The sequence below is a fragment of the Streptomyces marokkonensis genome, assembly GCF_039539045.1.
Taxonomy (GTDB): domain Bacteria; phylum Actinomycetota; class Actinomycetes; order Streptomycetales; family Streptomycetaceae; genus Streptomyces; species Streptomyces marokkonensis.
In genome coordinates, this window is the sequence record NZ_BAABCQ010000048.1 from 1 (window position 1) to 45,187 (window position 45,187).

At 70.9% G+C, this 45,187-nt stretch carries 41 protein-coding genes; 25 read left to right on the plus strand and 16 right to left on the minus strand.

Annotated features, from left to right (window positions below; genetic code table 11):
• Positions 1-578 precede the first annotated feature (578 nt).
• From ABEA26_RS14570 to ABEA26_RS14590, 5 genes are all read left to right on the plus strand, one after another.
• Positions 579-2,621 carry a thioredoxin domain-containing protein gene (locus tag ABEA26_RS14570; protein ID WP_345592581.1) on the plus strand — a complete coding sequence of 681 codons (2,043 nt, stop codon included), beginning with the start codon at positions 579-581 and terminating at the stop codon, positions 2,619-2,621.
• 220 nt (positions 2,622-2,841) lie between these two features.
• Positions 2,842-4,104 (plus strand): glycosyltransferase, encoded by a 1,263-nt coding sequence (locus ABEA26_RS14575; RefSeq protein ID WP_345592582.1) that lies wholly within the window; start codon positions 2,842-2,844, stop codon positions 4,102-4,104.
• A complete protein-coding gene (locus ABEA26_RS14580) occupies positions 4,101-5,750 on the plus strand; it encodes an ArnT family glycosyltransferase (protein ID WP_345592583.1) in 1,650 nt (549 codons plus the stop codon). The genes ABEA26_RS14575 and ABEA26_RS14580 overlap by 4 nt, the downstream gene beginning before the upstream one ends.
• On the plus strand, positions 5,747-6,940 hold the full coding sequence (locus tag ABEA26_RS14585; RefSeq protein ID WP_345592585.1) for a glycosyltransferase: 1,194 nt from the start codon (positions 5,747-5,749) through the stop codon (positions 6,938-6,940). Before ABEA26_RS14580 ends, ABEA26_RS14585 begins: the two co-directional genes overlap by 4 nt.
• Entirely contained in the window at positions 6,937-9,348 is a 2,412-nt protein-coding gene (locus tag ABEA26_RS14590; protein WP_345592586.1) for a galactose oxidase family protein, read from the plus strand. The genes ABEA26_RS14585 and ABEA26_RS14590 overlap by 4 nt, the downstream gene beginning before the upstream one ends.
• Here ABEA26_RS14590 and ABEA26_RS14595 read toward each other — a convergent pair.
• From ABEA26_RS14595 to trhA, 3 genes are all read right to left on the minus strand, one after another.
• Positions 9,335-9,607: a hypothetical protein gene (locus ABEA26_RS14595; protein WP_345592587.1), complete on the minus strand. Its 273-nt coding sequence runs from the start codon at positions 9,605-9,607 to the stop codon at positions 9,335-9,337. The genes ABEA26_RS14590 and ABEA26_RS14595 overlap by 14 nt on opposite strands.
• 175 nt (positions 9,608-9,782) lie before the next feature.
• Positions 9,783-10,514 (minus strand): Mut7-C RNAse domain-containing protein, encoded by a 732-nt coding sequence (locus ABEA26_RS14600; RefSeq protein ID WP_345592588.1) that lies wholly within the window; start codon positions 10,512-10,514, stop codon positions 9,783-9,785.
• 102 nt (positions 10,515-10,616) lie between these two features.
• Positions 10,617-11,321 (minus strand): PAQR family membrane homeostasis protein TrhA, encoded by a 705-nt coding sequence (trhA, locus tag ABEA26_RS14605; protein WP_345592589.1) that lies wholly within the window; start codon positions 11,319-11,321, stop codon positions 10,617-10,619.
• Positions 11,322-11,624: 303 nt separating this feature from the next.
• On the opposite strand from trhA, the gene ABEA26_RS14610 reads away from it, so the two are divergent.
• The gene (locus tag ABEA26_RS14610) at positions 11,625-13,469 is read left to right on the plus strand and encodes a phosphoenolpyruvate carboxykinase (GTP) (RefSeq protein ID WP_345592591.1); all 1,845 of its coding nucleotides are present in this window, start codon (positions 11,625-11,627) and stop codon (positions 13,467-13,469) included.
• 224 nt (positions 13,470-13,693) lie between these two features.
• Here ABEA26_RS14610 and ABEA26_RS14615 read toward each other — a convergent pair whose 3' ends face one another.
• The 8 genes from ABEA26_RS14615 to ABEA26_RS14650 all read right to left on the minus strand — a co-directional run bounded on the left by ABEA26_RS14615 (position 13,694) and on the right by ABEA26_RS14650 (position 23,379).
• Entirely contained in the window at positions 13,694-14,326 is a 633-nt protein-coding gene (locus ABEA26_RS14615) for a hypothetical protein (protein WP_345592593.1), read from the minus strand.
• Positions 14,313-15,872: a VWA domain-containing protein gene (locus ABEA26_RS14620; RefSeq protein WP_345592594.1), complete on the minus strand. Its 1,560-nt coding sequence runs from the start codon at positions 15,870-15,872 to the stop codon at positions 14,313-14,315. The genes ABEA26_RS14615 and ABEA26_RS14620 overlap by 14 nt, the downstream gene beginning before the upstream one ends.
• Entirely contained in the window at positions 15,869-17,059 is a 1,191-nt protein-coding gene (locus tag ABEA26_RS14625; RefSeq protein WP_345592596.1) for a toxic anion resistance protein, read from the minus strand. The genes ABEA26_RS14620 and ABEA26_RS14625 overlap by 4 nt, the downstream gene beginning before the upstream one ends.
• Before the next feature lie 26 nt (positions 17,060-17,085).
• On the minus strand, positions 17,086-18,165 hold the full coding sequence (locus ABEA26_RS14630; RefSeq protein ID WP_345592597.1) for a hypothetical protein: 1,080 nt from the start codon (positions 18,163-18,165) through the stop codon (positions 17,086-17,088).
• A 307-nt stretch (positions 18,166-18,472) separates the two neighbouring features.
• A complete protein-coding gene (locus ABEA26_RS14635) occupies positions 18,473-18,895 on the minus strand; it encodes an SCO4983 family protein (protein ID WP_345592598.1) in 423 nt (140 codons plus the stop codon).
• 146 nt (positions 18,896-19,041) lie between these two features.
• Positions 19,042-20,253, minus strand: coding sequence for a pyridoxal phosphate-dependent aminotransferase (locus tag ABEA26_RS14640; protein ID WP_345592599.1), 1,212 nt, complete (start codon positions 20,251-20,253; stop codon positions 19,042-19,044).
• A 167-nt stretch (positions 20,254-20,420) separates the two neighbouring features.
• Entirely contained in the window at positions 20,421-22,031 is a 1,611-nt protein-coding gene (locus tag ABEA26_RS14645; protein ID WP_345592600.1) for an N-acyl-D-amino-acid deacylase family protein, read from the minus strand.
• A 58-nt stretch (positions 22,032-22,089) separates the two neighbouring features.
• Entirely contained in the window at positions 22,090-23,379 is a 1,290-nt protein-coding gene (locus tag ABEA26_RS14650) for an amino acid deaminase (RefSeq protein ID WP_345592602.1), read from the minus strand.
• 136 nt (positions 23,380-23,515) lie between these two features.
• On the opposite strand from ABEA26_RS14650, the gene ABEA26_RS14655 reads away from it, so the two are divergent.
• From ABEA26_RS14655 to ABEA26_RS14680, 6 genes are all read left to right on the plus strand, one after another.
• Positions 23,516-24,556 carry a sugar kinase gene (locus ABEA26_RS14655; protein WP_425587840.1) on the plus strand — a complete coding sequence of 347 codons (1,041 nt, stop codon included), beginning with the start codon at positions 23,516-23,518 and terminating at the stop codon, positions 24,554-24,556.
• Complete coding sequence (locus ABEA26_RS14660; protein ID WP_345592606.1) at positions 24,553-25,317, plus strand: IclR family transcriptional regulator; 765 nt, start codon at positions 24,553-24,555, stop codon at positions 25,315-25,317. Before ABEA26_RS14655 ends, ABEA26_RS14660 begins: the two co-directional genes overlap by 4 nt.
• Positions 25,314-25,724 (plus strand): RidA family protein, encoded by a 411-nt coding sequence (locus ABEA26_RS14665; protein WP_345592607.1) that lies wholly within the window; start codon positions 25,314-25,316, stop codon positions 25,722-25,724. Before ABEA26_RS14660 ends, ABEA26_RS14665 begins: the two co-directional genes overlap by 4 nt.
• Before the next feature lie 137 nt (positions 25,725-25,861).
• Complete coding sequence (locus ABEA26_RS14670; RefSeq protein ID WP_345592608.1) at positions 25,862-27,349, plus strand: GntP family permease; 1,488 nt, start codon at positions 25,862-25,864, stop codon at positions 27,347-27,349.
• Positions 27,350-27,413: 64 nt separating this feature from the next.
• Complete coding sequence (locus ABEA26_RS14675; RefSeq protein ID WP_345592609.1) at positions 27,414-28,184, plus strand: cell envelope integrity TolA family protein; 771 nt, start codon at positions 27,414-27,416, stop codon at positions 28,182-28,184.
• 66 nt (positions 28,185-28,250) lie between these two features.
• Positions 28,251-29,573 (plus strand): Nramp family divalent metal transporter, encoded by a 1,323-nt coding sequence (locus ABEA26_RS14680; RefSeq protein WP_345592611.1) that lies wholly within the window; start codon positions 28,251-28,253, stop codon positions 29,571-29,573.
• Positions 29,574-29,592: 19 nt separating this feature from the next.
• Here the strand turns inward: ABEA26_RS14680 and ABEA26_RS14685 are convergent, their stop codons facing one another.
• From ABEA26_RS14685 to ABEA26_RS14700, 4 genes are all read right to left on the minus strand, one after another.
• Positions 29,593-30,858, minus strand: a complete 1,266-nt coding sequence (locus ABEA26_RS14685; RefSeq protein WP_345592613.1) for a hypothetical protein — start codon at positions 30,856-30,858, stop codon at positions 29,593-29,595.
• 84 nt (positions 30,859-30,942) lie between these two features.
• Positions 30,943-31,452, minus strand: a complete 510-nt coding sequence (locus ABEA26_RS14690; protein ID WP_345592615.1) for a SigE family RNA polymerase sigma factor — start codon at positions 31,450-31,452, stop codon at positions 30,943-30,945.
• Between the two features lie 90 nt (positions 31,453-31,542).
• A complete protein-coding gene (locus tag ABEA26_RS14695) occupies positions 31,543-31,734 on the minus strand; it encodes a hypothetical protein (protein ID WP_345592617.1) in 192 nt (63 codons plus the stop codon).
• A gap of 11 nt (positions 31,735-31,745) precedes the next feature.
• Complete coding sequence (locus ABEA26_RS14700) at positions 31,746-32,597, minus strand: helix-turn-helix domain-containing protein (RefSeq protein WP_345592619.1); 852 nt, start codon at positions 32,595-32,597, stop codon at positions 31,746-31,748.
• 227 nt (positions 32,598-32,824) lie between these two features.
• On the opposite strand from ABEA26_RS14700, the gene ABEA26_RS14705 reads away from it, so the two are divergent.
• A complete protein-coding gene (locus ABEA26_RS14705) occupies positions 32,825-33,313 on the plus strand; it encodes an ATP-binding protein (RefSeq protein ID WP_345592620.1) in 489 nt (162 codons plus the stop codon).
• A gap of 168 nt (positions 33,314-33,481) precedes the next feature.
• Positions 33,482-34,384, plus strand: a complete 903-nt coding sequence (locus ABEA26_RS14710; protein ID WP_345592622.1) for a hypothetical protein — start codon at positions 33,482-33,484, stop codon at positions 34,382-34,384.
• Between the two features lie 90 nt (positions 34,385-34,474).
• On the opposite strand, the gene ABEA26_RS14715 is transcribed toward ABEA26_RS14710, so the two are convergent.
• Positions 34,475-36,187 (minus strand): chitinase, encoded by a 1,713-nt coding sequence (locus ABEA26_RS14715; RefSeq protein ID WP_345592623.1) that lies wholly within the window; start codon positions 36,185-36,187, stop codon positions 34,475-34,477.
• 385 nt (positions 36,188-36,572) lie between these two features.
• Here ABEA26_RS14715 and ABEA26_RS14720 point away from each other — a divergent pair, with 385 nt between their 5' ends.
• The 11 genes from ABEA26_RS14720 (at position 36,573) to ABEA26_RS14770 (ending at position 44,983) form a co-directional block, all read left to right on the plus strand.
• A complete protein-coding gene (locus ABEA26_RS14720; RefSeq protein WP_345592637.1) occupies positions 36,573-37,469 on the plus strand; it encodes a hypothetical protein in 897 nt (298 codons plus the stop codon).
• Positions 37,470-37,671: 202 nt separating this feature from the next.
• Entirely contained in the window at positions 37,672-38,388 is a 717-nt protein-coding gene (cpaB, locus tag ABEA26_RS14725) for a Flp pilus assembly protein CpaB (protein WP_345592625.1), read from the plus strand.
• 7 nt (positions 38,389-38,395) lie between these two features.
• The gene (locus tag ABEA26_RS14730; RefSeq protein ID WP_345592627.1) at positions 38,396-39,664 is read left to right on the plus strand and encodes a CpaE/TadZ family protein; all 1,269 of its coding nucleotides are present in this window, start codon (positions 38,396-38,398) and stop codon (positions 39,662-39,664) included.
• Positions 39,661-40,080 carry a TadE/TadG family type IV pilus assembly protein gene (locus tag ABEA26_RS14735; RefSeq protein WP_345592629.1) on the plus strand — a complete coding sequence of 140 codons (420 nt, stop codon included), beginning with the start codon at positions 39,661-39,663 and terminating at the stop codon, positions 40,078-40,080. The genes ABEA26_RS14730 and ABEA26_RS14735 overlap by 4 nt, the downstream gene beginning before the upstream one ends.
• A 1-nt stretch (position 40,081) precedes the next feature.
• Complete coding sequence (locus ABEA26_RS14740; protein WP_345592630.1) at positions 40,082-40,456, plus strand: TadE/TadG family type IV pilus assembly protein; 375 nt, start codon at positions 40,082-40,084, stop codon at positions 40,454-40,456.
• Positions 40,457-40,460: 4 nt separating this feature from the next.
• A complete protein-coding gene (locus tag ABEA26_RS14745; protein ID WP_345592631.1) occupies positions 40,461-40,613 on the plus strand; it encodes a hypothetical protein in 153 nt (50 codons plus the stop codon).
• Positions 40,610-41,947: a TadA family conjugal transfer-associated ATPase gene (locus ABEA26_RS14750; RefSeq protein ID WP_345592633.1), complete on the plus strand. Its 1,338-nt coding sequence runs from the start codon at positions 40,610-40,612 to the stop codon at positions 41,945-41,947. The genes ABEA26_RS14745 and ABEA26_RS14750 overlap by 4 nt, the downstream gene beginning before the upstream one ends.
• Before the next feature lie 57 nt (positions 41,948-42,004).
• Complete coding sequence (locus ABEA26_RS14755; protein WP_345592634.1) at positions 42,005-42,949, plus strand: type II secretion system F family protein; 945 nt, start codon at positions 42,005-42,007, stop codon at positions 42,947-42,949.
• A 13-nt stretch (positions 42,950-42,962) separates the two neighbouring features.
• Entirely contained in the window at positions 42,963-43,856 is an 894-nt protein-coding gene (locus ABEA26_RS14760; protein WP_345592635.1) for a DUF5936 domain-containing protein, read from the plus strand.
• Between the two features lie 333 nt (positions 43,857-44,189).
• Positions 44,190-44,390 carry a Flp family type IVb pilin gene (locus ABEA26_RS14765; RefSeq protein ID WP_345592636.1) on the plus strand — a complete coding sequence of 67 codons (201 nt, stop codon included), beginning with the start codon at positions 44,190-44,192 and terminating at the stop codon, positions 44,388-44,390.
• Positions 44,387-44,983, plus strand: a complete 597-nt coding sequence (locus ABEA26_RS14770; RefSeq protein WP_345592638.1) for a pilus assembly protein TadG-related protein — start codon at positions 44,387-44,389, stop codon at positions 44,981-44,983. The genes ABEA26_RS14765 and ABEA26_RS14770 overlap by 4 nt, the downstream gene beginning before the upstream one ends.
• Positions 44,984-45,187: the final 204 nt, after the last annotated feature.

The window sequence follows — 45,187 nt, forward strand, 5'->3', positions numbered from 1 at the left end:
GGAGATCTTTCACAAGTCGTGGAGGTGGTGCGAGAAATTTCCGCCGACCCTGTTTTCGATCTCCGTGCGACCGCAGGCCGATCTCCGCCGGACCGAATTGATCTCCGCGGTGACGGTGGGATCGCCGCATCGAGAAGGCGGCGTCGGGAGAAGGCGAGCAAGCTCGTCCGGTGCCGCGAGGCCGGCGGGCCTGCCTCGCGGGTCGAGATCGCTCGGGCCCGTCCCGTGCCCGCTGCGGGGGACGCACCTTCTCGCGGGACGAATACGCGACATTCGCGTCCGAGGGGGAGTGCGCCCGGAGTGCTCCCAGCCGGTCGGGCCCTTGAGCCCTGCCGCAGGGGGACCGTGGAACGACGGTGTGGCGCGACGGTCGTCGTCCACCGCCACAGCGAGTGCGTCGAGCGGTACCGGCGGTGCTGATGGCCGCGCTGTCTGCCGCTACGTGCCCCACAAGATCCAAACCCCGGCCCGCTGAGCGACGGCGAGCAGGGCAGCTCAGCGCGTCGGCCACGGCCCCGTTCGTGTGCTGCCCCGTGGCGCACGGGTGGGGCGGAGGCCGGGTGCGCGAGGATGGGGGTATGCCCAACCGACTCGCGCAGGCCACGTCCCCGTACCTCCTCCAACACGCGGACAACCCCGTTGACTGGTGGCCCTGGGAGACCGACGCGTTCGAAGAAGCCCGACGGCGCGACGTCCCCGTGTTCTTGAGCGTCGGCTACAGCGCCTGCCACTGGTGTCACGTCATGGCGCACGAGTCCTTCGAGGACGACGCCGCCGCCGCGTACATGAACGAGCACTTCGTGTCCGTCAAGGTCGACCGCGAGGAGCGGCCCGACGTGGACGCCGTCTACATGGAGGCCGTGCAGGCCGCCACCGGCCAGGGCGGCTGGCCCATGTCCGTGTTCATGACGCCGGACGGGGAGCCCTTCTACTTCGGCACCTACTACCCGCCCGAGCCCCGGCACGGCATGCCGTCCTTCCGCCAGGTGCTCCAGGGCGTCCACCAGGCGTGGGCCGAGCGGCGCGACGAGGTCACCGAGGTCGCGGGGAAGATCGTGCGGGACCTCGCCGGGCGGGAGATCTCCTACGGCGACGCGCGGCCGCCCGGGGAGACGGAGCTCGGACAGGCGCTGCTCGGGCTGACCCGGGAGTACGACCCGCAGCGTGGCGGGTTCGGCGGGGCGCCGAAGTTCCCGCCGTCCATGGTGGTCGAGTTCCTGCTGCGCCACCACGCCCGTACCGGCGCCGACGGCGCGCTGGAGATGGCGCGCGACACCTGCGAGCGGATGGCGCGCGGCGGGATCTACGACCAGTTGGGCGGCGGCTTCGCCCGGTACTCCGTGGACCGCGAGTGGGTCGTGCCCCACTTCGAGAAGATGCTGTACGACAACGCCCTGCTGTGCCGCGTCTACGCCCACCTCTGGCGCGCCACCGGGTCGGACCTCGCCCGCCGTGTCGCCCTGGAGACCGCCGACTTCCTGGTGCGTGAACTGCGCACCGCCGAGGGCGGCTTCGCCTCCGCGCTGGACGCGGACAGCGACGACGGGACGGGGAAGCACGTCGAGGGCGCGTACTACGTGTGGACGCCCGCGCAGCTCACCGAGGTCCTCGGGGCCGACGACGCCGCACTCGCCGCCCAGCACTTCGGCGTGACCCAGGAGGGCACCTTCGAGCACGGCTCCTCCGTACTGCAACTGCCCCAGCAGGAAGGTGTGTTCGACGCCGAGCGGATCGCCTCGGTCAGGGCGCGGCTGCTGGCCGCCCGCGACGGGCGCCCCGCTCCGGGCCGGGACGACAAGGTCGTCGCCGCCTGGAACGGGCTCGCGATCGCCGCGCTCGCCGAGACCGGCGCCTACTTCGAGCGGCCCGACCTGGTGGAGGCCGCCGTCGCCGCCGCCGACCTGCTCGTGCGGCTGCACCTCGACGAGCAGGGCCGGCTCTTCCGCACCAGCAAGGACGGCAGGGCCGGCGCCCACGCCGGAGTGCTGGAGGACTACGCCGACGTGGCGGAGGGCTTCCTCGCGCTCGCGTCGGTCACCGGGGAGGGCGTCTGGCTGGACTTCGCCGGGCTGCTGCTGGACCACGTCCTGACCCGCTTCACCGACGACTCCGGCTCCCTCTACGACACCGCGTCCGACGCCGAGCGGCTGATCCGCCGCCCGCAGGACCCCACCGACAACGCCACCCCGTCCGGCTGGACCGCCGCCGCCGGCGCCCTGCTGTCCTACGCCGCCCACACCGGCTCCGAACCGCACCGCACCGCCGCCGAGCAGGCGCTCGGCGTGGTGAAGGCGCTCGGCCCGCGGGTCCCGCGCTTCGTCGGCTGGGGGCTGGCCGCGGCGGAGGCGCTGCTCGACGGTCCGCGCGAAGTCGCCGTCGTCACTCCCGCGTCGGACGACAACGCCGCGAAGGGCCTGCACCGTACGGCGCTTCTGGGGACGGTGCCCGGTGCGGTCGTCGCCTTCGGCGTCGAGGGGAGCGACGAGTTCCCCCTGCTCGCCGACCGGCCGCTGGTGGACGGGGCGCCGACCGCGTATGTCTGCCGGAACTTCACCTGTGACGCGCCGACGACCGATCCGGAGCGACTGCGCGCCGCGCTGCGTGCGGCTCCGAACAGCTGAAACGACAGAAGCGGAAGTGTTCGGAACGCGACCGGCAGGTGAACCGTTCAGGCCCGGTCCCCATGGTGAGGAAACACGCTCTTCACTCAAACACCTTATGAGTTTCACAGGTTACCCCTAGTCTCTTCACCGTGACGCGGCGGAGCGGGCGCCCGGTCCGGGTGCTCCGCTCGGGTGCTCCGCCGCGCAGGGGGAGTTCGAAGATCTGGGGGGATCTTTCTTGCTTACGTCCGTCTTCATCGCTGCCGTTTCACTGGCGCTCTTCTGGATGGCGGCGTTCACGCTGTGGTGGCAGATGCACGCCTGGCGTACGCCGGAGGTTCTCGCCTCCACCCGGTTCAGCCCGCCCGACGGCACCGAGCACGTGTCGTTCTCGCTGCTCGTGCCGGCGCGGCACGAGCAGGCCGTGCTCGACCACACCATCCAGCGGCTGCTGACCTCGTCCCACACCGACTTCGAGATCATCGTGATCGTCGGGCACGACGATCCGGAGACCACCGCCGTCGCCGAGAAGGCCGCCGCCGGTGATCCGCGGGTGCGCGTCGTCGTCGACACCCACGAGAGGAAGAACAAGCCGAGGGCCATGAACACGGCACTGCCGCACTGCCGCGGTGACGTCGTCGGGGTCTTCGACGCCGAGGACCAGGTCCACCCCGAACTGCTCGCCCACGTCGACCACGCCTTCCGCACCACCGGCGCCGACGTCGTGCAGGGCGGGGTCCAGCTGATCAACTTCCACTCCAGCTGGTACAGCCTGCGCAACTGCCTGGAGTACTTCTTCTGGTTCCGCTCCCGCCTGCACCTGCACGCGCAGAAGGGGTTCATCCCCCTCGGCGGCAACACCGTCTTCGTGCGCACGGACGTGCTGCGGGCGGCCGACGGCTGGGACCCGGACTGCCTCGCCGAGGACTGCGACCTCGGCGTCCGCCTCTCCAGCACCGGCAAGAAGGTCGTCGTCGCCTACGACTCCGACATGGTCACCCGGGAGGAGACCCCGGGCACGCTGGTCTCCCTGCTCAAGCAGCGCACCCGCTGGAACCAGGGCTTCCTGCAGGTGTACCGGAAGAAGGACTGGACACAACTGCCCACCTTCACCCAGCGGCTGCTGGCCCGCTACACCCTGATGACGCCCTTCCTCCAGGCCTTCACCGGCGTGGTCATCCCGCTCAACGTGGCCGTCACGCTCTTCCTGGACGTGCCCGTCGGCATCGCCTTCATCACCTTCCTGCCGGCCGTCACCGCCCTGGTCACCTTCGTCTTCGAGGTCGTCGGCCTGCACGACTTCGGCAAGCAGTACGGCCTGCGGATCCGCTTCACGCACTACCTGAAGCTGATCGTCGGCGGCCCCTTCTACCAGGTCTTCCTCGCCGGGGCCGCCGTCCGCGCCGTATGGCGTGAGCAGCGCGGCCGCAACGACTGGGAGCTGACCAGCCACGTGGGCGCCCACCTCGCACCCGCGGACCGAGAGGACGTTCCCGCGTGACCGACACCCTTCCCGCGGCGACCGGCACCAGGGTCCCCGCGCAGCGCCGGCCTGCCCACGACAGCGGCCCGGCCTCCGGGAAGCCGGCGCCGCCGGGCCGCCTGCGCTCCTCGCGTCCCGACCTGCTGCTGTGCGGCGGGCTCCTCGTGACGATCATGCTCGTGCAGGGCTGGAACATCTCCGACTACCCGACCCTCAGCGACGACGAGGGCACCTACCTCGCCCAGGCCTGGGCCGTCCAGCAGGGCGAGGGCCTGGCCCACTACACCTACTGGTACGACCATCCGCCGCTGGGCTGGATCCAGATAGCCGTGCTGACCTGGATCCCCGCGCTGCTCAGCCCCGAGTCGATGACCGTCGGCGCCATGCGCGGCGTGATGCTGGTCGTCAGCGCCGTCTCCGCGATCCTCGTCTACGTGATCGCCCGCCGGCTCTCCCTGCCGTGCTGGGCGGCCGGCCTGGCCATGATCCTGTTCGGGCTCTCCCCGCTGTCCGTCGTCCTCCAGCGGGAGATCTTCCTCGACAACCTCGCGGTGATGTGGACCCTGCTGGCGTTCGCGCTCGCCGCCTCGCCCAACCGCCACCTGTGGCACCACTTCGGCGCGGGCATCGCCGCCGCCACGGCCGTGCTCACCAAGGAGACGATGCTCCTCGTCCTGCCCGCCGTGCTGGTCACCATGTGGCGGCACAGCCACCAGGACACCCGCAAGTTCGCGGTGACCGGAGCCGTCACGGCCTGCGCGCTCATCGGATTCTCGTATCCGCTCTTCGCCCTGCTCAAGGGCGAGCTGCTGCCGGGCGCCGGGCACGTCTCCCTGTGGGAGGGCATCCAGTACCAGCTGACCCGCCCCGGCTCCGGCTTCATCCTGGACGAGGGCTCCGGCTCGTACGGCGTCCTCCAGTCCTGGCTCTACTACGACCGCGTCCTCCCGCTCGGCGGACTCGCGGGCGCGCTGCTCCTGCTGGTCACCTGGCGCTGGTCGGTCACCGCACGGTCCCTGGCCGGACCGGCCCTGACGGTGGCGATCCTCGCCGTCCTCGCCCTGCGCCCGACCGGCTACCTGCCCGCGATGTACGTCATCCAGGCCCTTCCCTTCCTCGCTCTGGTGCTGGCCGGCGGCGCGGCGAGCGTCGCCCACGCCGTACTGCGCCGATGGCGCACCGAGGCCGAGAAGAGAGGGGTGACCCTCGGCCGGTACGCGCTCGCCGGCGTCCTGGTGCTCGCCGCCGGCGCCTACGTCGTACCCCGCTGGTACGACGGCGACCGCACCGCCGTCACCGCCGACGCCAACGCCCCCTACGAGGCCGCCGCCGAGTGGATGGCGAGCGAGGTGGAGAACCCCGAGGACACCCGCGTCCTCGTCGACGACGCGCTCTGGCTGGACCTCGTGCACGCCGGATACGAACCCGGGCTCGGCGTCATCTGGTTCTACAAGGCCGATCTCGACCCGGCGGTGACGGAGACGATGCCGGGCGGCTGGCGCGACATCGACTACGTGGTCGCCTCCCCGACGGTGCGGCGCGACGCGGTCGACCTGCCCAACGTGAAGGCCGCCATGAACCATTCGGCCCCGGTCGCCGTCTTCGGCACCGGTGCGGACCGCATCGAGATCCGCCGAATCCAGCCCTCCGGAGCCGCCCGATGAGCCACGAGTCCACCGTGCCCGACGAGTTGGGCCGTCCGGCCGTACGCGCCTCGGAGGTGCCCGAGCCGGGCGCCGTCACCATCGTCGTACCGACCTACAACGAGTCCGGGAACGTACGGCGGCTGCTGCGGCTGATCACCGAGTCGGTGCCGGCCCGGCTGCCCTGCGAGGTCGTCTTCGTGGACGACTCCACCGACGACACCCCGGACGTGATCCGCGCGGCGGCGCCCGGCTGCCCCTTCCCGGTCACCGTCCTGCACCGGGAGGAGCCGTCCGGCGGGCTCGGCGGCGCGGTCGTCGAGGGCATGAAGGCGGCGGGCTCCGACTGGATCGTCGTCATGGACGGCGACTGCCAGCACCCGCCCTCCCTCGTGCCGGAGCTGATCGCCACCGGCGAGCGGGTGAACGCGGGACTCGTCGTCGCCTCCCGCTACATCAAGGGCGGCAGCCGCGCCGGACTCGCGGGAAGCTACCGCACAGCGGTCTCCCGCGCGGCGACCTGGCTCACCAAGGCGCTCTTCCCGCGCCGGCTGCACGGCGTCAGCGACCCGATGAGCGGCTTCTTCGCCATCCGCCGCAGCGAGGTCAGCGCCGAGATACTCAAGCCGCTCGGCTACAAGATCCTCCTCGAACTGGCCGTCCGCGACCGCCCCCGGACGGTCACCGAGGTGCCGTTCGTCTTCGAGGAGCGGTTCGCCGGCGAGTCCAAGTCCACGGCGCGGGAGGGGCTGCGCTTCCTGCGCCACCTGGCCGGTCTGCGCACCGCCTCGCCGCTGGCCCGCATGATCGCCTTCGGGCTGATCGGGCTGAGCGGCTTCGTGCCGAACTTGGCCGCCCTGTGGGCGCTGACCGAGGTCGGCCTGCACTACCTGCCCGCCGAGATCGTCGCCAACCAGTTCGGCGTGGCCTGGAACTTTCTGCTCCTGGAGCGGCTGCTCTTCCGCGACCGGCGCCGGCACCGGCACTGGGCCGACCGGACCCTGCGGTTCGCGCTGATAGCCAACGCCGACCTGGTGCTGCGCATCCCGCTCATCGCCCTGCTCGTCGGCCGGTTCGGTCTGACCGTGCTGCCCGCCACCGCGCTCGCCCTCGTCATCACCTTCGTCCTGCGCTTCGCCGGGACGGAGGCGCTCGTGTACCTCCCGCGCCGATCCCGTACGGCCGACCGCACCGCAAGGAGTGACGCATGAGAAGAAGACCCCGACGGAGAACCTCCGCCCTCCTGGCGGTGTCCGCCCTCACCGGCGGGCTCCTCCTCACCGCGCCCCAGCCCGCCTCGGCCGCCAACCTGATCAAGAACCCCGGCTTCGAGACCGCCGGCACCGGCGACATGCCGTACTGCTGGGAGAAGTCCGGCTGGGGCGACAACGACTTCACCTTCGAGACCGTCGCCGACGCCCACTCCGGCAGCAAGGCCATGAAGGTCGAGCTGACCCGCCGGACCGAGGGCGACCGCAAGGCCCTGATCACCGAGTCCGCCGAGTGCGCGCCGGTGGTCACGGAGGGCAGGCAGTACGAGCTGTCCCTCTGGTACAAGACCACCACCCCGGACGCCTCGCTCACCCTCTTCCGGCACGACGCCACCGCGGGCTGGCAGTACTGGACCGACCTCAAGGCCCTCGACCTGGCCGCCGACTGGACCGAGGCGAGCGTCCGCACCCCCGAGGTCCCGGCGGGCATCGACCGCATCAGCTGGGGCGTCGCCGTCCACGGCACCGGCTCGGCGACCACCGACGACTACACGATGGAGCAGGTCGCCGACCCGGTCCCGGACCCGGACTGCACGGGCACCGCCGAGGAGTGCGAGAACGGCCGCTGGGACGTGCTGCCCACGCAGAACCCGGTACGCTCCATGCACTCCGTCGTGCTCCACAACGGCAAGGTGCTGCTGATCGCGGGCTCCGGCAACGACCCGGAGATGTTCGAGGCGGGCACCTTCACCTCGGCCGTCTACGATCCGCGGACCGGCGACTACAAGACGATCCCCACGCCCAAGGACATGTTCTGCGCCGGGCACGTCCAGCTCGAGGACGGCCGCGTCCTCGTCATGAGCGGCAACGCCGGTTACCCCTCGGCGGACGGCACGATCGGCTACCAGGGCTACAAGGACTCGTACATCTTCGACCCGGAGACCGAGACCTACGTCAAGACCAACGACATGAACGACGGCCACTGGTACCCGTCGGCGACGATCCTCGGCAACGGCGACGTCATCTCCTTCGGCGGCCTGCGCGAGGACTCCACCGGGTCGGTGACGGCCGACCTGTGGTCCGACGAGCAGCAGAAGTGGCTGCCGACCTGGCAGGTCAACCAGACCTGGTCGTACTGGGGCCTGTACCCGTCGATGATCCTGATGCAGGACGGCCGGCTCTTCTACTCGGGCAGCCACGTCTTCGGCAACAACATCCCCGGCACCGGCTCCGCGATCTACGACTACGACGCCAACACCATCACCCAGGTGCCGGGCCTCCAGGACAAGGACGTACGCGACCAGTCGGCCAGCGTGCTGCTGCCCCCGGCGCAGGACCAGAAGGTGCTGACCATCGGCGGCGGCAACATCGACTCCAACCCGGACGCCAACCGCCTCACCGACATCATCGACCTCAAGCAGCCCGACCCGGCGTACGTCGCCGGGCCCCCGCTCCCGCAGGGCACGGTGGACTTCGGCGAGGGCCCGGTCCCGCAGACCGGCGACCAGGGCAAGATGTACGTCTCCACCGTGCTGCTGCCCGACGGCACGGTGCTGGAGACGGGCGGCGCCCTGCACAACCGGGCCAACCCGGTCTTCGAGACGTCGATCTTCGATCCGGAGACGGAGACCTTCGACCCGGTGGCCGTCGACCCGGAGGCCCGCGGCTACCACTCCTCGGCGTTCCTGCTGCCCGACGGCCGGGTGATGACGACCGGCGACAACCCGGGCAACGGCTCCTGGAACCACGACGTGTCGATCTACACCCCGCCCTACCTCCTCAAGGGCGAGCGTCCGACGATCACCTCGGTCATCGACACCGAGTGGAACTACGGCGACACCCAGCGGATCACCGTCGACCGGCCGATCGCCAAGGCGGAGCTGATCCGCCCGGCCGCCGTCACCCACTCCTCCGACCCGAACCAGCGGTTCGTCGACCTGCCGCTGTCCGTCGACGGCGACAACGTCGACCTGAACGTGACGAGCAACCCCAACCTGGCCCCGCCCGGCTGGTACATGCTCTTCGCGGTCGACGCCAACGGCGTGCCCTCGGTGGCCGAGTGGGTGCGCCTGGACGGTCCGCGGGCGCTCAGCACCAAGGACGCCTCCGCGCACGTCCACTCCTTCGCCAACGCCCCGCAGGGCAAGGTGGCGGGGCCCGGGAAGAAGCGTGAGTCGCAGCCGGTCGGCCCGACCGTCTCCGGCTGCGACCGGCACTACGGCTCCGCCAACGTCTGCGTGCCGACCGCCTTCCCGGCCGAGGTGAAGAAGACGACGGCCGAGCGCTGCGACTGGCTGGAGCGCAACGACTACGGCCGCCTGGAGGTCAACGGCCAGGACGACCCGCTGCGTCTGGACCCGGACGGGGACGGCACCGCCTGCGGCAAGGGGGACCTCAGGCGCCGCTGAGGATCAGGGCGCCCAGCGTGAGCTGGGCACCCCACTGCAGGCCGACGGCCCAGCACCTGGCGGACGTCCACCGGGTGCGGGGCCAGGCCAGTGCCGTTACGCCCAGCCCGACCGCCGCCCAGAAGCAGGCCCACAGCACCGTGCCGGGGACGGTCTGGCACCGCTCGCCGTACATCAGACAGTCGCCGCCGTGTTCGGAGGCGAACACGGCGAGCCACGCGGCGAGGACGGTCGGCAGGAGCAGGACGAGCCCGGCCACGGAGCACACGGTCAGGGCGCGGGCGGGGGACCGCGGTCCGGTGGCGGGCCAGGGCGCGGGTGCGGGGGCGGTCCGCGCCGCGGAGCGGGGCGACGGGGAACTCGGGGAACTCATATCGCCCATCCCACCGCGCCGGCCGCCCCCGGTGACCTGCGCGAATACTCAACCGCCGTACTCAACCACCCTGAGTACCCCGGCGCAGCGCCGCCTCCACGATGGCCTCCAGTTGCTCGTGGTGCGCGCCCTTCCAGTACGCGCGCCCGCACGCCCGGCACCGCGCGAACACGTCGTACGACCGCTCGGTACCGCCCTTGAGCTGGTCGGCCACCTCCTCCTTGGTGGCCTCCTCCAGCAGTCCGTTGCACGCGGTGCACCTGGTCCACGGGAGCAGCTCGGGGCGGAACCGGTCCAGGACCTCCTGGAGCTGGTCGTCGGGGCGGTTGCCGTAGACGTAGGCGCCGGCCCACAGCTCGCGGCGGCGCAGCAGGCCGCGGTCGCGGCTGAGCATGACCCGCTTCTCGGCCGCGGACAGCGCGGCGAGCGCCGGGTCGCCGAGGTCGGTCGACTCGTACGCCGTGTCCACGCCGAGCAGCCGCAGCCGGCGGGCGAGGGTGCCGAGGTGCACGTCGAGCAGGAAACGCAGGGGAGCGCCCGGGACCCGCTGGGGGTGTTCGACGGGCCGTACGCTGACCGACTCGCCGCCCGTGGGGACGTGTCCGGGCGGCACCTCGCGGCCGTCCACGAGGAGCGTGCCGACCTCGGTGAGCGGGACGCCGAGGGACTCGACGACATGGCCGAGCGTGGAGACGCCGTCGGTGGCCGCGCGGGCGGCGCCGGTGGGGCGGGCGCGCGGGACGAACAGGTGCAGTTCCGGGGCGAACTCGACGTGGATCTCGGGACCGTTCACCCGGCCAGGATGCCATGGGGGAGGGGCACGGCCCCGGTCTTTTCCGAGGCCGGCGGCCCGCGCCCCGGGGCGTCCGGGGCGCGGGCCGCTCGGCGGGAGCGCCTAGTAAGCGACCAGCGAGATCCCCACGTAGTGCGCGATGAAGGCCGCCAGCGTGAAGGAGTGGAAGACCTCGTGGAAGCCGAACCAGCGCGGTGACGGGTTGGGCCGCTTGAGGCCGTAGATCACGCCGCCCGCGCTGTAGAGCAGCCCGCCCGCGATCACCAGCACCAGGACGGCGATGCCGCCGGCCCGCATGAACTCGGGGAGGTAGAAGACGGCCGCCCAGCCCATGGCGAGGTAGCACGGGGTGTAGAGCCAGCGCGGGGCGCCGACCCAGAAGACGCGGAAGAGGATGCCCGCCGCGGCGGCGGCCCAGATGCCCCACAGCAGCCACTGGCCCTTGGCCTCGGGGAGCAGGAGCATCGTGAGCGGGGTGTAGGTGCCCGCGATGATCAGGAAGATGTTGGCGTGGTCGAGGCGGCGCAGTACGCCGTCCATCCGCGGGCTCCAGTCGCCCCGGTGGTAGAGGGCGCTGACGCCGAACAGCAGACAGGCCGTCAGGACGAAGATCCCGCAGGCGATGCGTGCTTCGGTCGACTCGGCGAGGGCGGTGAGCACCAGGCCCGCGACGAGGACGGCCGGGAACATGCCGAGATGCAGCCAGCCGCGCAACTTCGGCTTGACCGGATGCGGCAGATCGAGCGCTACAGGGCCGCGGCCGGCGGCCGGCGTGTCCCTGGGCGCGTCGGGGGCGGACGCAGTCATAGGGGCATCGTACCTACGGAACCGTAAGTTACGCATCAGTACGGACGTTCGTGGGTGCCGAGTGGTCATCGTCTCACGGGGTACCCGGCCACGCACCCCTCAGGCCCCTCAGGCGTCCGGCGAGAACACGTGGCGATCCTCACTCCGCTCAGGTGTGACGCCCTCTGGACAGATGGGCGCTCGCGTCGGATGATCAAATGAGTGCGGTCGACACCGGATGAGCGCCCAAGAGGACGACGTCACGCATCCGGGTCGCAGCCCCCACGGGGCCTCCCAACAAAAGACCCTCATTTAGGAGCAATCGTGGCGCGCGACATCGCTGCTCCCCCCGTCCCCACCAACCACCAGGAGCTGATCTCGTGGGTGAACGAGATCGCCGAACTGACCCAGCCGGACGAAGTGGTCTGGTGTGACGGATCCGAGGCCGAGTACGAGCGCCTGTGCGGGGAGCTCGTCGAGAAGGGCACCTTCCGCAGGCTCGACCCGATCAAGCGCCCGAACTCCTACTACGCGGCCTCCGACCCCTCCGACGTCGCGCGTGTCGAGGACCGGACCTTCATCTGCTCCGCCAAGGAGGAGGACGCCGGCCCGACCAACCACTGGAAGGACCCCGCCGAGATGCGGGAGATCTTTCGGGGGACGGGTGGCGGGGGCGGCCTGTTCCGCGGCTCGATGCGCGGCCGGACCATGTACGTCGTGCCCTTCTGCATGGGCCCGCTCGGCTCCCCGCTCTCCGCGCTCGGCGTGGAGATCACCGACTCCGCGTACGTCGCCGTCTCCATGCGCACCATGACCCGCATGGGACAGCCGGTCCTGGACGAGCTCGGCGACGACGGCTTCTTCGTCAAGGCCGTGCACACCCTCGGCGCCCCGCTGGAGCAGGGCCAGGAGGACGTTCCGTGGCCGTGCAACAGCACCAAGTACATCTCGCACTTCCCCGAGGACCGCGAGATCTGGTCCTACGGCTCCGGCTACGGCGGCAACGCCCTGCTCGGCAAGAAGTGCTACGCCCTGCGCATCGCCTCCGTCATGGCCCGCGACGAGGGCTGGCTCGCCGAGCACATGCTGGTGCTGAAGCTGACCCCGCCGCCCTCTGCTTCCAGCCGGGTCGAGCCCAAGTACGTCGCCGCCGCCTTCCCGTCGGCCTGCGGCAAGACCAACCTCGCGATGCTGGAGCCCACGATCTCAGGCTGGACCGTCGAGACGATCGGCGACGACATCGCCTGGATGCGCTTCGGCGAGGACGGCCGCCTGTACGCCATCAACCCCGAGGCCGGCTTCTTCGGCGTCGCGCCCGGCACCGGTGAGCACACCAACGCCAACGCGATGAAGACCCTGTGGGGCAACTCCGTCTTCACCAACGTCGCCCTCACCGACGACAACGACGTGTGGTGGGAGGGCATGACCGAGGAGACGCCCGCCCACCTGACGGACTGGAAGGGCAACGACTGGACCCCCGAGTCCGGGACGCCCGCCGCGCACCCCAACGCCCGCTTCACCACCCCCGCCGCGCAGTGCCCGATCATCGCGCCGGAGTGGGAGGACCCCAAGGGCGTGCCGATCTCGGCGATCCTCTTCGGCGGGCGCCGCGCCACCGCCGTACCGCTGGTCACCGAGTCCTTCGACTGGAACCACGGCGTCTTCCTCGGCGCCAACGTGGCCTCCGAGAAGACCGCCGCCGCCGAGGGCAAGGTCGGCGAACTGCGCCGCGACCCGTTCGCCATGCTGCCGTTCTGCGGCTACAACATGGGCGACTACATGGGGCACTGGGTCGACGTGGCCAAGGACAAGGACCAGTCCAAGCTGCCGAAGATCTACTACGTCAACTGGTTCCGCAAGGACGACCGGGGCAGGTTCGTCTGGCCCGGCTTCGGTGAGAACGGCCGCGTCCTGAAGTGGATCGTGGAGCGCCTGGAGGGCAAGGCGGACGGTGTGGAGACCCCGATCGGTGTCCTGCCGACCAGGGAGTCCCTCGACACCGACGGCCTCGACCTCGCCGACTCCGACCTGGACTTCCTGCTCAGCGTCGACAAGGAGGTGTGGCGCGAGGAGGCGGCGCTCGTCCCCGACCACTTCAACACCTTCGGCGACCACACGCCCACCGAGCTGTGGGACCAGTACCACAACCTGGTGAAGCGCCTGGGCTGACCGCCACCCCGTCACCCACCCAGCTCCGCGGCCGGTCCGACTAGCCCTGACCCGCGAGTCGTCACGAAGGCAGGCCGCGAGGGGGTTCCCTCCCCGTTCCAGTAGCTCGCAGTACCCCGGAGCGTGGGGGGAGTCCCGCTCGGGCCGGGTCCCCGCACAACGGCGTGCGACGGACCCGGCCCTTCGGCGTTCACCGCACGTCGGCACGGACCGTGCACCGTCTGTCAGCCCGAGCGGTCCTCCAGGTACCGCGTGTGGGACTCCTGCCGCCGCGCCTCGGTCTCCCGCAGCTGGGCGGTCAGCCGCTCCGCCTCCTCGTGCAGCAGCGCGAGCTGCCGCTCCAGATGCCGCTCCGGTGGCTCCTGCCCCGGCGTCATCCGCGTCCACCAGCGGGCGCGCACGTATGCGTCGACGGCCTCCGGCACGTCCTGCCGCACCGCCCGCGACACCGAGTGCACCCCGTCCGGGTCGGCCGCGAGCACCTCGGCGACCCAGCCGGGCTCCAGCAGCGCGGCCAGCAGGCCGGTCAGCCCGGTGAGGTGCTCCTCGACAGCCGGCGGCAGCTCGACGTCGGCCAGATAGGCGCGCAGCCGGCCGAAGTCGCCGCGCACCTCCTCCAACTGGGCCGACAGCTGGGCCGACGGGTCGGGGAAGGAGGGCGGCGCGGTCCGCTCCGGCGGGGCGAGAAGCGCGCCGGCGCCGTACAGGCCGACGACGACCACGGGCCAGTACGGGCCCGCCACCCCCGTGAAGGTCAGCGCCACGCCCGCCAGCCCGCAGGCGCTGCCGGTCAGGTTCTTGCGGGACTCGAGAAACGCCCAGGCCCGGCCGGCGCCGTTGTTGTTACTGGTAGCCACGGATCTCCTCGAAGGCGGCGTCCGCGGCGCCCTTCTGCGCGTCGAAGAGCCGGCCGCCGGTCAGTTCGGCGATGTGTGTCAGCTCCGTGCGGTCGGAGTCGCCGAAGAGGACGGGGAAGACCGGGATCTCCTGCCGGGCCTCGCTCAGTGAGCCGTAGAAGCGGTCGAAGTCGGCCGCGTCGGCGCCGGTGGTGTTCTCGCCGTCCGTCATCAGCACGATCGAGGTGAACGTGTCCCGGCCGCCGCCGAGATGGTCGTACGCCCTCTCCAGCGAGGTGTAGATCGCGGTGTCGCCCCGCGCGGTCAGGCCCTTGGTGTCCCGGCGGATGCCGTCCAGCCCGGTGCCCGGGTCGGCGGGGTCCACGACGTGGGTCGCCACCCGCTTCACGTCCGTTGCGAACGGCATCAGCGTCACCTCCTCGCGGTCGCGGAAGTCGCCGGTGAGGGCGGTGAGCGCCTCCTTCAGCCGTCGCAGCCGCTCGCCCTCCATCGAACCGGAGGTGTCGAGGACGTACACCGTCCGGGACGGTCGGCGCAGATCGTTCTCGTACGCGTCGAGCAGGCCGTCGGCGACGGACCGGGTGCCCGGGTAGGGCAGTTCGCGACGTCGGCTCGTGTCCAGGCCGGGCGCGGGCGGCACGGAGGCGAGGACCGGGCGGCGGTGCGTGCCGCGGGTGATCTTCCGCTGGATCTCCGGGGTGCGCAGCGCCTCGGCGACGCGGCGGACGTTCTCGCGGGTCGTGGCGTGTGTCGAGGCGAGTGTGGAGAGCGGGTAGTCGGCGGTGACCACGCCGTCGGTGGGGCGGAAGACGGTGAGGCCCTCGATGCCCTTGAGGACGGACTCGTAGTTGAGCAGCGCGTCGACGTTCCCGCGTCGCTCGTACGCCGTCGCCAGCCAGCCCGACGAACCCGAGGTCAGCTTCTGCCCGGCGAAGAACTCCCGCAGCCGCGGGGTCGCCTTCGCCACGTCCGCGTCCGTGAGCGCGGACTGGGCGCCGGAGAGCGCGGAGGCGACCGAGACGAGCGAGGCGAAGCCGGAGTTGGAGCGGGCGGGGTCGGTCATGCCGTAGGTGAGCTTCCCGTCGGCGACGGCCTGCTCGACCCGGGACCAGGTGACCTGCCCGGCTCGCCAGCCCAGCTTCGCGGCGGTGGCGTCCTTCACGCCCACGGCGACGGGGCTGGTCATCACCGGCGTCTCGGAGACGACCCGCTTCGCCGCCTCGGGGCGCAGTCGCAGCGAGTCGTTGGACGACAGCCACAGCGCGTCGTACTTCCCGTCCGCCCTGCCCGTCGCCAGCAGGTCGACGGCGTCGAGGGTGCCGATGGGGGTGAGGCGGACGGTGATGCCGGTCTCCTCGCGGATGTCTTCCAGCACGGGGGCCATGTCGGTCAGCTCGCTGGAGGCGAGGACACGCAGGGTGCCGGGCTCGGCACTGCCGGGCGCCCCGGGAGTCGGCCTTCCGTCCGTTCCGTCCCCCTTCTCCTGCGTCGTGCAGGCGGTGAGGAGGGCGACGGCGGTGAGGCAGACGGCGAGGGCGCGTCTCATCCGAGCCCTCCTTCCCGGGACTCAAGGGCTCCCTGCGAGCGGCTGCGCTCCAGGTAGCCGCTCGCGTGCCGCAGTTCCCCGGTGAGGGACTCCACGGTCGCCGCCATCGCCTCCGTCGCCCGGGCCTTGTAGGTGTCGATGGCGTCGAGGGTGCGGTAGATCTGCTGGAAGGCGGTGCGCAGGGTCTCGGCCCCCACCGCCGGGTCGGCGGCGATGCGCTGGGTCTCCCCGCTCTGGGTCGCCAGCATCTCCGCGTTGCCCCGGATCGGGTCCTCCGTCGTCCCGCGCAACGCGTCGACCTGTTCGACGACCTTCTTCTGGTGGTCCAGCGCGGAGGCCAGCATCACGGAGATCCGCAGCGCGGACACCGTGGTCGTGGCCGCCCGGTCGACGCCCTTGACCAGTTCCTCGTTGTTGCGGCGTACGACGTCCATGGCGAGGTAGCCCTGAGCGCACACCGCGAGCTGGGTGAGCAGGTCCTGGTGCTTCTGCCGGACCGGGAAGAGGACGTCCGCGCGCAGGGCGTCGGCGGCCTGCGGGTCGGTCGGCTCCACAGCGGCCACGTGCTGCTCGACGGCCGTGTCCAGGGCCTCCGTGAGTACGACGTACTCCTGGAGCTTGCCCATGATCTCCCACAGGCGGACCCGCTCGGTCTGCAACGCGGCGTTGTCGCGGCGCAGTTCGTCCTGGCCACCGCGCAGCGATCCCACGATCCTGTTCAGGGTGCCCTGTGCGGAGGCGTACTTGGCGACGTGGTCGCGCAGCTTGTTGCCGCCGGGCAGCCTGGACAGGAACGTGCGTCCCTTGGCGGCGGACAGCTCGCGCGGGTCCAGGTCCTCCACCACCCGCCGCAGCTCCACCAGCGAGCCCGCGACCCGCGCCTGGGCGTCGCCGCCCCGGTCGGGCAGGCTGCGTACGGTGCGCTCCAGCATGCGGTTGGACTGCGAGGCGGCGGTGCGCATCTCGGCGGCGCCGAGCCCGGTGATCTCGCCGACCTTGCCGGCGAACTCCGGCGACCGGGCGTCGAGCGCGGCGAGCCCATCGACGTAGGCGGCGGCCTTGCGGGTCATGTCCGCGCGGGCCCCGTCGTCGACGGGCACGAGCCCGCCGGCCTTCTCCCGAGGCACCGGGGCGACGGGCTCGGGCGGGGTGAGGGTGAGCGTGAAGTCGTTCTCGGTGCCGGTCACTTGGTCGGTCCCCCTGTGGTCCGCTGTTATCCGCGCGCCCGGCGGGCCATCTCGCGCAGCACCTCGGAGGTGGGCACGGGCGCCTGCCGGACGCCGGTCAGCTGCTGGTTGAGATGCGCGGTGTGGGCCTCGGTCGCCTTGGTGAACTCGGCGCCGGCGCCCTGCGGCCGGAATCCGTGCCGGACGGCCAGTTCCCGCAGTCGCGGGTCGTCGGTGAGGAGTTCACCGACTGCGCGGCCCTCCTCGGTGAGCGGTACGACGGTGTGGTCGCTGGTGGCGGTGGTGTCCGGGTAGAGGACGGCCAGGTCCCCGACGAGCCTGCCGCCCTCCCGCAGCAGCGAGGCGACCTGTGACTCGTACACCAGCACCAGCGGGTCGCCGACGCCGCTGGTGAAGTCCGAGAACAGCGCCTCCGTACTGGACTTCTGGGCGCCCTGGACCCGGGTCAGCTTGCGCATCAGGGACGCGGTCCGGTCCACGTCGGCGTCGCTCGCGACCACCCGGTTGCCGTTCGCCACGTAGGAGGCGGCGGCCAGGTAGAGGGCGCCGGAGTTGGAGGTCTCCGGGTCCGTCGTCGCGATGTACACGGTCCCGGTCAGCGCGCCGTGCTTCTCGGTCCCCTTCAGTTGCTGCCAGGTGCGGTCGGCGCGGGCCGCGTCGAGGTAGGCGTCCATCTTCAGGGTGCCGCCCCGGCTGCGGTCGAGCGTGGCGAGCCCGTTCGCCGCGAGAACCCGGGCGGTGTCGCGGTGGGTGACCACGACGATCGGCGAATAGAAGGGCCGGGGCAGCGGCTTGCGCACGCCGTACTTGTCGGCGAGCTCGTCGGCCGGGGCCTGGCTGGACGGGAAGGCGAGATCGTGACCCCCCAGGTCGAGCTCCTCCATGGCCCAGGACCCGGAGGTCTCCGTCCGTACGGTGTAGCCCTTGGCGGCGAGGGCCTTCACCACATCGGGGTCGGCGAAGAAGGCTTCCTTCTCCGACCCGATGACCGCGCGCACGGTCTTCGTTGCCGTGGCTTTGTCCTCCGCTTGCCGCCCCGCGACGACGGCTGCCACCACGCCGCCGATCAGCAGGACCGCGAGGACGATTCCCGAGATACGTCTCACACGCGGAGCATGCTCCCGGAACTCAACATTCCTGACGTGCGCCCGTGAACGGGGGGTGTCGTACCGGCCCCGGACGCGCAACGCCCCGAAGGAAGCGCCCCCGAAGGGGCGCGGGGAACCGCGCGGCCAGCCCCCACGGCCCGCGGCCACCCGACTAGGAGCAGTCCAACGGCGCCGAGAGGGAACCCCCGCTCAAGTCACACGGTGAGTGGCACCCGGTCCGCGCGTCGCTGCGGGTGCGCGCGGACCGGGGCCGTGTGGGGGAGCCCGGTGCGGGCTCAAGGGGCGGAGCCCGTGGGGAACGGGCTCAGCTGGACGCGAGTTCGCGCGGCTCCAGGGTGGCGGCGTGTGCGTCCATGCGCTCGGCGGTCAGGATCGCGACCGCCGTGTCGGCACGGGAGGCCGCCACCACCAGGGCGCGGCCCGCAAGGGTGTGCGCCCGCCGGTGCAGGGCCGCCGGATGCGGTTCGGGGCGGGCGGCGGTCACCAGCACGCGGACCGGCGTCGGCCCTCCCCGCAGCCGGGCCACCTGCTCGGCGAGCCGGTCGGCGGCGGTGTCCAGGTCGGTGGAGGATCCCAGCGCGCGCAGCTCGTCCGTGACGGCGAGCAGTGCCGTGAGGTGGCCCGCGAGCTGGATGTCCAGCTCTTCCTCCCGGGACCGGTGCGGGAAGTCCGAGGTGCTGCCGGCCATCGTGCTGTGCACGGACCTGGTGCGGATCGGTTCGTACATGGGAGGGCCTCCTGAGTGCTTCAGGAAACCATCCTACATTGGAATCAATCTAAAGTTGACGGAGGTCGGAAAGTTGACGGAGGTGGGAAGTTGGCGGAGGTGGGAAGTCGGCGGAGGTGGGAAGTCGGCGGAGGCCAGGACCTGGTTCAGGGCTGGCCGTAGCCGTCCAGGAAGTTCCCGATCCTGCCCACCGCCTCGCGCAGGTCACTGGCGGTCGGCAGAGTCACCACCCGGAAGTGGTCGGGGTCGGGCCAGTTGAAGCCGGTGCCCTGGACCACCATGATCTTCTCCTGGCGCAGCAGGTCCAGGACCATCCGCCGGTCGTCCTTGATCTTGAAGACCTTGGGGTCGAGCCGCGGGAAGAGATACAGCGCACCCTTCGGCTTCACGCAGGTCACGCCCGGAATGCTGGTCAGCGCTTCGTGGGCGGCGTCCCGCTGCTCCCGCAGCCGCCCGCCCGGCAGGACCAGCTCGTTGATGGTCTGCCGCCCGCTGAGCGCCGCCACCACGCCGTGCTGGCCCGGCATGTTGGCGCACAGCCGCATGTTCGCCAGGACCGTCAGACCCTCGAGGTAGGACTCGGCGTGCGCGCGCGGGCCGGAGACCGCCATCCAGCCGACGCGGTAGCCGGCCACCCGGTACGCCTTCGACATGCCGTTGAAGGTGAGGGTGAGCAGGTCCGGGGCGATCGAAGCGGTCGGGGTGTGCGTGGCCTCGTCGTACAGGATCTTGTCGTAGATCTCGTCGGAGCAGACCAGCAGGTTGTGCCGGCGCGCGATGTCGGTCAGCCCGCGCAGCACCGCCTCGTCGTACACCGCGCCCGTCGGGTTGTTCGGGTTGATGATGACGAGCGCCTTGGTGCGGTCGGTGATCTTCCGCTCCACGTCCGCGAGGTCCGGCATCCAGTCGGACTGCTCGTCGCACCGGTAGTGCACCGCCGTACCGCCGGAGAGTGAGACGGCGGCCGTCCACAGGGGGTAGTCGGGTGCCGGGACCAGGACCTCGTCGCCGTCGTCCAGCAGCCCCTGCATCGCCATCACGATCAGCTCGGAGACGCCGTTACCGATGAAGACGTGCTCGACGTCCGTCTCGATGCCAAGGGTCTGGTTGTGCATGACGACCGCACGGCGCGCCGCCAGCAGGCCCTTCGCGTCGCCGTACCCGTGGGCCGTCGACACGTTGCGGAGGATGTCCTCGAGGATCTCCGGCGGGCACTCGAAGCCGAAGGCGGCCGGGTTGCCGGTGTTCAGCTTCAGGATGCGGTGCCCGGCCGCTTCCAGCCGCATCGCCTCCTCGAGCACCGGGCCCCGGATCTCGTAACAGACGTTGGCGAGCTTGGTCGACTGGATCACCTGCATGTCCGTGAGCTTACGACCCGGATGCACCTCATGGGCCGTGTTGTCCGCCACGTGGGACGTGTGGTTCGGGTGGATTCCCGACGACTTCGCCGCAGCGGCAGGGCTGCCGCCGGGCAGTGACCCGGGCGGTCACCGGCGGGTAACGACCGGTGACCGCCCAGAAGGCGTTACCGCGGAGTCCGCCGCACCGACCGCCCCGCCAGTACGTCCGTGCGCCGCCCGTCCTCCATCACGAACCGCCCGTCCACCAGCACGTACGGGATGCCCGTCGGCAGCACGCGCGGGTCCTCGAACGTGCTGCCCGCCGCGACCGTCGCCGGGTCGAAGAGCACCAGGTCGGCCCGGTACCCCTCGCGGACCAGCCCGCGGTCCGGCAGCCGCAGCCGCGCGGCCGGGCGCGAGGTGAGGTGGGCGACACACTCCTCCAGCGACAGCACGCCCAGCTCGCGCACGTAGTGGCCGAGGTAGTGAGGGAAGGTGCCGTAGGCGCGCGGGTGCGGCTTGCTGCCCTGGAGGATGCCGTCCGAACCGCCGGTGTGGACCCGGTGCCGCATGATCGCGCGCACGTTCTCCTCGTGGCCGACGTGCTGGAGTATGGTCGGCGCCAGCCGGTCGGTCAGCAGCAGGCGGCGGGTGACCGCCCACGGGGTCTCGCCGCGCAGCCGGGCCGACTCCAGGACCGTACGGCCGACGTACTCGGCCAGGGCGGGGTCGCCCGTCCCGGAGATCTCGATCGTCTCCCACTCCACGGGCACGCCGTGGCAGCCGTCGGCGCCGATCTCCTCCATGTGGTGCCGGATCCGCTCGGCGGTGTCGTCGTCCGCCAGCCGCTCGAGGATCCGCTCCGGCCCGCCCTCGCTCGCCCAGCTCGGCAGCAGCGCCACGAGGGTGGTGCAGCCGGGGGTGTACGGGTAGGTGTCGAGGGTGATGTCCGCGCCGGCCGCGAGCGCGTCGTCGAGGAGCGTCAGCAGCTCGGGTGCCCTGCCCTTGTTGACGCCGAAGTTCATGGTGGCGTGCGCCAGGTGCAGCGGGCAGTCGGCCTGCCGGGTCAGCTCCACCATCTCCTCGTACGCCGTCAGGGCCCCGGCGCCGTACGAGCGGTGGTGCGGGCAGTAGTAGCCGCCGTACGACGCCACCACCCGGCACAGCTCGGTCAGCTCCGCGTCCTTGGCGTACATGCCGGGCGTGTACGTCAGCCCGGACGACATGCCGACCGCGCCCTGCTCCATGCCCTCGGCGACCAGCCGGCGCATCCGCTCCAGCTCGGCGGGTGTCGCCTCCCGGTCGTCCCAGCCGACCGCGAGGGCGCGCACCGTGCCCTGCGGGATCAAGTAGGCGGCGTTCACCGCGATGCCCCGGTCGAGCCGGTCCAGGTACTCGCCGACCGACCGCCAGTCGAAGTCGACGTCGTCGCCGGGGCCGTTCCACCCGGCGATGGCGCGGCGCACCTCGCCGAGGGTTCGGTCGTCGACCGGCGCGTACGACAGCCCGTCCTGGCCGATGACCTCCAGGGTGACGCCCTGCGCGGCCTTGGCGCTGTGGTCGGGGTCCCGCAGCAGCGCCAGGTCGCTGTGCGCGTGCATGTCGATGAAGCCGGGGGCCAGGATCAGGCCCTCGGCGTCCACCTCCCGGCGTGCCTCGGGGCGCTGGCAGCCGGCGGCCGCCGCCTCCTTGACGATCGAGACGATCCGGCCGCCGTCGACCACGACGTCGGCCCGGTAGGAGTCGCCGCCGGAGCCGTCCACGACGTCGGCGTCCCGGATGACCAGCTCTTCCATGTTTCGCTCCTTTGCGAAGTCCTGCCAGAAGAACGTACGGATCAGAAGAACGTACGGATCAGAAGAACGTACGGATGTAGTCGACGACCGTCCCGTCCGCCTGCGCGAGGGGGATCAGCTGCCACTTGTCGAAGGACGTGCACGGGTGGGACAGGCCCAGCCCCACCCAGTCGCCGACCTCCAGGTCCGCCTCCGGCGCGGTGCGCAGCCAGGCGTGCTGGTCGGACAGGCCGTTCACCGTGATGCCGGTCGCCGCCCGCTCCGGACCGCCGTCCGCCGGGCGCACCGCCTGCGCGAACGGCAGGTCGAGGTCGTACGCCGCGTCCCGCTTGCCCGCGTTGGCGAAGGCCTGGCCGGGCGAGGGGCGGGAGACGACCTGCGTCCACAGCCGGAACGCCGGCTCCAGGGCGCCCTCGTCGGGGACGCGGTTGAAGGGGGTCACCTCGCGGTAGTGCCCGTCGTCGTGCGAGACGTACGCGCCCGAGCGCAGCAGCTTCAGCACGGGCAGGGAGAGGTCGGGGACCTCGGCGAACACGTCGGCCACCGCGTCGAACCAGGCGCTGCCGCCCGCGCTCAGCACGATCTCCTCCAGGTCGGCGAACCGCCCCGCCTTGTCGAAGTCCACGGCGAGCGCGACCAGCCGCCGCAGCCACGCGCGCACCCGCTCCGGGTCGGCGTCCGGCACCTCGCCCTCGTACCCGGCGACACCGGCCAGCCGCAGCGTCCGCGCGCCGGCCACCGCGTCGGCGACCGCAGCGCACTCGGCCTCGGTGCGCACCCCGGTCCGGGCGCCCTCGCCGGCGCCCAGTTCGACCACGACGTCCACCGGGCGCGAGGGGCCCGCGTCGGTCAGCGCGGCGTCCATCAGTCGGGCGCCGCGCACGGAGTCGACGTAGCAGACGAAGCGGAAGTCCGGGTCGGCGTCCTGCTCAGAGGCGATCCAACGCAGGGCGGCGGCGTCGACCAGCTCGTTGGCGAGGAAGATCCGCCGGATACCGAAGGCGCGGGCGACCCGCACCTGGTGCGGCACGGCGAGGGTGATGCCCCAGGCGCCGTGCTCGATCTGGCGGTGGAAGAGCTGCGGGGCCATGGAGGTCTTGCCGTGCGGCGCGAAGGCGAGGCCGTGCCGGGCGGCGTACGTCTCCATCAGCGCGAGGTTGTGCTCCAGGCGCTCGGCGGACAGGGCGAGCACGGGGGTGGCGAAACCGCCGGTGAAGAGGTTGCGGCGCTGACCGGCCAGCTCGGTGACGGTCAGGCCGTCGGCGTCCGGCGGGAGGCCCTTGAAACGGTGGTCGACGCGCTCCTCGCCCAGACGGGCGAGAGCTTCGGTGCCGGTATCGAGGGCCATGGAGCCTCCCTGATCTGATGCGTTGCAAATATTGCAACGATCGTTGCGTATATCGCTTACTGCTGTCTAACATCTCGGCGAACGCGGGGTCAACGGAGACGCCGCCCGCGAGACGCGACTAGGAGCCATGACCATCGTGACCGTCGACGGACCCCGCAGCACCGCCCCCGACACGGTGGACGTCGTCGCGCTCGGCGAGTCCATGGTCACCTTCCTCCCCTCCGTGCCCGGGCGCCTCGCCGACGTCCCCTCCTTCGACCGGGCCATCGGCGGCGCCGAGTCCAACGTGGCCTGCGTGCTGGCCGCCGCCGGGCACACCGTCCGCTGGGTCGGCCGGGTCGGCGCCGACGGCTTCGGCGACCACCTCACCGAGGCGATCGGCGCCTACGGCGTCGACGTCTCCGCGGTCCGCCGCGACCCCGGCCGCCCGACCGGCGTCTACTTCCGCACCGCCGGCGACCGCGCCACCGACGCCCACGAGGTGGCGTACTACCGGGCGGGCTCGGCCGCCTCCGCGATGTCGGTGCGCAACATGGACCTCGACACGATCCGCTCGGGGCGCGTCCTGCACCTCTCCGGCATCACCCCCGCGCTCTCCGCCGACTGCCTCGCCCTGATGCGCGAACTCACCACCCGCCGCCCCGGCCGGCCCCTCGTCTCCTTCGACGTCAACCACCGCCCGGGACTGTGGCGCGACGCCGAGGACGGCCCCGAGGTGCTCCTGGAGCTGGCGCGCGGCGCCGACCTCGTCTTCGTCGGCGAGGACGAGGCCTGGGGACTGGGCGGCCCCGAGGCCGTGCGCGCCGCGCTGCCCGAGCCCGAGCTGCTCGTCGTCAAGCAGGGCGCCACCGGCGCCACCGCCTTCCACGGACCGCACGTCACCACCGTCCCCGCCCTCACCGTCGACGTCGTCGCCGCCGTCGGCGCGGGCGACGCCTTCGCCGCCGGGTTCCTCTCCGCCACCCTGCGCGACCTGCCCGTGCGCGAGCGCCTGCGCCACGGCCACCTGATGGCCGCCGCCGCCCTCACCGCCCCCGGCGACCTCGCCACCCCTCCCGCCCGGCACCACGCCGACCGCCTGGCCGCCCTAGACGACGCCGCGTGGGGGAGACTGCGACTCGGCCCCGGCTGGACACAGGCCGGCGAGAGGGCCGAGGAGGAGGTACGTACGCCATGAGTCAGACCGTCGACCGCGCGCTGAGCATCCTGCCGCTGCTCGCCGAGGGCCCCGCCGACCTGGGCCGGGTCGCCGACCGGCTCGGCGTCCACAAGTCCACGGCGCTGCGCCTGCTGCGCACCCTCCACGAGCACGGCTTCGTCTACCGCCAGTCCGACCAGCACTACCGCCTCGGCGCCCGGCTCATCGCCCTCGCCCAGGAGGCGATGGAGAACCTCGACGTCCGCGAGATCGCCCACCCCCACCTCATACGCCTCAACGAGCAGTGCGGACACACCGTTCACCTCGCCGTCCACGAGGAGAACGAGGTCCTCTACATCGACAAGGTGGAGAGCCGCTACCCGGTCCGCATGTACTCGCGGATCGGCAAGCCCGTCGCCATCACCGTCGCGGCCGTGGCCAAGCTGCTGCTCGCCGACCTCCCCGAGAACGAGCGCCGGGCCGTGGCCGAGAAACTCGACTACCCCCTGTACACGGCCCGTTCGACACCGAACGCCGACGGTTTCCTCAAGGAACTGGCCAAGGTGCGCGAACAGGGCTGGGCCACCGACCTCGGTGGCCACGAGGAGTCCATCAACTGCGTCGCCGCGCCCATCCGGGGCGCCGACGGCCGGGTGACGGCCGCCATGTCGGTCTCCGCGCCGAACGTCGTCGTCACCGCCGACGAACTCCTCACCCTGCTCCCGCTGGTGCGCCGTACGGCGGACGCCATCAGCGGCGAGTACTCCGGCAGGACCCCAGTCAAGGAAGTCACCGCATGACCGACAAGACCGCTCTCACCCCCCCGACCCACACCGTCCCCCCGGCGAAGTTCAGCCACGGCGTCCGCAAGGGCAACATCCTCCAGGTCGCCGGCCAGGTCGGCTTCCTCCCCCACGAGGAGGGCAAGGCCCCCACCCCGGCCGGCCCCACCCTGCGCGAGCAGACCCTCCAGACCCTCGCCAACGTCAAGGCGATCCTGGAGGAGGGCGGCGCCTCCTGGGACGACGTGATGATGATCCGCGTCTACCTCACGGATGTCGACCACTTCGCCGAGATGAACGACATCTACAACGCCTACTTCGAGGAGCAGGGCCTCACCCAGCCGCCCGCCGCGCGCACGACCGTCTACGTCGGTCTGCCCGCCGGACTCCTCATCGAGATCGACGCGCTGGCCGTCCTCGGCTGACCCACCCCTCGGTCTTCACCTCTTCACCCCCCCACCGTCTGTTGTCTGTCGCACGGCACGGTGCCCCGCACCCCGGGGCGCCGTGCCGCGCCCCGCCCTGCCCGAAAGCTTTATGTGCTTAGCCAGAGGACCCCCGTATGTCCCCCATATCCCTCCAGCTCGCCGCCTCCGCCCCGGCGGAGAGCCCGCCCCACACAGGCGGCCTGCTCCACCTGATCGACGGCACGGCGGGCCTGCTGACCGTCGCCGCGATCGGCATCGCGCTCCTGCTCTTCCTGATCATCAAGGTCCGGCTCCAGCCGTTCGTCGCGCTGCTCGCCGTCTCCATAGCCGTCGGCCTGCTCGCCGGCCTGTCGGTCACCGAACTCTTCGGCACCGTCCAGAAGTCCGACGCCGTCTCCACCATCGAGTCCGGCATGGGCGGCATCCTCGGCCATGTCGCCATCATCATCGGCCTGGGCACCATGCTCGGCGCCATCCTCGAGGTCAGCGGCGGCGCCCAGGTACTGGCCTCCCGCCTGCTGGGCCTCTTCGGTGAGAAGCGCGCACCCCTCGCCATGGGCCTGACCGGCCTGATCTTCGGCGTCCCCGTCTTCTTCGACGTGGGCATCTTCGTCCTCGCGCCCATCGTCTACGCCGCCGCCAAGCGCTCCGGCAAGTCGGTCCTGCTCTACTGCCTGCCGCTGCTCGCCGGCCTGTCGATGACCCACGCCTTCCTGCCGCCGCACCCCGGCCCGGTGGCTGCCGCCGGCCTGCTGAAGGTGGACCTCGGCTGGGTGATCCTCATGGGCATCGTCTGCGGCATCCCCGCCGTGCTCGCCGCCTGGGCGTTCTCCGCCTGGATCGGCCGCCGCATCTTCGTGCCCGTGCCGCAGGACATGGTCGAGGCCGCCGAGGAGGCCAGGCAGGCCGTCATCGACGAGCAGACCAAGGCCGGTGTCGCCCCGACCGAGAGCCCGGTCGCGCTCGGCACGGTCCTCGGCATCATCGGCACCCCGCTGATCCTCATCCTCGCGGCGACCTTCTCCTCCATCGCCCTGGACGAGTCCACCCTCCGCTCGGTGATCGAGTTCTTCGGCAACCCGTTCGTCGCCCTGACCATCGCCCTGTTCCTCGCCTACTACCTGCTCGGCATCCGGCGCGGCTGGTCCCGCAAGTCCCTGGAGACCGTCTCGACTGCCTCGCTGAAGCCGGTCGGCAACATCCTGCTGGTGGTCGGCGCGGGTGGCGTCTTCGGCGCCGTCCTCAGCGCCAGCGGAGTCGCCCAGGCCCTCTCCGACACCTTCAACGACGTCGGCCTGCCGGTGATCGTCCTGTCCTACCTGATCTCCCTGGTGCTGCGGGTCGCCCAGGGCTCGGCGACGGTGGCCATCGTGACGACGGCGGGCATCGTGGCGCCGCTGCTCGCCGAGGGCGACCACTCCCAGGCGTTCGTCGCCCTGGTCATCATGGCCATCTCGGCGGGCTCCATCTTCGCCTCGCACGTCAACGACGGCGGCTTCTGGATGGTCGCCAAGTACTTCGGCATCAGCGAACGGGACACGCTGAAGACGTGGACCGTGCTGGAGAGCGTGCTGTCGCTGGCCGGGTTCGTGGTCGCCGCGGTGCTGAGCCTCTTCGTGTAGGCGTCTGATAACGATGACGGGGCTGGCTGTGCCCGGCACAGGTTCGTCGACCATACTGCCCGCTGTGGAGCAGCGCAGAGGATCGACCAGCCAGCCCCTGGAAGGCGCCGGATTCGACCCGGCATTCATCCCCGGGCTCAGCTCGCCCGTGTCCGGCGAACCGGAGGACGTGAGACCGGAGAAGGCGGAGACCGAGGCCGACGACGTCACCGACGCGGAGGATGCCGCTGTCGGGGAGACGCCCGTCGAGGAGCCCGTGGAGGAGCCGACCGGGAAGTCCGCGGAACCGGACGACGCGGAGACCCCCGACGGCCCCGTCTTCGAGGCGTCCGACCGCCGCGCGAGGATCGTCGCCGACCACAAGGGCGTACGGCTCGCCCTCGACGACCAGAAGTGCGAGTTCCGCTGGGACGAGGTCGGGGCCGTCGAGACGGAGACGGGACGCTTCGGCAAGCGGTTCACCGTCACGGTGCACACGCCCGACCGCCGCTGGTACCCGATCGAGATCGAGGCGACGTCCAGGAGCCGTTTCCCGGAATGGGAGTCCGCCCTGGACGAGGTCCTGGACGCGTACTTCGACGACGGGGAGGCGGCGGACGACGCGGAGCCCGAGGCGAAGTCCGAGCCGGAGCCCGACGCGGAGACCGAGGCGGGGGACGAGGCGAAGTCCGAGGCGAAGTCCGAGCCGGAGCCCGACGCGGAGACCGAGGCGGAGGACGCCGCGAAGTCCGACGTGAAGTCCGCGACGGAAGCCGAGGCGAAGTCCGCGACGGAAGCCGACGCGAAATCCGACACGGAAGCCGACGCGAAGGCAGACGTGGGCGGCAAGGAGTAAGCGATCGAGTGAAGAACCCCGCACGCCCCCTTGTCCCACCGCCTTCCATGGGCTTTGTTGGCCCGCATGGCGGACACCACGGGCAACACCAGTGACACCGGGGCACCACGTGACCTCGACTCGGCACCCCGTAAATCCAGTTGGCGCTATATCGGCCCCGGCATCGTCGTCGCGGCGACCGGGGTCGGCGCCGGCGACCTCGTCGCGACCCTGATCGCCGGCAGCAACTTCGGCTACACCCTGCTGTGGGCGGCGGTCATCGGCTGCCTGGTGAAGATCTCCCTCGCGGAGGCGTGCGGCCGGTGGCATCTGTCCACCGGCCGCACGCTCTTCGACGGCTGGGCGAGCCTGGGCCGCTGGACGGCGTGGTTCTTCGCGATCTACGCCGTGATCTGGGGCTTCGTCTACGGCGCGGCGGCGATGTCGTCCAGCGCCCTGCCGCTGCAGGCCCTCTTCCCGGACGTGATGGGCCTCGAGTGGTGGGGCATCGCCTGCGGCCTGGTGGGCCTGGTCTTCGTCTGGTTCAACAAGTACAACGTCTTCGAGAAGGTCATGACGGTCCTGGTGGGCGTCATGTTCGTGGTGACCGTCTACCTGGCGATCCGCGTCACCCCCAACCTCGGAGACGCCTTCGCCGGTCTCCTCCCGGTCATCCCGGACGAGAAGGACTCGGTCCTCAACACCCTCGGCCTGATCGGCGGCGTGGGCGGCACCATCACGCTGGCCGCCTACGGCTACTGGGTCAACGCCAAGGGATGGACGCACACGGGCTGGATGAAGGTCATGCGCGTCGACAACCGGGTCGCCTACGCCACCACCGGCGTCTTCGTCATCGCCATGCTCCTGGTCGGCGCCGAGCTGCTCCACTCGGCGAACATCGCGATCGCGAGCGGCGACAAGGGCATGATCCAGCTCGGCGACATCCTGGAGGACGAGTACGGCACGGCGACCGGGAAGCTCTTCCTGATCGGGTTCTTCGCCACCTCCTTCACCTCCCTGATCGGCGTCTGGCACGGCGTCAGCCTGATGTTCGCCGACTTCCTGGCCCGGCGGCGGGGCGAACGGGAGGCGCGGGCCACGGAACTGGCGTCGGGCCGCCGCGAACGCTCCTGGTCCTTCCGCGCCTACCTGCTCTGGCTCACCTTCCCGCCCATGATCCTGCTCTTCCAGGACGAGCCCTTCCGTCTGATCATCATCTACGGCGTCCTGGGCGCCGCCTTCATGCCCTTCCTCGCCCTCACCCTGATCTGGCTTCTCAACTCCTCCCGCACACCCCGCGAGTGGCGCAACGGCTGGCTGAGCAACGGCATGCTGACCGTCGCCGGCCTGCTCTTCCTGGTGCTGTGCGTGAAGCAGGTCTGGGACCAGGACTGGGCGGAGTTCTTCTAGGCCCGAACGGACCGTTCCGCTACCGCAGCTTCTCCCACTCCGGGCTGAGCGCGATCTCCCGCAGCTGGTCGATGGTCAGCGCGGGGTTCTCGCGGGTGGGCCGGGCATGCGCGGCGTCGTTGTTGAACGCGCCGATCACCACGCGGAAGCCGTCGTCGCCGGGCCGCAGGGTGTCGACGGTCCACATGAGGACCCCGGGGACGCGGTCGTCGCCGGGCCCCTGCCGCACGGCGACGCGGGTGCCGTCGGGGAGGGTCTCGCCGGAGCCGTAGAGCTGACCCGCGACGTCGTCCATGCCGTGCTGCACGTTGACCTGGACGAGGCTCCCACCGCTGCCGTCGTCGACGACGACGTAGCTGAACCCGGTGTCCTGGCCGCCCTTGCTGATGACGTCCAGCTTCTCGGGGAGCAGCCCGGCGAGGATCGAGGAGATGCCCTCGCCGGAGGCCTCCGGCGGCGTGTACTCCGGCGTGGCGGACCCGGAAGGCTTCGGCTCGACCGGGATGGCGTCCACCGCCCGGCGCCACACGTCCGCCGTGACGACCTCCTTGAGCTGCGCGGTGGACAACGGCGGGTCCTCCCGCGAGATCGGGGCGCCCTTCTGAGCGGGGGAGTTCCACTCGCTGAGGGAGACGTGATGCCCCTTGCTCGTGACGAGGTCGGCGGACCAGAGCTTGGTGTCGACGCGCCGGTCGGGATACTCGTAGCCCTGGAAGAGCTTGAGCAGCGAGCCGTCGGGCAGCCGGCTGGAGTCGCACGCGTCGTGCCGGGTGAACGTCTTGTCCGGACACTCCGTCAGCTGCCGGGCCTGATCGCTGCCGGGCTCGACCCGGCCGAGGCCCATGCTGAGCGCGGCCGCGCCCTTCCCGTCCTCGTACACGGCATACGCGTACGGGCCCGGCTTCTCGTCGGAGCCCCGGGCGTCCTCCTCGCTGAACTCCCCCGCGGGAAGCAGTTCCTTGAGCGACTGGAGAAGGGCGTCTCCGGAGACGGGCGGCGGGGCGGCCGAGGCGGACGGGCGGGAGGTCGCCTCGGAGGCCACAGTGGACCGGTCGGGGCCCGAGGAGTCCCCCGACGGCAGGAGCAGCGCCCCGCCCACCCCGACCAGGGCGACCCCGGCCACCCCGCCGAGCACCCCGGCCCGGCGCCGCGTCAGCGCCCGGCGCCCACGGGACCGCCCACCGGCGACGAGGGCCGCGCCGTCGGCCCGGAAGTCACCGCCGGTGTCGCGCAGGGCGGCGGTGAGCCGTTCCTCGAAGGGATCCTGGTGCTGGTTTTCGGGCATGACGAGCCACCCTTTCCGCATGGTGAGCGCTGTGAGAGCGAGTAGAGACGTGCGTGGAGCCGTGGACGAGAGGCGGGCGGGGCGTCAGGGTCTGGCGTACTCCGCGAGGTCCTCGCCCAGCAGCTCGCGCAGCTTGCCGAGCGCCCGGGAGCACCGTGTCCGTACGGCCGCCGAACTGACGTTCAGCACGTCGGCGGTCTGCTCGACGGAGCGGTCCTCCCAGTACCGCAGGACGATGACGGCCCGGTCCTTGACGGGCAGCCCGGAGAGTGCGGCCAGCAGGGTCAGCCGCAGCGGCGCGTCCCCGTCGCCGGCGCCCGGCAGGTCGGGGAACACGTCCGTCGCCCGCTCACGGCTGCTGCGCCGCCGCTGATGGGCGAGGAAGGACCGGGTGAGCACGGTCTGCGCGTACGCGGCGGGTTTCCCCACCCGGGACACCCGCCCCCATCGCACGTAGATCCGCCCGAAGGTCTCCTGCACGAGATCCTCTGCCAGATGCGTGTCCCCGGCGGTGAGCAGACACGCGGACCGGTACAGATGCCCGGCCCGCGCCGCCGCGAACTCGGCGTACTCGTCCGCCCGGTCCTGCCTCATGTACGTGTTCCCCCGCGCTCACCGTCGTCCTGTGCTGCCTTGCCTTCACCTCATTGATGCGGTGGGCCCCGGGAAATGTTTCATACGGCTTCACAACAAGTGGTCGGCCTTGCCCGCCTTGATGTCGAGGATCATGCGGCGCAGGGCCTCCCGGCTGTCGGTGAGGGGTGCGTCCTCCTCACCGGCTATGGCGATGTAGGCGTTGCCGGTGGGGTCGGTACCGAGGCGGAAGCAGCTCGCTCCCTCCCCGCAGAACGGCTCTTCCCACGTGATGTCATCCATGATGTGTCTCCTCACAGCCCGTTGGCGACGTCCCGGATGAAGTCGCGGGATGCCTGTGGAGACAGGGCGATGCGCTCCATCCAGTCCAGATGCGTACGGTACTTCGCGAGCTGTGCTTCCCCGCTCAGGAATTCCGGCCCGTGGGTGCTGTCGATCTGGACGGTATCCAGTTGAGGAACCGGTCCCTCCAGGTAGTTGAAGATCTGCCCGGATCCCGGGAAGGTTCCGGCGGTGAAGGGTACGACCAGCAGCCGCACGGTCGGCCGCTCCGAGACCGCGATCAGATGCTCCAACTGCGCTCTCGCGATCTTGGCCCCACCGAACTGCATGCGCACGGCGGCTTCGTGGACGACAGCGACGTACTCGGGCGGATCGTCTCCTTCCAGCACCTTCTGCCGTTCGACGCGGTACGCCAGCCGCAGTGCCGCTTCGTGCTCGGGCAGCGGTGGCAGTACGGCCCGGAAGAGTTCGAGGGCGTAGTCGCTGGTTTGCAGCAGGCCCGGAATGTGTGCGATGTGAATGGTTCGCATGCGCGTCGCCTGCGCCTCGAACTCGGCGATGTCGAGCAGTCCTGCGGACAGCGAACCCCGATACCGCTCCCACCACCCGCGTGTTTCCGGCCGGGCCATACTGACGAGTGCATTGATGTAGGCCTCGTCGGAACAGTCGCAGTTGCAGGCCAGAGTGCGCAGTCGGTCCGGGCTGATGGTGCGGATACCCGTCTCGATATTGGAGATCTTGGCCCGGTCGAGCCCGAGGAGTCCGGCTGCCCGGTCGGCCGTTATACCCGCCGCGACACGCATCCTCCGCAGCTCGGCGCCCAGACGCCTCTGACGCTCGGTCGGTGTCGTCCTCGGAGGCATGCCCTTCCCTTCTCTGGTTGTCGCAGCAGTCTGCCGTGGTTCGACTCCTGCGTACCACGAGCGGGTGAACTACCTCCCATCAGTGGCAATTGAACCACTTACCGTCCTACATTCAGTGACGTACCGGTCACCCGGCGAGGTCGGCAGTGCATCGCGCAAGTCTGCCCGCGCGACGGAGCCACCGACCGCCCGGCAACTCGACGAACCCGACCCGACGAAGGAGCCCCATGTCCGCGACTCGCTGCCCCTCCGCTCCCGCCTACCCGGCGGACCCGACACCGCCCGTCCCCGAAACCCTGGCCTACAGCTTCACGCTCCCCGCCGCACTGTCCAGCCCGGCTCTGGCGCGGTCGGCCACGAGGGAGGTGCTGAGGGCGCACGGCCTGGCGGACATGCTGGACCCGGCCCTGCAAGCAGTAGGCGAACTGACGGCTGTGGCATGCCAGTTCACGGAGTCCCAGAACTACTACCTCACCCTTCGCTACCGCTTCTCCACCCTCCGAGTGATCGTCTACGACAGCCACCCCCGCCACACCAGCCCCCACCTGGCCGCCGCCTGCGACACCCGCCGCCGTGCGGCCCTCCGTGTCCTGGCCCGCGTCTGCCGCGCCTGCGACGGCACGTGGGGGTTCGGTGAGGCGAGGGAACCGGGCGGCGGTACACGCATGTGGGCGACCCTGCCGAGGGTGGGCGCGGTGGCGTACGGGGCGCCTTGACGGTGTGCGTCAGCCCGGCGGTAAGCGGAGATCACTTCTCGTACGCGGTACGGGTGAATGGGCCCTTTGTTCAGTTCGTGACACGCGGCGGATCTCCTACGTTCTGTGGATGGACTCCAGGACCGGAGGAAGGGCCCTGCGGGCGGGAACCGGCGAAAGGCGCGCCTGATGGCGGGGTTGGGGAGCGCGGTGGTGCGGATGGTGGCCCTCGGGCCGTCCGTCGGTTGCTGCGCGGTGGCGGTCTCGCTGGTGCTCCGCACGTGGTGGACGAGCGGACGGGTGCGGACACGGCTGCTGCTGTTCGGGGGCGCGGCGGCGGCCGGAGGTTTGTACCGGGTGATGGCCGACGTGCTCAAGGCCCATCCACCTGACCCGGGCCGGGGCGAGCAGTCGCTGCTGGAGTCGGTGGTGGTCGTCGGAGCGGCACTGGCGGTCGGCCTGGGGACGGCCGGGCTGGTGGTCGCGGCCGACGCGGGTACCGGACGGCCCGTGCTGTTGCGGCGGGTGCTCGACGGGGTCGTCGCGGCCGGGGCCCTGTTCATGACGGGTTGGGTGCTGCTGAGCGGGACCGGTGGCGGCTGGCTGCCGGGGGAGGGGATGGTGGTGTTCCTGTGGGCCGTCGAGCTGGTGTTCCTCAGCTTTCTGCTGGCCCTGTGCCGTCTCGTACGCAGTGACCGGAGAGCGACTTTGTGGGCGGGGATCGTCGGACTGTCCCTCATGCTGGCCGGTGACACGCTGCAGCTGTGGACCGTCGGCCCGCAGGGAGTCGGGGAGCCGGACTGTCAGGTGGTCGACGCCTGCAAGACCGTGGGGCTGCTGGTGATCGCCACCGGCCCGTGGCTGCCCGGCGGGGCGAGCGTCCTGGGCATGGCCCGTCCGACGCTGCGGTGGGGGATGGAGGGTGCGGCGGCCTTCGTTCCCCTGACGGTCTGCACGGTCATGGCGCTGGAACACGTGCTGGCTCCCACTGCCCGCGATCCGGTGCCGCTGCTGGTCGGTGGGACGGTCCTGCTGAGCCTCTGGGTGCGCCAGAGATTCCTGCCGGGCGAGAACCTGGGAAGGGGCGACTGAGCCTCGTGCCCGTGCGGCTGTTCCCCCTCCCGCGACGGCGGTAGGGGGAACAGCCGCACTGACCAGCCGGGCCGGTCGGGCCGGCCGGGGCTACGGGAGCGCGTGTACGTGCGCTCCCACCGAGTTCGACCAGGCGTTGCCCGCCGTCGCGTCCCAGTTGGTGGACCAGGTCATCGCGCCCCGCAGGTCGGGGTACGTCTTCGACGGCTTGAAGGAGCCGCAGTTCGTGCCCTTGGTCAGGCAGTCCAGGGCGTTGTTGACCACGGACGGGGAGACGTAGCCGCCGCCCGCCGCGCGGGTGGAGGCGGGCAGTCCCAGGCCGACCTGGGACGGGTCGAGGCCGTTCTCCAGCTGGATGCAGGCCAGGGCGGTGAGGAAGTCGACCGTGCCCTGCGCGTACACCTTGCCGTCGCAGCCGAGCATCGTGCCGCTGTTGTAGTACTGCATGTTGACGACCGTGAGGATGTCCTTCACGTTCAGCGCCGTTTGGAAGTACGAACCCGACGTCGACTGCATGTCGATGGTCTGCGGGGCCATCGTCAGGATCATGTCCGGGCCCGCCTTCGCCGACAGGGCGCGCAGGGCCTGCGTCATGTAGGTCGGGTTGAGGCCGTTCTCCAGGTCGATGTCGACGCCGTCGAAGCCGTACTCGCCCATGAGCGTGTGGACGGAGTTCGCGAAGTTGGTCGCGGAGGCGGAGTCGTTCACCGTGATGGTGCCCTTCTCGCCGCCGATCGAGATGATGACCTTCTTCCCGGCCGCCTGCTTGGCGCGGATGTCCGCCTTGAACTGGTCGACCGTGTAGCCGTCCAGGCCGGCCGTGTCGAGGTTGAAGGTGACGGCGCCGGGCGTGTTCGTCGCGTCAGCGAAGGAGACGGCGATGATGTCGTACTGGGCGGAGACGTCCGAGATCTTCTGGACCGTCGCCCCGTTGTCGAAGTTCTGCCAGTAGCCGGTCACCGCGTGCTTGGGCAGGTCGCCGCCGCCCCCGTCGTCACCGCCGTCCGTCGTGCGGGCCGTCACGGCCGCCGACTTGGCGGACTCGCCGGCCGCGTTCGTCGCCGTGACCTGGAAGGAGTACGACGTCGCGGCCGCGAGGCCGGTCACGGTCGCCGACGTGCCGGTCACCGCCGTCACCTTCGTACCGTCGCGGTAGATGTTGTAGCCGGTGGCGCCCGAGACCGTGTCCCAGGTCAGCGAGGCCGAGGAGGGGGTCGTACCGGAGACGTTCAGACCGGCGGGCACGGACGGGACCGTGGGCTCGGGTCCGCCGTCGTCACCGCCCCCGCCGTCCGGGCCGAAGACGGACAGGTCGTCGGCGTAGTAGGCCGACTGGCCGTACCAGCCGTGCGTGTAGACCGTCACCGAGCTCGTCGAGGAGCCCGTCGTGAACGTCGTCGACAGCTGCTTCCACGAGGTGGAGCCAGGGGTCCAGGTCGACACGTCCGTCGTGCCCGTGCCCGTCACGCCCAGGTAGGAGTACCCGCCCTGGACCCAGGCGCTGAGCGTGTACGTCGATCCGGGCTTCACCTCGACCGTCTGGGCGCACCGGGCGTTGTCCTGCCCGTTCGGCGTCGCCTTCAGCGCGGCGGAGCCGGCGTGTGCCGGGGAGGAGACGGTCGTACCGCTGTCGGCGGAGCAGGTCCAGTTGCTCAGGCCGGCCTCGAAGCCGGCGTTCTTCGCGTTGTTGACGTCCGCGGCGGACGCCTGGCCGACGGCCGTGACCGAGAGGGCGAGCGCGGCGGTGACGGCTCCCGCCCAGAACTTCGTCCGTCTGCCGATACGTCTGTGTACGGGCTCCATGGGGGCCTCCGGGTGGGGGAGTGGGGGGCGTTGACGTACAAGGTGGTCCAGACCAATTGAGGGTGTCAAGAGGTAGGTACGGACCAAGTTCTCCATCGGGCTGGGGGATTGGGCCGGGCCGGGTGGGTGTGCCGTCCGCCCGGTCGCGGCCCGGTCGCTGTCCGGGGAAATGCTCAACTTGCCCTGATTTGCCGCCTCTTGTGCAACACAAGTTGTTCCAGAGCTACAGAAAGGCTGTTCTCCGGTCATAGAGGCGTGGATACAGTGCTCATGTAGTCACGCAGTGAAGTCGTCCGGGTGGGCCGGAGTAACGCCGGTGCACCGGCGGGCATGGGGAGACGGGGAGCCGCGTGTGCCAACTGCCATTGCCGTGACCGGTGCCGACATGGCGCTGCCGCCGCAGGATGAACGGACGCTGCCCGCGACCGTGCTCCAGGACGTCGGCCGACGTCCACTGGAACACGTGCTCGCCGAGCTGCACGCGCTGGTCGACCAGCACGGGCACGTGATCGTCGTCTGCTCGCAGGCCCTCCCGGCGAGTGTGGAACGTCGGCTGTACACCGTCCGCGCCCTGCTGGAGACCGACCGGATCGCCCTGTTCCGGCCGCCCCTGCCTCCGCTCGGACTCGCCGTACTGGCCCGTCAGTTACGGCAGCTGGCCTCCTGCGACCTCAGCCCTGGCGTCCTCGCCTCGGCCGGCCGGCTGCTCACCCACTACATCCACACCGGCGCGCTGCTCGGCTCCGTCGCCCGGCTCGACCACGTCCCCGTGGGGCTGAAGTCGCACGCCAGGTCCTGGGTGCCGGGCAGCCAGTTCGGCGTCGTGACGCATCCCGTGCCGCAGCTGGTGCGCATCGGTCCCGAGGCCTCCCTCGACGGACCCGAGTTCGGCACCAGCCTGCTGGTCGCCAAGGGCCAGCTCCCGTCCGACTGGGTCACCGGCACCCTCGCCCCGTCCTGGAAGGTACAGGGACTGCGCGAGACGCCCCTGCCCGCCGAGTCGCCCGGTTGGTGGGGGACCGGACGCCTGACCGAGTTCTGCGCCTACCTGCCCGACCTGTCGGTCCTCTACCAGCTGGTCACCTCGGTGCGGCGCAGTACCTGCCACTGGTGCGGCATCGACGTCATCGGCGACCGCTGCGTGTTCTGCTCCGCCACGCCACCGGTGTACGACGCGACACCGGCCGCGCGCGGCTCCGGTGGCGAGGCCGCCCGCCTCGACGGCGCCCCCCGGGCCGCCGCTCTCGGCCACCGCCGCGAGAGACGGGCCCTCACCGGGTAGGCCGCACCGCGCCCGTCCCTCGCCCGTACCGCACCCGTACCGCGCCCGCATCGCAACCGCTTTCGTCGCCCAGCCCGCCAGCCCGCCAGCCCGCCAGCCCGCCAGCCCGCCAGCCCGCCAGCCAGTCTTTCCGCCCTCAGCCCGCCCGTCCGCCCGTCATCCGATCCGGTTCGACCGATTCCCCAATGAGGTTGCACGGTTCATGAACTCCCGTCAGCGCAGAGGCGTCATCCTGCTCATCCTGTCGGTCCTCTGCGCCCTCGGCGCGTTCGCCGGCGTGCTGTCCGTCATCAACGACGTGAAGTCGAAGGTCGGGCCCGAGGTCACCGCGTACCGGCTCAAGGCGAACGTGGAGCCCTACACGGCCCTCGGCGCGGAGCAGCTCGAGAAGATCGAGAAGATCGAGATGCCGGAGCGCTGGCTGTCGGAGAACGCCGTCACCGATCTCGGCCAGGTCCGCGGCAAGATCGCGGTGACGACGCTGAAGAAGGGCTCGTTGCTGCAGAGCGACATGATCGTCGACCAGCCCGCCCTGCAGCCCGGGCAGCAGGAGGTCGCCATCATGATCGACGCGGCGACCGGCGTCGCCGGCAAGATCACGCCGGGCTCCACGGTCAACGTGTACGCCACCTTCGAGGGCGAGCGTGAGGGCGACCCCGCCCAGTCCAAGATCATCGTGACCGACGCCAAGGTCATCGATGTCGGCGAGCTGACCCCGCTGAAGCCCGACGAGAACAGCCGCGACCGGGAACCCGCCGACGGCGTCCCCATCACCTTCGCACTGTCCACCATCGACGCCCAGCGCATCACCTACGCCGAGTCGTTCGCCCGGCGGGTCCGGCTCGCGCTGGTGGCGCCCGGAAGCGACATCACGGTCCCGGACAAGGACCGGACGTACGAACTCGCGAAGGACAAGTGAGACCCGTATGCCCACGAGGATCCTTCCGGCAGTCGGCGACCCGGACGCCGTACGGTCCATCACGACCCTGCTCAGCCAGCTCCCGGACGCCGAACCGGTGGCCCCGGTGACCGACTCCACCCAGCTCGTCGACACCCTCGCCCGCCTCGCCGCCGAGTCCGTCGACGAACTGCCCGAGGTCGTCGTCGTCCACGAGCGCATCGGACCCGTCCCAGCCCTGGAACTGATCCGCGAGGTCGCCCTGCGCTTCCCGGCCGTCGGCGTCATCCTCGTCACCTCCGACCCCGGCCCCGGCCTCTTCCAGGCCGCCATGGACTACGGCGCCCGAGGCCTGGTCGCCCTGCCGCTCGGTTACGAGGAACTCGCCAGCCGGGTCCAGGCGGTGGCCCAGTGGTCGGTGGGCGTACGGCGGCACCTCGGCAGCAGCGTCGAGGTGTTCACCGGAACCGGCGGCACCGTCGTCACGGTCAGCGGCGCGAAGGGCGGGGTGGGGACCTCCATGACCGCGATCCAGCTGGCCCTCGCCGCCCAGGCGTCGGGACGGCCCACGGCACTGGTCGACATGGACCTCCAGGCCGGCGACGTCGCCTCCTACCTGGACGTGCAGTTCCGTCGCTCCGTCGTCGACCTCGCCACCATCGCGGACATCTCCCCGCGCGTCCTGGCCGACGCCGTCTTCCGCCACGACACCGGCCTCGCCCTGCTGCTCGCCCCCGGCGAGGGCGAACGCGGCGAGGAGGTCACCGACCGCGCCACCCGCCAGATCGTCGGCGCCCTGCGCTCCCGCTACGAGGTCGTCGTCCTCGACTGCGGCGCCCAGCTCGGCGGGGCGGGCGCGGCGGCCGTGGAGATGGCGGACACGGCGCTGCTGGTCACCACCCCGGACGTGGTCGCCGTGCGGGGCGCCAAGCGGGCGGTGCGGATGTGGGACCGGCTGCAGATCCGCAAGGCGGAGGAGACGACCGTGGTCGTCAACCGGCACACGCGGTCCACGGAGATCCAGCCCCCGCTGATCCAGAAGATCACCGGCACGGCGATCGCCGGCACCGCCGTCCCCGCCAACTTCAAGGAACTCCAGGGCGTGGTGGACGCCGGACGCGTCCACGAACTGGACAGCAGGAGCACGGTGAAGCAGGCCCTGTGGGCCCTCGCGGGCGAACTGGGCCTGGTCAAGGCGCCCGCGGGCGACCGGAGGGGCGGTCGGGGACGCGGTGACCGGGGACGCGGCGACCGGGGCTCGGTGAGCCTCCGGCGCCGGAAGGACGGTGCGGGATGAGGCCGGAAGGGCGGTGCGGGGTGAGGCTGTGCCGCTTACCCCCCGGTGCCCGGGACCGCGGGCAGGTCACCATCGAGTTCCTCGGCATGACCCCGGTGATCATCGCGACGCTGGTGGTGCTGTGGCAGCTCGTGCTCGTGGGATACACGTACACGCTCGCGGGTAATGCTGCGGACGAGGCGGTACGGGCGGCGACGGCCGCCGACCGGGGGGCGCGGCAGGGAGCCTGCCAGGAGGCGGGCCGGGACAAGCTGCCCGGCGCGTGGGAGGGGGGCGCCGAGGTGGGCTGCGGCACCGCGGGCGGCTTTGTCACGGCCGACGTGCGCATCGAGGTGCCGATCCTCTTCCCGGGCACGGTCAGCTTCCCGTTCACCGTGCACGGGCACGCGGGGGCCGTCGAGGAGGAGGACGACTGAGATGCCGTACTCCATGCGCGGCCGGGCGAGGGACCGTGGCCAGGTGGCCATCGAGTACCTCGGTTTCCTGCCGATCCTGATCATCGTCGGCATGGCCGCCGTACAACTCGGCCTCATCGCCTACACCGCCCAGCAGGCCGGCACCGCGGCGCGCGCAGGGGCCCGTAGCGCCTCGCTCCAGGAGAGCGCGCAGGACGCGTGCGCGGCGGCGGTCAGCGGCTGGCTGGCCGACGGAACCGACTGCCCGTCGGCGTACGGCGGCGACGAGGTGTCGGTCACCGCCACCGTCGACATCCCCTCGATCGTGCCCGGCTGGGACTTCGGGGACGCCACCAGGACGGCCACCATGCCGCTGGACCACCCGGCGGAGGAGTGACGGCGTGAACGGCGACCGCGTGAACAGCGACCGGGCCGGCAATGGCCGGGCGGGCAGCGCCCGTGTGGCCGGCGACCGGGCGACCAGCGACCGGGCGGGCAACGCCCGCGTGGGCAGTGCCCGCGTGAACGAGGAGCAAGGAGCACCGGACGCATGAGCCTGCGCGCACGCATCCACTCCCCCGAGGAGCACGGCGGCCGGGGCGAGGACGGACACCTGGTCGCCTCCTACCGGGCCAAGCTCCTGGAGGAGATCGACCTCGCCGAGATGAGCTCGCTGGCGATGGCCGAGCGCCGGGCCCGCCTCGAACGGGTCCTCGGACACATCATCAGCCGCGAGGGCCCGGTGCTGTCGACGGTCGAGCGCTCCCAGCTGATCCGCAGGGTCGTGGACGAGGCCCTCGGCCTCGGCATCCTGGAACCCCTGCTCGAGGACCCGTCCATCACGGAGATCATGGTCAACGGCCCGGACGCGATCTTCGTCGAGCGCGGTGGCCGCGTCGAACAGCTCCCGCTCCGATTCGCCTCCAACGACCAGCTGATGCAGACCATCGAACGCATCGTCTCGACGGTCAACCGCCGCGTCGACGAGTCCAACCCCATGGTCGACGCCCGACTCCCCTCCGGCGAGCGCGTCAACGTCATCATCCCGCCGCTGGCACTGACCGGCCCCACTCTCACCATCCGCCGCTTCCCGCGCTCCTTCACCCTCCACGAGCTGATCGGCCTCGGCTCGCTCGACGAGAACATGCTGTACCTGCTGGCCGGCCTGGTGCAGGCACGCTTCAACATCATCGTCTCCGGCGCCACGGGCACCGGGAAGACCACCCTCCTCAACTCGCTCTCCGGCCTGATCCCGGAGACCGAACGCATCATCACCATCGAGGACTCGGCGGAACTCCAGCTCCAACAGGCACACGTCATCCGCCTGGAGTCACGCCCGCCCAACGTCGAGGGCCAGGGCCGGATCACCATCCGCGACCTGGTCCGCAACTCGCTCCGCATGCGCCCCGACCGCATCGTCGTCGGTGAGGTCCGCGGCGGCGAGTCCCTGGACATGCTCCAGGCCATGTCGACCGGCCACGACGGCTCCCTGGCCACCGTCCACGCCAACAGCGCCGAGGACGCCCTGATGCGCCTCCAGACCCTGGCCTCGATGTCGGACGTGGAGATCCCCTTCGTGGCCCTGCACGACCAGATCAACAGCTCCGTCGACGTCCTCGTCCAGCTGACCCGCTTCGCCGACGGCGCCCGCCGCATCACCGAGATCGCCCTGCTGGCCAGCCACGGCGGCGAGCCGTACCGCCTGGCCACGGTCGCCCGCTTCAACGCCCAGCCGATGTCCACCGACGGCCGCATCTACGGCGCCTTCGAGTACCACCCCCTCCCGCGCCGCACCGCCGAGCGCCTCTACATGGCGAGCCAGCCCATCCCGCAGGCCTTCGGTGTGGCCCACACCGCAGACCAGCTCGCCACCCGAGAAGCCAGGTGACCCGACCGATGGAAGCCAGGTAGGACCACATGACGGAAGCCAGGTAGGAACCGCCCGATGGAACTGGAAACGCTCGTCACGCTCACCACCGGCATCACGCTGCTGACCTGCGCCCTGGCGATCATGGGCCTGCACTCCTACGCCGCCGGCAAGGCCCAGCGCGCGGCCCTGGTCGACCGCCTCTCCGCCGGCGGTCAACTCCCTCCCGCCGGCCGCCGGCGCCGCTTCCGCACCCTGGACCGCCGCCTGCGCCGTACGAAGCCCGGCCGGAGACTGGAACTGCGTCTGGCGGCCACCGGCCTGGACGTCACACCCGGCGAGTTCTTCGCCTACATGCTCGCCACGGTCGCGGGCCTGTGGCTCATCGGCCAGGCCGTCCTGGCCCCCTTCTTCGGCCCGGTCGCCGGCCTGCTGGGCATCGGAGTGGCGGCCCAGTTCCTCACCTGGCAACGCCAGCAACGCATCGAGAAGTTCATCAACCAGCTCCCCGAACTCGCTCGCATCCTCGCCAACGCCACCCAGGCCGGCCTCGCTCTGCGCACCGCCATCGGCATGGCGGCGGAGGAGCTGGAAGCCCCCGCCGGCGAGGAACTCGGCAAGGTGGCCGACCAACTGGCCGTCGGCGCCTCGATGGACGACGCCCTCGGCGAACTCGCCGAGCGCCTCCCCTCCCGTGAGCTGGTCGTCCTGGTCACCACCCTCGTCCTCTCCAACCGCGCGGGCGGCCAGGTGGTCGGCGCCCTGCGCAACCTCACGGAGACGCTGGAGGAGCGCAAGGAGACCCGGCGCGAGGTCCGCACCCAGCTCTCCCAGGTCAGCATGACGTCGTACGCCGTCCCCGTACTGGGCGTCGGCTCGTTGTTCCTCATGAACGGGGTGAAGGACGGCGCCCTGGAACGCATGACGGGCTCCCCGGCCGGCCAGACCGCGGTGATCATCGCGTTCGCGCTCTACGCCGTCGGCTTCGTCCTCATCCGCCGCCTGTCCCGCATCGACGTCTGAGAGGAGAGCCGAAATGGGACTGGGATTCCTCCTCGCACTGCTCATGGGCCTCAGCGTCTGGGGCGCCTTCGCCGGCATCCGCATGTACCGGGCCGACGCCAAACTCCCCGGCGACCTCGCCCTCGCCCTGGAGGTCGGCGCCACCCGCACCGGAGCCGTCTACTCCCTCATCGACCGCATGGGCATGCGCTACGCCCCCGCCGTGCTGCGCATCATGGGCCCCGCCCTGGTGGCGAGGTACCGCCGCAGGATCGACCTGGCCGGCAACCCCGGCGGCCTGACCATCGACCGCTACGCCGCCCGCCGCGCGGTCTACGGCTTCCTGGGCGCGGTCGGCTTCCTGGTCTTCGTCATGCGCGGCCAGCTCGTCGTGGCCCTGCTCCTCCTCGCCTTCGGCGCGTTCTGGACGGAGGTCGGCCTCTGGTCGGCGATCCGCATCCGCAGGGACGTCATCGAGCGGACGCTCCCCGACTTCCTGGACGTCCTGGCGGTGGTGGTCAGCGCGGGGCTGGGCTTCCGCCAGGCCCTGGACCGCGTGGCGATCCGATATGAGGGGCCGTGGGCCGACGAACTCCGCATCACTCTCCGCCAGATGGACCTCGGAGTGAGCCGCCGCGAAGCCTTCGCGGAGCTGCGTCGGCGCAACGACTCCGAACAGGTGGCGATGTTCGTGACGGCACTCCAGCAGGGCGAGGAACTGGGCGCGCCCATCGTCGACACCCTGGTCGCCCTGGCCAAGGACATGCGCCGCACGGACGCCCAGAACGCCCGCCGCAAGGCCGCTCGCGCGGTCCCCAAGGCCACGATGATGATCACCACCTTCATGGTCCCGGCCACGATGATCCTCCTCGGCGCCGGCCTGATCCTGGGCTCGGGGACGGACTTCGGAACGATCACGGGCGAGTAGGGGGAGGGAGCGGTATGTCGATCACACGGTCGGGGAAACGGGCGGTCGTAAACGACCAGAGTGCGACTGCACACGAAGCAGTGACGTCAACGCCCGCTGACTCGGCGCCTGGTTGGGCTACTTTCACGCAATATCTTTCGCACTTGCAACTCAGTGTGGGACAGTCGTTGTCTGGTGCTCCCGACAGGTCGATGTCCCAACTGTGCGCAGGGGAGGTGGAGATCGTGACCGACGCGACACCCGGCACGACCAGCCGGCAGACCTCCGCCACCTACCGACTCACCGCACACGAAGGGGCCCACGACCGGGCTCTCCATCCTGGAGGGGAACACCATGACCAACTGGCTCCACACCACCACCGAGTACCTTCAGTCCCGAGCGTCCGCCCGCAACGACAAGGGCCAGACGGCCGTGGAGTACCTGGGGATCATCGCGGTGGTGGTGGCCATTGTGCTGGCGATCACGGGGACGGATATCGGGCAGACGATCTTCGACGCGATCACGGCGAAGATCGCCGAAGTTGCCGGGGGCTGACTCGGCTCAGAGAGGGCGGCGATGCAGGGCAGGCTTTCCCCATCTACATCACAGTGGTGGGAGGCCTGCTCTTTCTCGCGCTCGTATATTTCGCGGTCGGCCAGGCAGCCACAACTCGTAGCGAAGCTCAGACGGCGGCAGACGCGGCGGCACTCGCCGCAGCCCTGGAAACCCGGGACCAACTCGCGGACCAGTGGCTTGAGAACATGTTGGAGCCAGATTCATGGCAGGACATATTCGAAGGTAAAGCGCCGGTTCCCGGCGCTTGCTGGCGCGCTCACGAGCTGGCTGCTCGCAATGATGCAACCGTGGATTGCAACCCGGACGGGCTGCTGGGCTACACAGTGGTTGCCGAGACCAACGAGACCGTCGGGAACACCATAGTTCCGGGCACGGAGGATCAAAAGGCCACGGAATCAGCCATGGCTGTCATCGAAGCCCGCTGTTCGTTCGAACTTCCTGCTGAGGATGCCGGAGGCGACGTGCTGCCGAGGCTCTCGTGTAAGGGCGAGGAATGGGACATAGAGCCGGACCGTCTTTTGGACCTACCGAAGCCCGAGGATCTGTTCGACGTCCATCTGGCCGACCAATAGGCGAACGACGAGTGACGAAGGAATCAAAGACATGAGCATTCGGTGCACGACGACGGCCCGTAGGGGGACGCTGGCGTTGGCCGTTCTAGCCAGCCTGACCCTCGGTGCTGTCGGCTGTGGTGGTACCGGTGGCGACGAGAAGCCGAAGGCTTCAGCGTCCGCTTCTAAGCAGGATGGGCCCGGGCCGAGTGCTCAAGACGGCGA

What these genes read in the sequence shown, in the direction of transcription:
- ABEA26_RS14635 (WP_345592598.1), bottom strand. Translation starts at nt 18,895, where the DNA reads ATGTACGAACCGATCCGCACCAGGTCCGTGCACAGCACGATGGCCGGC.
- ABEA26_RS14760 (WP_345592635.1), top strand. Translation starts at nt 42,963, where the DNA reads ATGGGACTGGGATTCCTCCTCGCACTGCTCATGGGCCTCAGCGTCTGG.
- cpaB (WP_345592625.1), top strand. Translation starts at nt 37,672, where the DNA reads ATGAACTCCCGTCAGCGCAGAGGCGTCATCCTGCTCATCCTGTCGGTC.
- ABEA26_RS14670 (WP_345592608.1), top strand. Translation starts at nt 25,862, where the DNA reads ATGTCCCCCATATCCCTCCAGCTCGCCGCCTCCGCCCCGGCGGAGAGC.
- ABEA26_RS14665 (WP_345592607.1), top strand. Translation starts at nt 25,314, where the DNA reads ATGACCGACAAGACCGCTCTCACCCCCCCGACCCACACCGTCCCCCCG.
- ABEA26_RS14590 (WP_345592586.1), top strand. Translation starts at nt 6,937, where the DNA reads ATGAGAAGAAGACCCCGACGGAGAACCTCCGCCCTCCTGGCGGTGTCC.
- ABEA26_RS14695 (WP_345592617.1), bottom strand. Translation starts at nt 31,734, where the DNA reads ATGGATGACATCACGTGGGAAGAGCCGTTCTGCGGGGAGGGAGCGAGC.
- ABEA26_RS14755 (WP_345592634.1), top strand. Translation starts at nt 42,005, where the DNA reads ATGGAACTGGAAACGCTCGTCACGCTCACCACCGGCATCACGCTGCTG.
- ABEA26_RS14660 (WP_345592606.1), top strand. Translation starts at nt 24,553, where the DNA reads ATGAGTCAGACCGTCGACCGCGCGCTGAGCATCCTGCCGCTGCTCGCC.
- trhA (WP_345592589.1), bottom strand. Translation starts at nt 11,321, where the DNA reads ATGACTGCGTCCGCCCCCGACGCGCCCAGGGACACGCCGGCCGCCGGC.
- ABEA26_RS14735 (WP_345592629.1), top strand. Translation starts at nt 39,661, where the DNA reads ATGAGGCCGGAAGGGCGGTGCGGGGTGAGGCTGTGCCGCTTACCCCCC.
- ABEA26_RS14650 (WP_345592602.1), bottom strand. Translation starts at nt 23,379, where the DNA reads ATGGCCCTCGATACCGGCACCGAAGCTCTCGCCCGTCTGGGCGAGGAG.
- ABEA26_RS14710 (WP_345592622.1), top strand. Translation starts at nt 33,482, where the DNA reads ATGGCGGGGTTGGGGAGCGCGGTGGTGCGGATGGTGGCCCTCGGGCCG.
- ABEA26_RS14720 (WP_345592637.1), top strand. Translation starts at nt 36,573, where the DNA reads ATGGCGCTGCCGCCGCAGGATGAACGGACGCTGCCCGCGACCGTGCTC.
- ABEA26_RS14705 (WP_345592620.1), top strand. Translation starts at nt 32,825, where the DNA reads ATGTCCGCGACTCGCTGCCCCTCCGCTCCCGCCTACCCGGCGGACCCG.
- ABEA26_RS14680 (WP_345592611.1), top strand. Translation starts at nt 28,251, where the DNA reads ATGGCGGACACCACGGGCAACACCAGTGACACCGGGGCACCACGTGAC.
- ABEA26_RS14620 (WP_345592594.1), bottom strand. Translation starts at nt 15,872, where the DNA reads ATGAGACGCGCCCTCGCCGTCTGCCTCACCGCCGTCGCCCTCCTCACC.
- ABEA26_RS14730 (WP_345592627.1), top strand. Translation starts at nt 38,396, where the DNA reads ATGCCCACGAGGATCCTTCCGGCAGTCGGCGACCCGGACGCCGTACGG.
- ABEA26_RS14645 (WP_345592600.1), bottom strand. Translation starts at nt 22,031, where the DNA reads ATGGAAGAGCTGGTCATCCGGGACGCCGACGTCGTGGACGGCTCCGGC.
- ABEA26_RS14765 (WP_345592636.1), top strand. Translation starts at nt 44,190, where the DNA reads ATGACCAACTGGCTCCACACCACCACCGAGTACCTTCAGTCCCGAGCG.
- ABEA26_RS14715 (WP_345592623.1), bottom strand. Translation starts at nt 36,187, where the DNA reads ATGGAGCCCGTACACAGACGTATCGGCAGACGGACGAAGTTCTGGGCG.
- ABEA26_RS14685 (WP_345592613.1), bottom strand. Translation starts at nt 30,858, where the DNA reads ATGCCCGAAAACCAGCACCAGGATCCCTTCGAGGAACGGCTCACCGCC.
- ABEA26_RS14750 (WP_345592633.1), top strand. Translation starts at nt 40,610, where the DNA reads ATGAGCCTGCGCGCACGCATCCACTCCCCCGAGGAGCACGGCGGCCGG.
- ABEA26_RS14690 (WP_345592615.1), bottom strand. Translation starts at nt 31,452, where the DNA reads ATGAGGCAGGACCGGGCGGACGAGTACGCCGAGTTCGCGGCGGCGCGG.
- ABEA26_RS14585 (WP_345592585.1), top strand. Translation starts at nt 5,747, where the DNA reads ATGAGCCACGAGTCCACCGTGCCCGACGAGTTGGGCCGTCCGGCCGTA.
- ABEA26_RS14740 (WP_345592630.1), top strand. Translation starts at nt 40,082, where the DNA reads ATGCCGTACTCCATGCGCGGCCGGGCGAGGGACCGTGGCCAGGTGGCC.
- ABEA26_RS14700 (WP_345592619.1), bottom strand. Translation starts at nt 32,597, where the DNA reads ATGCCTCCGAGGACGACACCGACCGAGCGTCAGAGGCGTCTGGGCGCC.
- ABEA26_RS14640 (WP_345592599.1), bottom strand. Translation starts at nt 20,253, where the DNA reads ATGCAGGTGATCCAGTCGACCAAGCTCGCCAACGTCTGTTACGAGATC.
- ABEA26_RS14570 (WP_345592581.1), top strand. Translation starts at nt 579, where the DNA reads ATGCCCAACCGACTCGCGCAGGCCACGTCCCCGTACCTCCTCCAACAC.